The sequence below is a fragment of the Halobacillus trueperi genome, assembly GCF_003386945.1.
Classification (GTDB): domain Bacteria; phylum Bacillota; class Bacilli; order Bacillales; family Halobacillaceae; genus Halobacillus; species Halobacillus aidingensis.
Window position 1 is genome coordinate 1 of sequence record NZ_QUAE01000008.1, and the last position, 56,271, is coordinate 56,271.

65 protein-coding genes and 1 riboswitch (1 of these 66 only partly in view) are annotated in these 56,271 nt (G+C 44.0%); of the genes, 10 read left to right on the top strand and 55 right to left on the bottom strand.

Going from position 1 to position 56,271, the window contains the following annotated elements; genetic code table 11:
- Positions 1-640: 640 nt before the first annotated feature.
- Positions 641-1,300 (bottom strand): glutamic-type intramembrane protease PrsW, encoded by a 660-nt coding sequence (gene prsW / locus DYE48_RS11210; RefSeq protein ID WP_115823851.1) that lies wholly within the window; start codon positions 1,298-1,300, stop codon positions 641-643.
- Positions 1,301-1,391: 91 nt separating this feature from the next.
- Between prsW and DYE48_RS11215 the strand changes: the two genes are divergently transcribed.
- On the top strand, positions 1,392-2,360 hold the full coding sequence (locus DYE48_RS11215; protein WP_115823852.1) for an asparaginase: 969 nt from the start codon (positions 1,392-1,394) through the stop codon (positions 2,358-2,360).
- A gap of 73 nt (positions 2,361-2,433) precedes the next feature.
- On the opposite strand, the gene DYE48_RS11220 is transcribed toward DYE48_RS11215, so the two are convergent.
- The 7 genes from DYE48_RS11220 to DYE48_RS11250 all read right to left on the bottom strand — a co-directional run bounded on the left by DYE48_RS11220 (position 2,434) and on the right by DYE48_RS11250 (position 10,053).
- Positions 2,434-3,408, bottom strand: coding sequence for a YpdA family putative bacillithiol disulfide reductase (locus DYE48_RS11220; protein ID WP_115823715.1), 975 nt, complete (start codon positions 3,406-3,408; stop codon positions 2,434-2,436).
- 234 nt (positions 3,409-3,642) lie between these two features.
- Positions 3,643-4,923: a Glu/Leu/Phe/Val family dehydrogenase gene (locus DYE48_RS11225; protein WP_115823716.1), complete on the bottom strand. Its 1,281-nt coding sequence runs from the start codon at positions 4,921-4,923 to the stop codon at positions 3,643-3,645.
- Positions 4,924-5,075: 152 nt separating this feature from the next.
- Positions 5,076-5,996: a D-alanine--D-alanine ligase gene (locus DYE48_RS11230; protein WP_115823717.1), complete on the bottom strand. Its 921-nt coding sequence runs from the start codon at positions 5,994-5,996 to the stop codon at positions 5,076-5,078.
- A 348-nt stretch (positions 5,997-6,344) separates the two neighbouring features.
- Positions 6,345-6,926, bottom strand: coding sequence for a genetic competence negative regulator (locus DYE48_RS11235; protein WP_089654023.1), 582 nt, complete (start codon positions 6,924-6,926; stop codon positions 6,345-6,347).
- A gap of 344 nt (positions 6,927-7,270) precedes the next feature.
- Entirely contained in the window at positions 7,271-8,170 is a 900-nt protein-coding gene (locus tag DYE48_RS11240) for a MerR family transcriptional regulator (protein ID WP_089654024.1), read from the bottom strand.
- Positions 8,171-8,266: 96 nt separating this feature from the next.
- Positions 8,267-9,034 (bottom strand): metallophosphoesterase, encoded by a 768-nt coding sequence (locus tag DYE48_RS11245; RefSeq protein ID WP_167449498.1) that lies wholly within the window; start codon positions 9,032-9,034, stop codon positions 8,267-8,269.
- Positions 9,035-9,414: 380 nt separating this feature from the next.
- A complete protein-coding gene (locus DYE48_RS11250) occupies positions 9,415-10,053 on the bottom strand; it encodes a CBS domain-containing protein (RefSeq protein WP_115823719.1) in 639 nt (212 codons plus the stop codon).
- A gap of 123 nt (positions 10,054-10,176) precedes the next feature.
- On the opposite strand from DYE48_RS11250, the gene DYE48_RS11255 reads away from it, so the two are divergent.
- From DYE48_RS11255 to DYE48_RS11265, 3 genes are read left to right on the top strand one after another with little or no spacing between them, the layout of a single operon-like run.
- Positions 10,177-10,398, top strand: coding sequence for a spore coat associated protein CotJA (locus DYE48_RS11255; protein WP_089654027.1), 222 nt, complete (start codon positions 10,177-10,179; stop codon positions 10,396-10,398).
- A complete protein-coding gene (locus tag DYE48_RS11260) occupies positions 10,395-10,664 on the top strand; it encodes a spore coat protein CotJB (RefSeq protein ID WP_115823720.1) in 270 nt (89 codons plus the stop codon). Before DYE48_RS11255 ends, DYE48_RS11260 begins: the two co-directional genes overlap by 4 nt.
- A gap of 33 nt (positions 10,665-10,697) precedes the next feature.
- The gene (locus DYE48_RS11265) at positions 10,698-11,267 is read left to right on the top strand and encodes a manganese catalase family protein (RefSeq protein WP_115823721.1); all 570 of its coding nucleotides are present in this window, start codon (positions 10,698-10,700) and stop codon (positions 11,265-11,267) included.
- 3 nt (positions 11,268-11,270) lie between these two features.
- Here the strand turns inward: DYE48_RS11265 and DYE48_RS11270 are convergent, their stop codons facing one another.
- From DYE48_RS11270 to DYE48_RS11285, 4 genes are read right to left on the bottom strand one after another with little or no spacing between them, the layout of a single operon-like run.
- Entirely contained in the window at positions 11,271-11,582 is a 312-nt protein-coding gene (locus tag DYE48_RS11270; RefSeq protein ID WP_115823722.1) for a hypothetical protein, read from the bottom strand.
- On the bottom strand, positions 11,575-12,171 hold the full coding sequence (locus DYE48_RS11275; RefSeq protein WP_115823723.1) for a CPBP family intramembrane glutamic endopeptidase: 597 nt from the start codon (positions 12,169-12,171) through the stop codon (positions 11,575-11,577). The genes DYE48_RS11270 and DYE48_RS11275 overlap by 8 nt, the downstream gene beginning before the upstream one ends.
- Positions 12,168-13,679, bottom strand: coding sequence for a RecQ family ATP-dependent DNA helicase (locus tag DYE48_RS11280; RefSeq protein WP_115823724.1), 1,512 nt, complete (start codon positions 13,677-13,679; stop codon positions 12,168-12,170). The genes DYE48_RS11275 and DYE48_RS11280 overlap by 4 nt, the downstream gene beginning before the upstream one ends.
- Complete coding sequence (locus DYE48_RS11285) at positions 13,669-14,739, bottom strand: YpbB family protein (protein WP_115823725.1); 1,071 nt, start codon at positions 14,737-14,739, stop codon at positions 13,669-13,671. The genes DYE48_RS11280 and DYE48_RS11285 overlap by 11 nt, the downstream gene beginning before the upstream one ends.
- Positions 14,740-14,871: 132 nt before the next feature.
- Here DYE48_RS11285 and DYE48_RS11290 point away from each other — a divergent pair, with 132 nt between their 5' ends.
- A complete protein-coding gene (locus tag DYE48_RS11290; protein WP_115823726.1) occupies positions 14,872-15,123 on the top strand; it encodes a ferredoxin in 252 nt (83 codons plus the stop codon).
- Between the two features lie 41 nt (positions 15,124-15,164).
- On the opposite strand, the gene DYE48_RS11295 is transcribed toward DYE48_RS11290, so the two are convergent.
- The 16 genes from DYE48_RS11295 to DYE48_RS11375 all read right to left on the bottom strand — a co-directional run bounded on the left by DYE48_RS11295 (position 15,165) and on the right by DYE48_RS11375 (position 30,881).
- The gene (locus tag DYE48_RS11295; protein ID WP_115823727.1) at positions 15,165-15,614 is read right to left on the bottom strand and encodes a helix-turn-helix transcriptional regulator; all 450 of its coding nucleotides are present in this window, start codon (positions 15,612-15,614) and stop codon (positions 15,165-15,167) included.
- A 220-nt stretch (positions 15,615-15,834) separates the two neighbouring features.
- Positions 15,835-17,067, bottom strand: a complete 1,233-nt coding sequence (locus tag DYE48_RS11300; RefSeq protein WP_115823728.1) for a GerMN domain-containing protein — start codon at positions 17,065-17,067, stop codon at positions 15,835-15,837.
- Positions 17,054-17,596 (bottom strand): RNA polymerase sigma factor SigX, encoded by a 543-nt coding sequence (gene sigX / locus DYE48_RS11305; protein ID WP_089654037.1) that lies wholly within the window; start codon positions 17,594-17,596, stop codon positions 17,054-17,056. The genes DYE48_RS11300 and sigX overlap by 14 nt, the downstream gene beginning before the upstream one ends.
- Positions 17,597-18,348: 752 nt before the next feature.
- Positions 18,349-18,861: an ECF transporter S component gene (locus DYE48_RS11310; protein ID WP_115823729.1), complete on the bottom strand. Its 513-nt coding sequence runs from the start codon at positions 18,859-18,861 to the stop codon at positions 18,349-18,351.
- Positions 18,862-18,867: 6 nt separating this feature from the next.
- Complete coding sequence (locus DYE48_RS11315) at positions 18,868-19,269, bottom strand: DUF4430 domain-containing protein (RefSeq protein WP_115823730.1); 402 nt, start codon at positions 19,267-19,269, stop codon at positions 18,868-18,870.
- Between the two features lie 210 nt (positions 19,270-19,479).
- Positions 19,480-19,660: riboswitch (cobalamin riboswitch) on the bottom strand.
- A 45-nt stretch (positions 19,661-19,705) separates the two neighbouring features.
- Positions 19,706-21,490, bottom strand: a complete 1,785-nt coding sequence (locus DYE48_RS11320; protein WP_208639653.1) for an ATP-binding protein — start codon at positions 21,488-21,490, stop codon at positions 19,706-19,708.
- Positions 21,490-22,206 (bottom strand): response regulator transcription factor, encoded by a 717-nt coding sequence (locus tag DYE48_RS11325; RefSeq protein ID WP_089654041.1) that lies wholly within the window; start codon positions 22,204-22,206, stop codon positions 21,490-21,492. Before DYE48_RS11325 ends, DYE48_RS11320 begins: the two co-directional genes overlap by 1 nt.
- Before the next feature lie 107 nt (positions 22,207-22,313).
- Positions 22,314-23,504: a c-type cytochrome biogenesis protein CcsB gene (ccsB, locus tag DYE48_RS11330; RefSeq protein WP_115823732.1), complete on the bottom strand. Its 1,191-nt coding sequence runs from the start codon at positions 23,502-23,504 to the stop codon at positions 22,314-22,316.
- A 17-nt stretch (positions 23,505-23,521) separates the two neighbouring features.
- Positions 23,522-25,153: a cytochrome c biogenesis protein ResB gene (gene resB / locus DYE48_RS11335; protein WP_115823733.1), complete on the bottom strand. Its 1,632-nt coding sequence runs from the start codon at positions 25,151-25,153 to the stop codon at positions 23,522-23,524.
- A 28-nt stretch (positions 25,154-25,181) separates the two neighbouring features.
- On the bottom strand, positions 25,182-25,733 hold the full coding sequence (gene resA, locus DYE48_RS11340) for a thiol-disulfide oxidoreductase ResA (protein WP_089654044.1): 552 nt from the start codon (positions 25,731-25,733) through the stop codon (positions 25,182-25,184).
- 54 nt (positions 25,734-25,787) lie between these two features.
- A complete protein-coding gene (locus tag DYE48_RS11345) occupies positions 25,788-26,516 on the bottom strand; it encodes a pseudouridine synthase (protein WP_115823853.1) in 729 nt (242 codons plus the stop codon).
- Positions 26,517-26,652: 136 nt separating this feature from the next.
- The gene (locus tag DYE48_RS11350; RefSeq protein WP_089654045.1) at positions 26,653-27,168 is read right to left on the bottom strand and encodes a spore maturation protein; all 516 of its coding nucleotides are present in this window, start codon (positions 27,166-27,168) and stop codon (positions 26,653-26,655) included.
- Positions 27,165-27,755, bottom strand: coding sequence for a nucleoside recognition domain-containing protein (locus tag DYE48_RS11355; RefSeq protein ID WP_115823734.1), 591 nt, complete (start codon positions 27,753-27,755; stop codon positions 27,165-27,167). The genes DYE48_RS11350 and DYE48_RS11355 overlap by 4 nt, the downstream gene beginning before the upstream one ends.
- The gene (locus DYE48_RS11360; protein WP_115823854.1) at positions 27,743-28,804 is read right to left on the bottom strand and encodes a D-alanyl-D-alanine carboxypeptidase family protein; all 1,062 of its coding nucleotides are present in this window, start codon (positions 28,802-28,804) and stop codon (positions 27,743-27,745) included. The genes DYE48_RS11355 and DYE48_RS11360 overlap by 13 nt, the downstream gene beginning before the upstream one ends.
- A 737-nt stretch (positions 28,805-29,541) precedes the next feature.
- Positions 29,542-30,135, bottom strand: coding sequence for an SMC-Scp complex subunit ScpB (scpB, locus tag DYE48_RS11370; RefSeq protein WP_115823736.1), 594 nt, complete (start codon positions 30,133-30,135; stop codon positions 29,542-29,544).
- Complete coding sequence (locus DYE48_RS11375) at positions 30,126-30,881, bottom strand: segregation/condensation protein A (RefSeq protein ID WP_115823737.1); 756 nt, start codon at positions 30,879-30,881, stop codon at positions 30,126-30,128. Before DYE48_RS11375 ends, scpB begins: the two co-directional genes overlap by 10 nt.
- Before the next feature lie 200 nt (positions 30,882-31,081).
- Here DYE48_RS11375 and DYE48_RS11380 point away from each other — a divergent pair, with 200 nt between their 5' ends.
- Entirely contained in the window at positions 31,082-31,555 is a 474-nt protein-coding gene (locus DYE48_RS11380; protein ID WP_115823738.1) for a DUF309 domain-containing protein, read from the top strand.
- A 54-nt stretch (positions 31,556-31,609) separates the two neighbouring features.
- On the opposite strand, the gene DYE48_RS11385 is transcribed toward DYE48_RS11380, so the two are convergent.
- From DYE48_RS11385 to DYE48_RS11450, 14 genes are all read right to left on the bottom strand, one after another.
- Positions 31,610-31,975 carry a GNAT family N-acetyltransferase gene (locus DYE48_RS11385; RefSeq protein WP_115823739.1) on the bottom strand — a complete coding sequence of 122 codons (366 nt, stop codon included), beginning with the start codon at positions 31,973-31,975 and terminating at the stop codon, positions 31,610-31,612.
- A gap of 260 nt (positions 31,976-32,235) precedes the next feature.
- Complete coding sequence (locus DYE48_RS11390; protein WP_115823740.1) at positions 32,236-32,685, bottom strand: site-2 protease family protein; 450 nt, start codon at positions 32,683-32,685, stop codon at positions 32,236-32,238.
- Positions 32,686-32,703: 18 nt separating this feature from the next.
- Complete coding sequence (locus DYE48_RS11395; protein ID WP_115823741.1) at positions 32,704-33,138, bottom strand: peptidylprolyl isomerase; 435 nt, start codon at positions 33,136-33,138, stop codon at positions 32,704-32,706.
- A 14-nt stretch (positions 33,139-33,152) separates the two neighbouring features.
- Positions 33,153-34,448, bottom strand: a complete 1,296-nt coding sequence (gene lysA, locus DYE48_RS11400; RefSeq protein WP_115823742.1) for a diaminopimelate decarboxylase — start codon at positions 34,446-34,448, stop codon at positions 33,153-33,155.
- 115 nt (positions 34,449-34,563) lie between these two features.
- Positions 34,564-36,033, bottom strand: a complete 1,470-nt coding sequence (locus DYE48_RS11405) for a spore germination protein (protein WP_115823743.1) — start codon at positions 36,031-36,033, stop codon at positions 34,564-34,566.
- A 24-nt stretch (positions 36,034-36,057) separates the two neighbouring features.
- A complete protein-coding gene (gene spoVAE, locus DYE48_RS11410; RefSeq protein ID WP_115823744.1) occupies positions 36,058-36,408 on the bottom strand; it encodes a stage V sporulation protein AE in 351 nt (116 codons plus the stop codon).
- Positions 36,405-37,421 carry a stage V sporulation protein AD gene (gene spoVAD / locus DYE48_RS11415; RefSeq protein ID WP_115823745.1) on the bottom strand — a complete coding sequence of 339 codons (1,017 nt, stop codon included), beginning with the start codon at positions 37,419-37,421 and terminating at the stop codon, positions 36,405-36,407. Before spoVAD ends, spoVAE begins: the two co-directional genes overlap by 4 nt.
- Positions 37,422-37,433: 12 nt before the next feature.
- Positions 37,434-37,892: a stage V sporulation protein AC gene (gene spoVAC / locus DYE48_RS11420; protein ID WP_115823746.1), complete on the bottom strand. Its 459-nt coding sequence runs from the start codon at positions 37,890-37,892 to the stop codon at positions 37,434-37,436.
- A gap of 26 nt (positions 37,893-37,918) precedes the next feature.
- Positions 37,919-38,329: a stage V sporulation protein AB gene (locus DYE48_RS11425; protein ID WP_089654058.1), complete on the bottom strand. Its 411-nt coding sequence runs from the start codon at positions 38,327-38,329 to the stop codon at positions 37,919-37,921.
- On the bottom strand, positions 38,316-38,933 hold the full coding sequence (locus tag DYE48_RS11430) for a stage V sporulation protein AA (RefSeq protein ID WP_115823747.1): 618 nt from the start codon (positions 38,931-38,933) through the stop codon (positions 38,316-38,318). Before DYE48_RS11430 ends, DYE48_RS11425 begins: the two co-directional genes overlap by 14 nt.
- 186 nt (positions 38,934-39,119) lie before the next feature.
- A complete protein-coding gene (gene sigF / locus DYE48_RS11435; protein ID WP_115823748.1) occupies positions 39,120-39,866 on the bottom strand; it encodes an RNA polymerase sporulation sigma factor SigF in 747 nt (248 codons plus the stop codon).
- 10 nt (positions 39,867-39,876) lie between these two features.
- Positions 39,877-40,317 carry an anti-sigma F factor gene (spoIIAB, locus tag DYE48_RS11440; protein WP_089654061.1) on the bottom strand — a complete coding sequence of 147 codons (441 nt, stop codon included), beginning with the start codon at positions 40,315-40,317 and terminating at the stop codon, positions 39,877-39,879.
- Positions 40,302-40,667 carry an anti-sigma F factor antagonist gene (gene spoIIAA, locus DYE48_RS11445; protein WP_089654062.1) on the bottom strand — a complete coding sequence of 122 codons (366 nt, stop codon included), beginning with the start codon at positions 40,665-40,667 and terminating at the stop codon, positions 40,302-40,304. Before spoIIAA ends, spoIIAB begins: the two co-directional genes overlap by 16 nt.
- 94 nt (positions 40,668-40,761) lie before the next feature.
- Positions 40,762-41,937, bottom strand: coding sequence for a D-alanyl-D-alanine carboxypeptidase family protein (locus DYE48_RS11450; protein WP_115823749.1), 1,176 nt, complete (start codon positions 41,935-41,937; stop codon positions 40,762-40,764).
- A gap of 388 nt (positions 41,938-42,325) precedes the next feature.
- On the opposite strand from DYE48_RS11450, the gene DYE48_RS21490 reads away from it, so the two are divergent.
- The gene (locus DYE48_RS21490; RefSeq protein WP_279629298.1) at positions 42,326-42,448 is read left to right on the top strand and encodes a hypothetical protein; all 123 of its coding nucleotides are present in this window, start codon (positions 42,326-42,328) and stop codon (positions 42,446-42,448) included.
- A 183-nt stretch (positions 42,449-42,631) separates the two neighbouring features.
- Here the strand turns inward: DYE48_RS21490 and DYE48_RS11455 are convergent, their stop codons facing one another.
- The 11 genes from DYE48_RS11455 to DYE48_RS11505 form a co-directional block, all read right to left on the bottom strand.
- A complete protein-coding gene (locus DYE48_RS11455) occupies positions 42,632-43,018 on the bottom strand; it encodes an HIT family protein (protein WP_115823750.1) in 387 nt (128 codons plus the stop codon).
- A 12-nt stretch (positions 43,019-43,030) separates the two neighbouring features.
- Positions 43,031-43,267 (bottom strand): hypothetical protein, encoded by a 237-nt coding sequence (locus DYE48_RS11460; RefSeq protein WP_115823751.1) that lies wholly within the window; start codon positions 43,265-43,267, stop codon positions 43,031-43,033.
- 172 nt (positions 43,268-43,439) lie between these two features.
- Positions 43,440-44,741 (bottom strand): pyrimidine-nucleoside phosphorylase, encoded by a 1,302-nt coding sequence (locus DYE48_RS11465; RefSeq protein WP_115823752.1) that lies wholly within the window; start codon positions 44,739-44,741, stop codon positions 43,440-43,442.
- A 62-nt stretch (positions 44,742-44,803) separates the two neighbouring features.
- Complete coding sequence (locus DYE48_RS11470; RefSeq protein WP_115823753.1) at positions 44,804-45,625, bottom strand: purine-nucleoside phosphorylase; 822 nt, start codon at positions 45,623-45,625, stop codon at positions 44,804-44,806.
- 15 nt (positions 45,626-45,640) lie between these two features.
- Complete coding sequence (gene deoB / locus DYE48_RS11475) at positions 45,641-46,819, bottom strand: phosphopentomutase (RefSeq protein WP_115823754.1); 1,179 nt, start codon at positions 46,817-46,819, stop codon at positions 45,641-45,643.
- A 97-nt stretch (positions 46,820-46,916) separates the two neighbouring features.
- A complete protein-coding gene (gene xerD / locus DYE48_RS11480; RefSeq protein ID WP_115823755.1) occupies positions 46,917-47,804 on the bottom strand; it encodes a site-specific tyrosine recombinase XerD in 888 nt (295 codons plus the stop codon).
- A 7-nt stretch (positions 47,805-47,811) separates the two neighbouring features.
- Complete coding sequence (locus tag DYE48_RS11485) at positions 47,812-48,030, bottom strand: DUF4227 family protein (protein WP_089654070.1); 219 nt, start codon at positions 48,028-48,030, stop codon at positions 47,812-47,814.
- A gap of 286 nt (positions 48,031-48,316) precedes the next feature.
- Positions 48,317-48,793 (bottom strand): ferric iron uptake transcriptional regulator, encoded by a 477-nt coding sequence (gene fur, locus DYE48_RS11490; RefSeq protein ID WP_089654071.1) that lies wholly within the window; start codon positions 48,791-48,793, stop codon positions 48,317-48,319.
- Between the two features lie 111 nt (positions 48,794-48,904).
- Positions 48,905-49,543 (bottom strand): stage II sporulation protein M, encoded by a 639-nt coding sequence (spoIIM, locus tag DYE48_RS11495; protein ID WP_089654072.1) that lies wholly within the window; start codon positions 49,541-49,543, stop codon positions 48,905-48,907.
- 81 nt (positions 49,544-49,624) lie between these two features.
- Positions 49,625-50,782 (bottom strand): endonuclease Q family protein, encoded by a 1,158-nt coding sequence (locus DYE48_RS11500; protein WP_115823855.1) that lies wholly within the window; start codon positions 50,780-50,782, stop codon positions 49,625-49,627.
- Positions 50,782-51,327, bottom strand: coding sequence for an NUDIX hydrolase (locus tag DYE48_RS11505; RefSeq protein WP_089654073.1), 546 nt, complete (start codon positions 51,325-51,327; stop codon positions 50,782-50,784). Before DYE48_RS11505 ends, DYE48_RS11500 begins: the two co-directional genes overlap by 1 nt.
- 95 nt (positions 51,328-51,422) lie before the next feature.
- Here DYE48_RS11505 and DYE48_RS11510 point away from each other — a divergent pair, with 95 nt between their 5' ends.
- The gene (locus tag DYE48_RS11510; RefSeq protein WP_115823756.1) at positions 51,423-52,349 is read left to right on the top strand and encodes an aldo/keto reductase; all 927 of its coding nucleotides are present in this window, start codon (positions 51,423-51,425) and stop codon (positions 52,347-52,349) included.
- A gap of 72 nt (positions 52,350-52,421) precedes the next feature.
- Here DYE48_RS11510 and DYE48_RS11515 read toward each other — a convergent pair whose 3' ends face one another.
- On the bottom strand, positions 52,422-53,477 hold the full coding sequence (locus DYE48_RS11515; protein ID WP_115823757.1) for a dipeptidase: 1,056 nt from the start codon (positions 53,475-53,477) through the stop codon (positions 52,422-52,424).
- Positions 53,478-54,169: 692 nt separating this feature from the next.
- On the opposite strand from DYE48_RS11515, the gene DYE48_RS11525 reads away from it, so the two are divergent.
- Positions 54,170-55,951: a M3 family oligoendopeptidase gene (locus DYE48_RS11525; RefSeq protein ID WP_115823758.1), complete on the top strand. Its 1,782-nt coding sequence runs from the start codon at positions 54,170-54,172 to the stop codon at positions 55,949-55,951.
- On the top strand, positions 55,941-56,117 hold the full coding sequence (locus DYE48_RS21165; RefSeq protein WP_167449499.1) for a hypothetical protein: 177 nt from the start codon (positions 55,941-55,943) through the stop codon (positions 56,115-56,117). Before DYE48_RS11525 ends, DYE48_RS21165 begins: the two co-directional genes overlap by 11 nt.
- A gap of 103 nt (positions 56,118-56,220) precedes the next feature.
- Here DYE48_RS21165 and DYE48_RS11530 read toward each other — a convergent pair whose 3' ends face one another.
- Positions 56,221-56,271: the final stretch of a DinB family protein gene (locus DYE48_RS11530; RefSeq protein ID WP_115823857.1), read on the bottom strand. The gene runs 483 nt beyond the window's last position; only the last 51 of its 534 coding nucleotides appear in the window; its start codon lies off the right edge, out of view — the gene reads right to left on this strand; it ends in the stop codon at positions 56,221-56,223.

Genomic DNA, 56,271 nt, shown 5'->3' on the forward strand with positions numbered 1-56,271 from the left:
AGGTCAAAAAGCTTTTAAATTCCTCTTTCATGAGGCTTATTTGGCGTGGCCAAATAAGCCTTAAAAGAACCGTAAAATCTTGCGGTTCAACCTTGACTTTCTATAGCTGGTCTTTCCTGTGGGGGAGCGCCGAGCTTCCTCAGGCTATCGCCTTGTGGGATCTCGCCTGTCTCCTTCTCCCACGGGAGTCTCGCAGCTTCCCAACAACCCCATTCGATGCATGTGAGAAACGAACCCCTTTACCATGGGGCGTCTCCCATCCCCACTTAGAAGTAGCCATAAAGCGCTCTATATCAAGCTTTCACATTCGGATTCACACCGGGGAGAGTCTTATATTATCCACTTCGCTTGAGCATACCAGCAGAGTTTCCGAGAAGTGGTTTCGAGACACTTCCATGGTAAAGGGGCGGAGGGGAATGGGGAGACTCCTGCGGGAAAAAAGTGCATGATGAGACCCCGCAGGATGCAGTCCGAGGAGGCTCACCGCGCTCCCGCGGAAAGCGAGCCAATCCCCGCAGCCCCCATCCACTCAACAAAAGTCTCGAAACTGAGTCTTTCACAATCCTGCCATATTGTTCAATAACTAATTTGTATCAGAATTAGTATTAAATGAAAAAAAGAACAGCTCGATGGCTGTTCTTCATGGTTTTAATAATTTTTCATGATGCTGATTCGCTATTTTGATCTTACGAAGCCCGATCAACCACAAAATAATCATAAAAGGGGTAATCCAATACATCCATGTCATTTCTTTCACGGTAATAATATAATCATAAATGACGTGTAATCCTACGGGAATGACCAGGCCTAACGCTAAACACCAGTTCGAACGATTCGTCCTGAACTTCGCTTTTCCCATGTAGTACCCCATAATGAGGCCGAAAAGGGCGTGGGAAGAAACAGGGAAAACAGCACGTAATATGGCGATTTCAATTCCGTTTTGGAAGATATAGATGATGTTCTCTATCGTTGCAAACCCTAAACTGACAGCCACCCCGTATATAATCCCGTCGTAATGATGATCAAAATCAGAATGACGATACGCCACAAATAACAAAAAGAACCATTTGAAGAATTCTTCCAGTAATCCAGCGAGGAAAAAAGACTTCAGGAATGATGAATGAAATACATTTTCTGTTTCGAAAGCATACTGAATGAACATGATAGGAAAAACCATGATTACGCCTATGATGAACATGCGGATAATTAGAGGAAGGGGCTCTAATTCGATCCGTTTACTTAAATATATAAATGTCATGATGGCCACGGCAGGAGATATAGCGGCAGTCAATATGGCCATGTTTCTCAACCCTCTCTCTTTCATTCCCCTACGTTTCATCGTATCATGAAGGTATGAGAAAAGGAACATTTGAATGGAAGATGGTGTAAATATGAAGCGTATACTAGTCATTCACACAGGTGGCACAATATCTATGAAGGAAAACAAAGAAACAGGTGAAGTGAACACTTCGTCCAAACACCCCTTGGACGAGATCTCCACCATGCTTAAAGGGAACACGGTGATTGAGGACGAAATATTGTTTTATCTCCCTTCTCCCCATATCCGGCCGGATCATATGCTGAAACTGGGTCGATCCATCCATGAGAAAATGTCCAAGAAAAACTATGATGGCATCGTTATCACTCATGGTACAGATACATTAGAAGAAACCGCTTATTTTTTGGATTTATTTTTGCAGACGAGAAAACCCGTAGTCGTCACCGGCGCTATGCGTTCAAGTAATGAAATCGGATCCGACGGCCTGTATAACCTACTAAGCGCGATAAGAGTAGCCAATTGTGACGAGGCGCAGGACAAAGGTGTGCTGGTCGTCATGAACGATGAAATTCATACAGCTAAAAACGTGACCAAAACCAGTACGAGTAATGTAGCAACGTTCCAAAGTCCTCAATATGGTCCCATCGGAATTACTACAAAAACAGAAGTGTTTTTCCATCATAAAATGACACGCCGTGATTCCTACCCGATTCAAAACATTGGAAAGCAAGTAGCCCTCATCAAAGCCTACGCAGGTATGGATGGGACTTTGGTCGACGCCGTCCGGGAAAGCGATGTGGATGGCCTTGTTATTGAGGCTCTAGGACAAGGGAATCTACCACCAGAAACAGTAGATGCTTTAGAGCGCACCCTGAATGATGGCATTCCCATTGTTCTAGTCTCCCGCTGCTATCAAGGAATTGTCCAGGATACATACGGATATCCGGGTGGTGGACGTCAACTGAAGGAAATGGGGATCATTTTCGCCAATGGTCTTACTGGTCCAAAAGCTCGCATTAAACTTATGGTCGCACTTGAAATGACCACAAATATGACTGAACTGGAACATATGTTCAGCTGAGGAAATCGATGAAGCAATGATACCTGCCTATACAAAAGCCTGGAGTCCATGGACTCCAGGCTTTTTCTCGATTTTATTTAGTAGTCATGGCTTTTGCTATTTTCCCTCCATGATGACGGCCGTTTTCAATGAAGATTTCATTGTTGTTATACCCAGCTGCGATGACACCTGCAATATAAATACCCTCGACATTTGTCTCCATTGTATCCTCATCAAACGTAGGCCTTCCTGTTTCTTCATCCATCTCTACTCCCATTTTAGTGAGAAAGGCATGATCAGGGCGGTAACCAGTCATGGCAAACACGAAATCATTTTCAATTCGTTTTTCCTGACCAAGACATTCATAGACCACTTCATCCTTGGTGATTTCTTTAACGTTCGCACAGAACTCCATGTCTATAATGCCCTTTCTGACCAATGCTTCGAATTGAGGGAGAATCCACGGCTTAATACTTTTCGAATAGTCCTCCCCACGGTAAAGAACAGTAATGTGAGCCCCTGACTTTTCTAATTCCAGTGCAGCATCGGCCGCTGAATTTTTACCGCCAATGATTACGACCTTCTTTTTATAATACGGGTGTCCCTCTTTAAAATAGTGCTTCACTTTTGGTAGATCTTCACCTTTAACATTCATATAGTTCGGTTGATCGTAATAACCAGTAGCAATGACGATTTGGTTCGCACGGTAACTCTTACCTTCACCGTCTCCTGTTTGTGATTGGATGATGAATCCGTGGTCATTGCGTTCCACTTGAGTTACTTTTTCATACGTGTTCACTCGCAAATCTTCTCTTCCTGCGACGGCCCTGTAATAAGCCAGGGCTTCATTGCGGACTGGCTTTTGACGTTCTGTAATGAAGGGGATGTTCCCTATCTCAAGTTTTTCACTCGAACTGAAAAACGTCTGATGTGTAGGGTAATGATAAATCGAATTGACGATGTTTCCTTTTTCTATGATTAGTGGTTCTATTCCTTCTTTTTGCAATTCGATGGCTGCACTCATTCCGCATGGCCCACCACCGATGATGATGACTTTTTCTTCTTGCACGACCAACACTCCTCTTTCTTTCCCGATACAGCTCAATTCTCTAATTCATCAGATCTGGTATGGTTTCCATATTCCAATTTGGCAAATCTATGCTCCAGACGCTATTCATGCTAAAAAGTTTACGTTTCCGAGTGTAATACTTTCGAGTAATGACAACTTATGGAGATCTATTTTTTCATAAAAAATGAATCTCCTATCATAACCATGATAGGAGATTGCATTCTTAGAATCAAGTTAGATCCATCCACGGAATCTCGAAGCTTCCGCCATTTTTCTAACTCCGACCATATAAGCAGCGAGTCGCATATCTACACGACGTGTTTCAGCGGTACGATAGACATTATCAAATCCTTTGACAATGACTTTGTGAAGCTTTTCATCCACTTCTTCTTCCGTCCAATAATAACCCTGGTTGTTTTGGACCCATTCGAAGTAGGATACAGTCACTCCACCTGAGGAAGCTAAAACGTCAGGTACGAGTAGAATTCCACGTTCAGATAGGATTCTTGTAGCATCCAATGTCGTCGGACCATTGGCAGCTTCTACAACGATGGTTGCTTTTATGTTATGAGCGTTATCTTCCGTAATTTGATTCTCAATCGCTGCGGGTACGAGAATATCACAATCAAGCTCCAATAACTGTTCATTAGTAATGGTATTCTTAAATAAATTTGTGACTGTACCAAAGCTGTCACGGCGATCGAGTAAGTAGTCGATATCCAGTCCATCTGGATCATGAAGCCCACCGTAAGCGTCGGAAATACCGATCACTTTCGCTCCACGATCATGCATGAATTTCGCTAGGAAACTTCCGGCATTACCGAAGCCTTGGACCACGACCCTTGCACCTTCTACGTTGATCCCTTTCTTCTTAGCCGCTTCTTCGATACATATGGTCACACCTTTTGCCGTCGCTGTTTCACGGCCATGAGAACCACCAAGAACAAGAGGTTTCCCTGTAATGAAACCAGGATTATTAAATTCATCGATCCGGCTGTACTCATCCATCATCCAGGCCATGATTTGAGAGTTTGTAAAAACGTCTGGTGCAGGAATGTCTTTTGTAGGGCCTACAATTTGACTGATGGCACGCACGTACCCACGGCTGACTCCTTCAAGTTCACGGAAGGACATTTCGCGCGGATCACACACGATTCCACCCTTACCTCCTCCATAAGGAAGGTCAACGATCCCTGCTTTCAGACTCATCCAAATAGAGAGCGCTTTTACTTCTTTCTCAGAAACGTTCGGGTGGAAACGAACGCCCCCTTTGGTTGGACCGACCGCGTCATTATGCTGGGCACGATAGCCTGTGAAGATTTTAATCTGATCGTTATCCATTCGTACAGGAATTCTTACCGTCATCATTCGTACAGGTTCTTTCATTAACTCATATACTTCATTGGGATAACCTAATTTATCAAGTGCTTTTTTGACCACCGTCTGAGTGGATTTTAACACATCAAGTTTCTCATTTTTTTGGTTTGCAGAATCTGTTGGCTTATCGGCTACCATCCATTTACCTCCTATATCAATCCATTCGATTAGGGCTCGTTCTTCAGTGATTAGTATACACGTTCACTACTAATTAGGAAAGCTGAATGCGGCTTTTTCTAACCGTTTTCAATGAAAAATGTAAACGTTTACACCTGTGTGGCTTTATTTTTTTACGATAGCTCTACGAATTTTTGGATAAGGTCGTCATAACTTAACCCGATTGCCTGTGCAGAATCAGGGAAAAGGCTTGTCGGTGTCATTCCAGGCAATGTATTCACTTCTAAGATGATCGGTTCTTCGTTTTCATTAATAATGAAGTCAACACGTGAATAAACATCACACCCGAGCAGCTGATGAGCCAAGATGGAGTCTTGCTGCAGTTGAGCTGTCAACTTGTCACTCAGTTTGGCTGGTACGATATGTTCACTGCCCCCAGGTTTATATTTTGAATCAAAATCATAATAATCATTCTTAGGAATGATCTCTATAACAGGAAGTGCCTGTTCTTTTCCTTTGTATCCCATAACAGGTACAGTCACTTCTCTACCTTTGACATAATCTTCGACTAGAATCATAGAGTCAGAATGTGCAGCCGTTTCAATCGCTTGACGTATATCCTGTTCTTTCTTGACGATGGTTAAACCTAAAGTAGAACCTTCTTGATTCGGTTTTATGACAAATGGGAGAGTGAACGTTCGTTTGATTTTATCCTCGATCATCGAAAATTGATGTTCATCCGTAACATCAAACACTTCACTTTTCGCTGTGTGTAAACCATTCAAGGAGAATAATTGCTTGGATTTTGCTTTGTCCATAGCCAGAGCTGAAGCTAAAACGCCTGACCCGACATAAGGAATGCCGAGCATATCTAATAGACCTTGGATCTTTCCGTCTTCACCGAACCGTCCATGCAAGCCGATAAAAACGAGGTCCACATCTAAATTCAGTACTTCCTCCATTTTTTCAGGAGAAAAGTCGATCGGCGTAACATCGTGTCCCTTGTTCTCCAATGCTTTAATGATTCCCTTTCCAGTTGAGAGAGAAACTTCTCGTTCCCCTGACGTACCACCATATAAAACCGCAATCTTCATTTGTTACACTCCATTTCATAGACCACTAAATAATAATTAACTTACACCAACTCTTATCTTAACATGTTCCCTTTCAAGCTTCTATTTAAAAATAAAGCTCTGAATTATTTTACAATCCACAATAAACCCTAAGCATCCAACCCCAATATTTTCTAAGCTTAGCGTCAGGGGTGGCTGGGAAGCTACTCGCTTTCCTGTGGAAAGCGAACTGTTTCCCGGAGCTCCTAGCTCCACACAAACATCTCGAAACTAAGGTTCAAGAATGCTGACAGATAGCGGAAGAACTTTCCCGTGCCATCGTTATGTCATAAAAAAAGAACGACTCTTATGAAGCGTCGCTCTTGCAGTTTATGAAAAATGTTTATAGATGGTTCGACATGCATCTTTGTCCATGATTTGTTTTCCATATTCAATCAAGCGGTGCGAAGTCGCTGCTGTAGCGGAAGCAAACTCAGACAATAGCGCAATCACTTGATCCTGATCTAAATGAAAGATATCTTCATCTTCAAGAAGCATATAATAGGAGTCATGATAAAAGAAAACACTGCCTCCGGTCACATTAAGCTGATAAAGTTGGTGCCCTGCCCGGATGACATGTTCAAAGTCTTCAAAGGAGAACATCATTTCTTTACTTTCATCCAAAGTGACCTTCATTTCCATGTAATCTTCATCGTCTTCTATATCAGCGGGCTCTGTTTTCGTTACGACCACTAACATGCCTTGTGCTTGCAGGAGATATACCTGCACCAACAGGACACCTGACAGTTCGACACCTAGTTCGATTCCTGCATCATACATCATATCGCTGAAAATACGATGCACTCTAGGCAAATCACTCCAAAGCTCCTCACGAGACAACCCCCGATCCATTAGATCATCAAACGTAAGGAAAATTTTAAATTTCTCATTTGTCATTCTTTCCACTCGCACATGATCGCCCCCCTGTCACGATGTGTTATCTATATCTTATGATGACTGATGCGATTATGGCACCTTTTTTCAAATTATATCTAAGGATTTGGGCGTGGGCAAACATTTTCCAATCCCATATAAGGGGTTATGTAAATGAAACATCCTCTCAAAAGGGTTCATTTAATCGATACATAACTGGCATATACGCCAATCCTAATGCTTTCTTCTGGTCTGAACTGTAACTTCAGAAAGACGCAAAGGCACAAAACGGCTTTCCATTAATAATGGAACGGCCCCCCATTATAACAAGGTTCCGTTCCATTATTAAGTGTGCACTCCGTTTCAAATGGAAATGTTAAACGTTAGGTTGCCTGCAACCAACGTTCCCATGCTTTTTTAGAGTTTCCTACGATAAATGGCTGGATCCGTTTCTTATCTAGTTCAGAAAGGCGATCATAAGCATATCCACCAAGACCAATTTTTAAGTCAGGGTATTGTTTTTGTAATGATTCTGCCAGCCTTACCGTTATAGGAATATTTTTCTTAAGCGTACAGGACATGAACATGTACGTGGGTTCAATTTCATCAATGACAATATCAATATCTCCACCAGCAATGCTTTGACCGAGATAAATGACATCATATCCTTTCCGTTTCAAAAACAGAGCAAAAATGAGCAACCCTAATTCATGACGTTCATTAGGACCACATACAAGCAGAGCTTTTGGCAGCATTCCATCTGCTGGAATAGACAGAAGCATCATGCCGATCCTTGAACGGATGAACTGGCTGGCGAAATGTTCATGGGCACTCGTAATCCGGTTTTCCTCCCATAAGTCACCGACCTTTACAAGAATAGGACCGATGATATCAATGGCCACCGTTTCTGGGGTAAACAAACTAAATGCATGATCCAGATGACGCTGAGCATCATTTTCATTAAAGGAGAGAAGGCTGTTCAACAGCTCATCACCGATTTTATCCAGCTCGGTTTTATGTTCGGAATGATTAGAACTCGACAACGCTTCTTCATTACTTTCTAACAAGGAAACGGCTTGCGATATAGTAAATCCTTTATTCACTTTTTCCATTAACCATTTTAAAATTCGGACATGATCATCAGTGTACAGACGATGGCCGGCCTCATTTCTTGATGGGCGGATCATTTTATATCTTCTTTCCCAGGCACGGAGCGTACCCGGCTGAATTCCTAACAACTGTGACACAGCTTTAATATTGTATTTTGCTTTTGTTGTCGCCATAAGTCTGCCTCCACCCGTCCATTTTCCTCTATTATATAGGATGTCAAGAATGTGTGTAAAATTTCAATATTCTCCCTATATGTTTTGAAATTCGATTTAATGTTTGGGGGTTAATTCTATCCAGTGGCATTCTGCTTTCGTCCCTAGACGGAGAGGTAATAAAGATGTACCATACCCTTCACTCACAAGAAAAGACTGGTTTCCCTCGATCTTCCACCCACCACGTTCATATGGTCCGAAGCCAAACAACCGGATCTGCCCACCATGTGTATGTCCACATAAGACGATATCAAACCTTCCCTTGTACACTTGATTCATTCGTTTAAAAACATACGGATCATGTACACAAAGGATCTGCAGACAATTTTCATCCTCTAAGTAGGATGCATTTCGGTTAGGCTTCATGAAATAAGGATCTAAAGCACTTAATACAACCGGCGTGCCGTTTGGTAACTCCACATACTCATCCTCATTTGAAAGAGGGATAACTTCTTCTTTAATCAAGTCATCCAAAAATAATCCAAACTTCCACTCATGATCATTATTACCAGGAACGAAATAAACGGGAGCCCCCCATTGCTTTAATATGGATAGGTTGTGCATGAAACGTTCATAAGATGTCCGTTTATCTACAAAATCACCCCCGATGATAACAAGATCGACGGAGCGCATACTTTTGAACGTCGATTCCTTCAATTTTCGATTATGTATATCACTTATGAATAACAGTTGAATCCTTTGGTGAGCATCCAAACCCCTACAGGGCAATTGTTTTTCTTGTAAATGGTCGTTTCCTGATAAAAGATACATATACCCCAACAGGATGACTCCGCCAATAAGGACAAATAGCAGCACCCATACCATCCGGACACCCCCTTTCATAGTATTAGAACCCTTATATTATCACAAACGCCTCAGTATGATAAAACGAATCCAAAAGAAAGCTTCCCACTAAAAAACCATAATAAGAAGTGATGATATGATGAAGTTCTATGATTTCAGGACTTTTGTGAGAGTTTTGAGGGCCTTGGGTGGTCGTTAGTGAGCAGGTGATTCTGTTCATAGTTTTGTTCGCACGTATGTTCTTTCCCATTCAAGCCTGATAAAGTACCTCTAAAAATACATAACATACAGGCCACATGAAGAATGAATACAAAAAAACCGCTCAAAAAACATACATCCTGAGCGGTTTTGTTCCATTTATATATCACGCTTTTAAATTTCAAGAAAGTGAAAGTCCTTACTCACACTTTCTTTACGCTTAAAATTCTAAAACCCGTTTTTTCAAGCTTCCTCGTGAAGGCTTCAATATTATCATTGTCTTCAATCTTCAACACAATTCTTCTGGCAAGCTTATCGGTTTCATCAAAAGTGGCAAGTGAAATCACGTTTTCGTGATAACTCTTAATAATATCCCCCAGTCTTTCAATCCTTCCTGATGACTCTTCGGAAGTGAAGGCAATTCTTACTCCTTGTTTTTTGACTCCGAACGCACTCTCGAACTGTTCGATGACATCAAACCTCGTGACGAGGCCGAGAAACTTCTTGGATTCGTTGACAACAGCCAGTACGGAAAAACCCTTGAACAATGGCAGCGTATGTTCAAAAACCTCTTCATCATTAATATAAAAACCCTCATACATGGCAACATCACCAGCAGTGGTTTCACGAAGAAACGTTTTCCGATCCATTTCTTCTTCTGAATTAAAATAAGCCCGGAATATAATTTCTTTAGAAATCATCCCCGTGAACTGTCCTGATTTTAAGACAGGCATGGCTTCAATATCTTTCTCATCAAGCACTTTCAAAACTTCTGAAAGTGAAGCGGATGCTTCCGCCGTGAAGGATTTGTGGGCGGGTTTCATAATTCCTTTAACAAACATACACTCACCTCTTCTTTTGATTTGCACGGTAATAATTTCGTCATCAGTTTACGAATATCCTGCCTAAATCGAATAGGACAAGAAAGGAGCACATAAAATTCCAAGGAAAAGGATGTGATTTAGGTGTACACACCAATTAAATGCTACCAGCCTTACCACGGCCCTTTTGATCCTTGTCCGCCAAGAGGGACGGTTTGTTACCAGACACCACCGAATCTTTATCTGGGATTTCAGCCTCCAAATTTGCAACAATTCCCTATTCAAGAAGCGTTGTATAAAGGAACTCTTTGGCCGGTATTATACGATCCATACCCGACACCTTTAGAGAAAGGAGCAAAACGATGAAGCAAGCGGCCGATCCTGCAAAAGAGCGTTATGCTTTAATGGAAAAAATTCAGATGGTGGATTTCGCTTTGGTGGAACTTACTCTTTACCTGGATACCCATCCGCAGGACACCCAGGCGATCCAGCAATTCAATCAGCTAGCAGTAGAAAGCAGGGATCTAAAATCTGCCTATGAGCAGCGATTCGGGCCATTAAGGCAGTATGGAGGCAGTTTTTCAGGGTATCCATGGAATTGGGGAGACAGCCCGTGGCCATGGCAATTATAACCTTTCATTCATGAAGGAAATAGGAGGGCGCTTATGTGGTATTATGAAAAAAAGTTACAATATCCTGTAAAAGTAACAGAATGCAATCCGAGGCTTGCAAAATATTTGATCGAACAGTATGGAGGAGCGGACGGCGAATTATCCGCAGCCCTTCGTTACTTGAACCAGCGGTACAGTATACCTGATAAAGTGATTGGACTTTTGACAGATATCGGGACAGAAGAATTCGCTCATTTAGAAATGATTGCCACGATGATCTATAAACTTACGAAAGATGCTACCCCGGAACAAATGAAAGCGGCTGGACTTGGTGCCCATTATGCAAACCACGATCATGCCTTATACTACAATAACGCAGCAGGGAGCCCATGGACCGCAACTTATATCCAGGCGAAGGGAGATCCGATTGCTGACCTTTATGAGGATATTGCTGCCGAGGAAAAAGCCAGAGCTACCTATCAATGGATCATTAACATGTCGGATGACCCATGCTTGAATGATAGTTTGAAATTTTTGCGTGAACGAGAGGTGGTTCATTCCCAAAGGTTCAGAGAAGCGGTTGAAATACTTAAGTTCGAAAAGGATCGAAAGCAATTTTTCTAAAGGTTACCGCTCTACCGTGATTTGTTCATGGTAGGGCGATTCTTCTATGATGGCCGGCTGGGGAAAGGTTTGTCCAAACCACACATCCCAGTAAGGATAGGATAGAATCACAATGATCAAGATAAGGAGAATCACAAAAAGGAAGCGCATCCAAATTGCATTCACCCTCCACCTCGTCTTTTCTTTCCTGCCTTCATGAACATCTTTTCTTGGCGGCAGATCCAGGATGTCTAGTTCTTCTTTTTCAAACCCGCCATCCTCTGTGTTTCCTCTCAACTTTTCTGCTTGATCTTTTGATGAATGCTGATCACTCATCGGCTTCCCCCCATTTTCCGAAACGTATCCAAAAGGCTAATACAATATCAATAAGGAAATGTGCCAAGATGGTCACAAGTAAATTACCGGTCACCTCATACATATAACCAATAAAGAAACTGACGAATAATACCGAAATCAATAACACGATTTTCGTCAAATAACGGATATGCATAACGGCAAAGAGGACACTCGCAACGACATATCCAAACTCAGCGTGCAAGACCCCGCGGAATAACATTTCTTCACTAACCGCCACCAACAAAGTAATTCCTATAATACTTATACTGGAACGGTTTTTAAATACTTTGACGTTAATACCGCCATCGTCGTACATCCTTCGAGGTAAACGATACACGAGAAAAAGATCGATGAGAAGCACCATAAGTCCTGGTATCAACCCATAAACCAGCAGCTCGCTGGCGTGAAAATCAATTTGACTGCTCCAATCGGACCAAAAGGCATCAAAAAGAAATACACTGCCAATGAGAGCGAGAATCAGTATACTCAATTGAGTAAGAACCAATTGTAATGTAATTTCCCGGTCGTTCATTTCCATAATCAGTTCTGATTGACTCTTTCGTTTCATAAACCGGCTCCTTGTTTAAAAATCAGCTTTAAACGATCTTCCCAGCTGAATGTATCATACGTTTGTCTCTCCTCTTGAAAAGATAGGTCACCTATGCTGAAATCACATACATCGCAGCACGGGACGGTTGGCTTTCGGATCATGTCCTGAAATGGTTTATACAACGCTTCTCTGCGACATTCGGAGGCATGGATCCACTTTAACATTTCATTCAGTTTGTTGTGTTTATACATCCATCTCTCCTCTAAAAAGCGATGAATTTCCTGAATGAGTTCAGGCGTCACACCTATTAATTTTCCGTCTTGTAACGATCCCTCCTCTTCTAATTGAAACTTGATAAAGTTCCATTGTGATTCGGATAATTCAAAGCGTTCGATCATGACATCATCTTCCGGAACCTTTTCGCCCTGCTTTTTCGTTAAAAAGGAAAATACCTGCTGAAGGTCATTTTTCCCAGGTAGTTCACTCTGGATGAGCCGTTGAGGAAGGTAGTGGTCCTGACGTGTAAAGAGCAGAAGACTGAAGGCCGCTCCCCCATCTCTTCCTGCCCTGCCAACCTCTTGGATAAAGGATTCTAGTTGAGGGGGCAAATGAAAGTGTATAACGATTCGTATATCTTTTTTATCTACACCCATACCGAAGGCACTCGTACAACAAATAACATCCAATTGATTGTTCATAAATTGCTGTTGCACCAGCATTCGATCCGTTTGTTCCATGCCGCCATGGTAAAAAGCGACCCTCTGCTTCAAACGATCCCTAAGTTCAAAGCTGACCTTTTCTGCCCACTGCCGGCTGGAAAAATAAATCATCGTCGGGGCATGGTTTTGCTTGAGCACTTGGACAATCCGATCCGTTTTTTCTTCTGGACTTGTGCATTCTTCAACAGCGAAACTGATGTTTTGTTTATCCATGGGATAGATTCTTTTTTTCATATGAGGGAGCCTCAACTTTTCCATGATATCCCGCTGCACGTCAGGTGTAGCTGTTGCACTCAAGGCCATCACGGTTGGGTGCCCGAGGTTTTCGATGGTCTTATGTAGCTTGAGATAATCGGTTCTGAACTCATGGCCCCACTGAGAAATGCAGTGGGCTTCGTCAATAACGAAGAGATTGACATGCATGCGATTCAAACGGTTCTGCAACCAATCGTTCTGCAGCATTTCTGGTGAAATATAAACGAGAGAATACTTATGAAGGTTCCTCAATACAGCATTTCTTTCAGGCTGATCCATGAAACTGTTCACAGCAGTGACCGCCTTATATCCGGAAGCTTTCAATTGTTTCACCTGATCCACCATCAATGATATGAGTGGGGAAACGACAAGTGTTGTACCACCAAGAATCTTGGCAGGAAGTTGATAACATAGCGATTTCCCTGTTCCGGTAGGTAAGATTCCTAATACATCTTCGCCTTCGAGGACATCTGTAATCACTTCTTTCTGCCCTTCCCGAAATTCATCGAAGCCAAAATTCTCTTTAAGTAATGAACCTAGATCATGCCTCATCCTGCGTCATACCTTCCTTTATTGCGTGCTGTCCTTTCGCTAATGCGAGGCGCAATTCGAAATAATCATACTTTCCATCCAGAGCTTCATAGATTTGCTTCAGCTTTTTTGTATTCAGTTGAGTCCCTATATTATTTATCTCCCGTACGTCTTCCTCACTCAAAAAAGAAGTGATCGAAAAATCAGGAATGATTAAAGCTGATTCTACGATATGGTCTTGGATCGTGCTTTTTTTCAACCTTCTTAAATTCATGATTTCCTGCATGCTCAAACCTTGTTGAATATATTGATAGGTCTTTCTAGCCGACCTTGTAATGAGATGTGTCGCATCGAGCCCTTTTGTGCAGAGGTGCAGCACTGGATAGCGATCCTTTTTCTTTTTGGATTCAAGAAACAAATAATAATGGGTATGTTGCAGCATAAGCTCTACATCTTCTATATTCAAATCGAACTCCCGTTTGAGCTGATCGATCGTCATGCCGATAACGCCTCCCCCTGTCAAACGATGGACAAACAATTCCGCTTGAAGAGAGGGATGTTCTTTTAGTAGATGGTGAATTTCTTCATACATCGATTCCACCATCTTCGGTAGTTTATCCTGAAATTGATGATAGACCGTTCGCACCCAATTCTGAGTGCCGAAGTCATCCACGATAGGTACATAATGGTCAATACCAGCATTGGTGTTCGCCATCATTTGTAACATAAGATAAACTCTTCTGACGAAAGTAGGAATCACATCATGCCAGACCATACCTTCAAAGTATGTAAGCTCTTGAACCGGGAACGAAGACAATCGCCGAGTTCCCTCAGAAGTTATAGAAGGGAAAGATTGTTCATTTATTTGGATCAACCCGTCACGAATCAATGGTTGAACCCGCCTTTCCAATGACTCACGCTTTAGTGATGGATAGATACCAAAAAGCATGTCAAGTTCGTATCCCTTGGCATCCTGTAATGTTTGCGAAGACCGTTTGCCTGTCAGTAAATGATAGATGCCGGACAATGTACGCTCCCCTCTGAATCGATCCACACATGTTAAAACCACATGATCGAACATCTTCTCCCCCCTTTTTCCTACTTGTTCAACATGGTTTAGTTGAAAACCATTCACTTGCGATTTACAATAAACGTTGTACTTATGTAATCAATGCCTCGATCATACAGAAAGTCTCATGAAGGAGGTCGTTTTGTGGCCAAATATACAATCGTAGATAAAGAGACCTGCATTGCTTGCGGGGCGTGCGGTGCTGCTGCCCCTGATTTATATGATTACGACGATGAAGGAATCGCTTATGTCGTCCTTGATGATAACGAGGGTACAGAGGAAGTTCCTGAGCTGTACGAAGAGGACATGGAGGATGCATTGGAAGGGTGTCCCACAGATTCTATAAAGATCTCTACGGCTCCCTTTCATGGGGACCCTTTGAAATACGAAGAGTGATAGACCTTTTGACCATAAGCCCCTTGAAGAAAGGGGCTTTTTTATTTGACTAGTTCTTCAAAACGGATTTCCGCCTCTTCCCGGTCAATCGTTGAAAACATACGATAATCTTCGGAATCAATGATTCTATAGTGATGACTAATGAGATTTTGCTGAAGGATGTAGTTTTCTCCTTCCGCAATCGTCTGCCACCATACTTTTCCACCGAGCGTCTTCTTCCCTTGAGGTTCCACTTGCTCATGGGCAATGGTTTCCACGATTTCTACAGGGGCATCACCCAATACGCCTTTCAAAACATCACTCTCTTGAAAAAGAGCACATACGGCGACAACCGTCGTCCAGCCTGCCAGAGTTCTTTGTTTTTCAATTTGGACAAGCGTCTTTTTAGATAATCCGAGGATTTCTGCCATTTTGTCCTGGGTATATCCATGCTCGACACGGATCAATTTAATTTTTTCAGAAACCTGTTTCCGCACGTCGTGTTTATCCATAACCTATCGTCCCCTTTTCTACGTTCCTTTATTTTAACATGAGCGAAAGGGACAATCCTAGAACAAAGGCTTTAATGTGCCCGGATAGACTAGAAACAAAGTCAGGGGGACGGTTGCCTCCCTTCCGCAAGGCTGTCGGCTTGTATCTTGAGGGCCTGGAGGATCATTGCCTAAACGAATATAAGAACCCCCTGCAAATACTGCAGAGGGTTCCAGGTCATTATTCAACAACAGGATTGATTCTTTCTGGAACATCGATTGGCTCTTCAAGATCATAGGTGGAAAACTCCCTTACGTTCACACCATTGAACTTGACTTTTTCAAAACCAAACTGTCCTGCTGTAGCAAGGATGGCTTCAACCATCGTCAAAAGCTGTTGCTCACTTGCCCATGATTCATGTTGAAGATTTATATTCACTATACCTTCATCTACTGTCGTTGAAGTAAACTGAACATGTTCTGGCACGGCTGGGCTCACAAAGAGACCTCTCCCTTTTTCCTTCATCAAAGATAGAGCATCCTGGAATGTCGGAAAACCATCAACAGAAATGGGAGCTAATAAACGTTCAGAGGAACCTTCGTATTGATACAATTGAAAGATGTACTCCCCTTGTTGAATGACAGGAACCTCCGACATTTCTCCGTAGCTTCCCAGGTTGACGGGATTACCTGATTCGGTTTGAACAGAAATTTCTTCTAGTTGAACGTATTCCAAGTCCCATCGAATGCTTTCAATGATCGCGTTTGCCCAAGCAGATCCACTAACGGTGAAACCATCAGGAAACGTAACGACAGCCGAACCTTCTGTTTCATCCACTTCATATTCGATTCCTTCTACAGCTCTCTCAGCTAAACCGTACCTCTCTGGTGAAAATGTGTCGACTTCCTGCTGCTTCTGGAGGATAGGAAGAATGACTTCAGCATTTTTCCCTGGATAAGACACCGTATCATAACCACCTTCGTCACTCCTTAAAACCAGTGACTCAAGCTCTGCCTCAGGCTCTTCTTGTGTTTCTTCAAGCTTTGATTCTTCCTCTTTCTCTTGGGATTCTTCTTCTACATTTTCTTCAGGAGGGAGGTCTTTATCCTCGCTGGAAGGTTCAGCTTCCTTGATTTCAGCACTTTCCTCTTCAGTCTCTGAGGTAGATGAATCAAGAGATGGAGCTGTTTCTTCAGTCGCCGACGAGGATTCTGCATTCTCATTCGCACGATCGGCAGACTCTTCCACGGTAAGCATTCCATTGTTACTGAAAAAGACAGGAATGAACACGGCAAGTACTAGCAAAACAGCAATCGTAGCTAAGCCAGGAAAAAGCCATGGAGCTACTTTCCTTTTTGGTGTATTTACGCGTGATGAAACCTTTTGGTAGAGCATTTCTTTCGATTGGCGGTCATCCATAGAAGGGAGTTCACCTAATATTTTTTTGATATCTTCGTCATTACGCTTCTTCACGATCTCCCCTCCCCTCTTCCATCTCTTCAAGTATCATCTTCAGAGCTTTCATGGCTCGATGTTGAGTCGTCTTCACTTTACTCTCACTCCAGCTTAAGATTTCTGCTGTTTCTTTTATGGACATGCCTTGAATGAAACGGAAAATCAACACACTTCGCTGATCGACCGTACATTTGTCGAGCGCTTGATAGACTTGTTGAATTTCATCATTCTGCACGGCAATCTCTTCAGGCATTTTATTCTGATCTTTGATTTGCTCACCTTTCTCAGTCCAATCAAAGAACTCCATGAAGCGGTTTCTCTTTCTTTTTTGTTTGCGGAAATAATCAATGGCTACGTGTCTGGCTATGGAAAACAACCATGTTTTCTCAGAGCTTTTTCCATTGAATGAATCATATGATTTCATGACCCTCACATAAACATCCTGAACCAAGTCTTCAGCAAGACTTCTGTCCTTGACCATATAGATGAGAAACTGAAACAGGTCATGGTGATAGTTTTCGTATAGTTCATCAAAGAACGTTCGCAATGGTGGTACCTCCTGGGTCACTTTAATAGTCGTTTTATGTATGAAAAAAGTTACACTTTCTATCTTAATATGCAAAAAAAGAAAAAGGAACCGCGTTTCCAAAAGAAAATCAACTGCCCACTACCTCTATCCCAAATTCAATTATAGCTCCCGTTTATGGAAGACTCAGTTTCGAGACTTTTGTTGAGTGGATGGGGGCTGCGGGGAATATCTCGCTTTCCGCGGGAGCGCGGTGAGCCTCCTCGGACTGCGTCCTGTGGGGTCTCACCATGCACTTTTTTCCCGCAGGAGTCTCCCCATTCCCCTCCGCCCCTTGATCTATAAATATCTCGAAACTACTTCCAGAATTAGCAGCTTTCCAGCGTAATGAAAGTAATGAATTAAACTTTCAAACAAGCAGCCATTTGTATCCTAACGCTTGCTATAAAGGGCTTTTCAACTAGAATGTAGTGGTTATGAAAGACTCTCCATTCGTGTATGTGGGTTCGTTTCTCATATCCATCGAATGGGGTGGCTTGGAAGCTGCGAGACTCCCGCGGGAATGGATGGGCTGGCGAGACCCCGCAGTGCGAAGCACGAGGAGGCTTGCCGCCATCCCCGCAGGAAAGCGAGTAGCTTCCCAGCCACCCCTGACTCCCAATACGGCGAACGAACCCCAGAATATCTCGAATTCAAGTCTTACACAATCCTGCCATTAACTTTAATAAATAACAGGGGTAAGAGGACAAAAAAGCTACCCTTGGTCCGGGTAGCTAAGATACTTTTGATATGGCGTTTCTTTTTTCGTAGCGTTGGAAAAGTGTTCCGAGTATTGGAGATAGTGCCAATATGAACACAGTATTAGATACCGCATGATTGATATCCATCGGGAGGCCTGCTAAATAATACGCCCAAAATGGCTGGCCCGCAGCCCGCATCGTTAAGGAAAGAATGACGCCGAAAAAAAGTCCGCTGATAAAGCCGTAGATGGAAAGAGCCCAGAATGGCATTTTGGACCAATATTTCCCCAGGAGACCTGCAATGATTCCTATGATTGACCAGGCAATGATCTGCCAGATGGTCCATATCCCCATGCCCAACAACACATTGGACACAAAGGTCGTGAGCAGAGCAATGAGGATTCCTGCACTAGGTCCGAGCCAGAAACCGGCAATAATAATGATTGCGGTCACCGGCTGGATGTTAGGAAAATGAGCTAAAGCCATTCTTCCTGCTATGGCTAAGGATGCGAGCATGGCAATCAATGTTAACTTATAGGTATTCATCCTTCATCATTCCCAAGATTGATAATCAAAAACGATTTCGTCTCCATCCTCTACTTCGTACTCATTGGCTCCAACCATTGCTTCATCGCCGTTAATGGTGTACATCCAAGCCATTTTTTCTTCTTGGTTGCCGGCGATGCCTTCGATGCTGTTGATGAACCCTTCTGATTGTTCTACTTCATAGTTATCTTCCATGACTTCCATGAGGGTGGTTCCTTTTTCTACTGTAATTTCATCTTCTGCCATCATTTCTTCGCCATCGTTTTTAGATAACTGTACTTGTACTGTCACTTCCTGTACTTGTTCTTCCTGAGTAGTCGATGTTTCCTTTTCCTCTTGTGCTCCACATCCAGCTAGTACGGCGACAGCTAGCATCAGGGCTGTTAAAACAGTGTTCCATTTTTTCATGACAATCTCTCCCTTTTTCTTTGTATTTCACGGCCAGGAGGAGAGAAAAGTGAAGACAACCAAGTCACATGTATGTAGAAATCGTAAAATTCTTTCCTACCACAAAAAAAGCTTACCCTTCTACAAGGGTAAGCTTAAGACAAACGAAAGGATAAGATCTACGTTCCACGTCATACCGATCGGTTGTCTCAAATGCTCAATCCCCGAAGCTTTGAAACGTTGGATCAGGCAGGTCTACTGACTTGTGCGTCATCCTAATCAGGATCCTTCCCATACCTGAAGGTACAGTGGAATTTCCTTTTCGTCTACACTTACAGTTGCGAGGACAGTTCTGGTTTTCCACCAGATTCCCTATCAAGTCTTTTCAGACACCTGAATCCTCTTCTTATGAAGTTTCCATAAACAAGATTACAACAATTTTCCGAATATAGCAACTTTATTTTTCCTTATGTCTAAAAGGAATTTTAAAAGTAAAGGTGGTTCCTTCTTTCAACTTGCTATGCACACTAATGGTCCCATCATGGGCTTCTACAATGTTTTTCGCAATCGCAAGACCGAGCCCTGTGCCTTTTTTGTAATTTTTATCTTCACGCTTCCTCGATTTATCTGCCTTATAGAAACGCTCAAAGACGAATGGAAGGTCTTCCTCGGCAATTCCATACCCGGAGTCTTTGACACTTGCAATCCATTCCTTCTCATCTTTTTCAAGAATCACCTGTACCTCACTACCCGGGTCGGAATGTCGGATTGCATTATCAATCAAATTTGTAAACACTTGTTCAATACGATCAGGATCGAAATCGAGGAACCCGAACTCTCCTTCTACTTTCAAGTGAAGGTCTACAGACTTCTCTTTGGCAATCCCACTGAATTTCCGAATGATTTTGTTCAAAAATGGCTCAATTTCAACAGATTCTTCATTCAACTGAATATGTCCCGCTTCCATCCGTGCTATATCCAAAAGCTCATTGACAAGACGACCGATCCTGAGCGACTCGTCATGGATGATTTGCGCGAGTTCATTTTTGTCTTCTTTTGATTCTGCAATGTCATCCACGATGGCTTCACTATACCCTTGCAGCATGGAAATGGGGGTACGCAATTCGTGGGATACATTAGCGATAAAGTCTTTGCGGAGCTTGTTCAGTCTTCTTTCTTCCGTCATATCCCGAAGGACCGCGACAGCTCCACGTACTTTTTCTTTGTCATACAAAGGTGTCATGATGATCACCCAGGACCTGCCTTGTAATGTCATCTCGATCATGGATTCATTTTCATCCGTGATAACATCGTTAAACAAATCCCTCAGCGATTCTGGAAGGGACGTTTGATCAGCAGACGTGGATGCAGCGTTATTTTCAAACGCATAGGCATCTAAATATTGTTGTGCGGGGGGATTGGAAATGAGCACATCCCCTTCGCGATTAAACGTTATGACGCCATCTGCCATCGACCTCAAAATACCCGAGAGCTGTTCTTTTTCCTGATTCAGAGCATTGATATGAAACTTCAACTCCCGGCCCATCCGGTTAAAGGCCATCGCCAATTCACCAATTTCGTCATGGGTACGTATGGGTATCTTCGTGTTGAACTCGCCTTTGGCAAGTTCGAGGGCACCTTCTCTCATTTTAATCAAAGGTGCCGTGATTCGAGTGGAGAGGAAAAAGGCGAAAATGGTCGTCAATACGATGGCAATTCCAGCACCCAGGAATATGATTTTTGTCGTCTGTTCGGACGTTTCTTCAATCGTATCCAGTGATTGATAGACAAAAACAGCCCCGTCCTGGTTATTAAGTGGAGTGCCGACAACCATGACTCCAGTCTCGCCATTTCCTAGATCGGCCACTTTTTTAACATCTGCGCCTTCATTCAAAACGGTTGCTGTATCTTCGTCATTTTTAAACCATTCATAATCAAGCACAGGCAGTGAATCAGAATCACTTTCCGAAACCAGCGGATCATCCTCTCCTTTTACAATGACGGCTCGACTTGCCGGATCTTTGACAAGGGCTGTTGTCGATAGTAAAAGGTCTTCCTCTTGTTCATAGCGATCCACGACGTCTGAAATTCGGTCCGCCGTCTGCAGCAGATGTCTTTCAGCTTCTACGACATGATAGTTTTGAAAGAACTCTAGGAGAAGAACAGTCAATATAAAGAGGACAAAGCAAACCAATAATAAGATGGTGAACCATAACTTCCCGACTACACTACGCCAGAACATCAGTCACCAGATACCTCAAACTTATAGCCGATTCCCCATACCGTAACAATCATCCCTGCCGCTTCTGCCGAAACTTTGCTTAATTTTTCGCGGAGTCGTTTAACATGGGTATCGACCGTCCGAAGATCGCCGAAAAATTCATACTGCCATACCTCTTTCAGCAATTGTTCTCTGTCAAAAACTTTATCCGGAGACTGCGCCATGTAGTGAAGAAGCTCGTACTCTTTCGGTGTCAAAGCCACTTCCTTTCCATCAGCAGTCACACGGTGAGCATCGTTATCGATTGTCATGTGAGGGAAAACAAGTACATTCCGCGCCGATGTTTCCGTTTCTAAAAACTTCGTAGAAGAAGAACGACGCAGGAGCGCCTTCACTCGTAAAACGACTTCTCTTGGACTGAATGGTTTAACAATATAGTCGTCGGTTCCCACTTCAAAACCTTGCACTCGGTTGGCTTCTTCCCCTTTGGCCGTAAGCATGATCACTGGAGTGGCTTTCTTCTCACGCAGCTCTTTACACACTTCAATCCCATCTTTTCCTGGAAGCATCAAATCAAGCAGGATCACATCATATTCATTCTGAAGCGCTTTTTGCAAGGCTTCTTCCCCGTCTTCCGCTTCATCAATGATATAATCCTCTCTCTCCAGGTACATGCGAATCAGCCGGCGGATACGTTCTTCATCATCCACTACTAACACTTTCGCTTCTTGATCCATTTAAAAACCTCCACATCATAGAAATAATACGCTTATGGGTTCATTACCTTTATCCTTTACACAAAGGGCAGGCGGAGTTCAAAGAATTCTCGCCTGCCTTTTGTTTTTTATGCATAAGAATGTAAGCCTGAAATAATTAAGTTGACCGCAATCAAATTGAACATAATGATTCCGAAGCCTCCGACTGCAAGCCATGCGGACTTCATTCCCTGCCAACCTCTGGATAGACGTAAATGAAGGTAGGCGGCATAGAAGAAGAAAGTAATCAGTGCCCACACTTCTTTCGGATCCCATCCCCAGAACCGATCCCAGGCTTGCTGAGCCCAAATCATGGCAAAAATCAGTGCTCCCAATGTAAACACAGGGAAACCGATGGCTACGGCGCGGTAAGATACTTCATCGACAAGTTCAGGGTTCACCTTTTTGTTTAGGAGTGGTTGTATAGCTGCAGCGATTCGTTTTCTTAAGATCAACCTTGTACCCCAGTAAAGAACTACTCCACCAAGAAGTGCCCATAGGAAGGTGTTGAATTTCTTCGCCGCATCCTCCCCGCGCATCCATTCTGGCGCTTGGAACAATGGAGACATGCTACCTTCACTTATCAATTCTCCTTGATAAGGTCCTACAATGGCTGGCATGTTGTACGTGATCTCCGCTTGTTGTCCTTCAATCGGTGCTTCAAAACTCGCTTCGTAATTCATCGCACTGAAGGATGAAGAAACAATGATGAAGGCAAGCGTCACCGCAATGACATAAAGGACAAACTCGAGCCAAACCGTATGTTTGGAACGCTTGCTCTGGTCCACCTGGCTGATCAAGAAGATCAAGCCTGCGACAAAGCTAACCGATAAAATCCCTTGACCAAGTGATGCAGTAGTTACATGGATATATAACCAATGGGACTGCAAAGATGGGACAAGAGGTGAAATTTCCGTCGGGAACATGCTTGCAAAAGCGATCAATAGCAGGGCAATCGGTAAAGCAAATAGCCCTAAGAGATCCACTCTGTAAATAAAGTAGAGAACGATGAATGCGAAGACAAGCATCATTCCAAAAAACGTCGTGTATTCAAACAAGTTACTGATCGGGGCGTGACCGCTTGCGATCCACCTCGTAATAAAATATCCGATTTGAGTGAGGAACCCGATAATCGCAAGCGTAATTCCGATATTTCCTGCTACGCGGCTCTTCCCTTTCTTTTTATCGCGTATGGTTCCTGCAAAGAAGAAGGTCGCTATTAAATAGATGAAAAAAGCAGCATAGAGCAGATTGCCGCTTATGGCTGTCCAATCTCCCATATTTCATCCTCCTGACTCTATGATTTCATTTCATACTGGTCCTGAGGGGCCTCGATGTGAGTGCCTTCAATTGATTTTTCAATTTCCATTCTCAAGGCGTACCAGTTTTTATTCGTATGTCCCGCAATCCACGCTCCGTCTGATCTTGGCTGGAGCCAGATACGACGATGGTTCCAATACATTCCCTGAATGACGCCGATCATGAAGATCGCGCCTCCGAGAGAGATGATTCCTAACGTATGATCCTTTTTCACAGTCAGACCTGTGACGTCCCGCGTATCGAAGCCTGTTAGGCCAAGTTTATATTGGTTATTCTCTCCAGCATCGATATTCGCCCCTATACCTAGGAAACTAGTTTCAGGTGTTTCTTCACCTGGTGGGTACAGGTTGAATACGAAAGCTGGGTTCTTTGGATACTTGGAGACTGAAGCCGGCTGACCGTCCTGCATTTCATACTCAGGAAAATAGTTTACGACTTCCACCCGGAACCCTTCGTCCAGCTCATATGTAGATTGTGGGTTCGTCAAATCGACGGTAAACTCGCCAAAGTTGGTATCTTCATCATCCTTGTCGTGGATTTTGAAAGACATTTCACTGAATTCATCCAATTGATAACTCGCCTGATAGAGGGCAAAGTCCTCAAATTTTAATGGGTTGTTCAACGTGGCTGAGCCTTCTTTGATCGTTTCCAGCTCAGGATCAGCACCAGCGACTCCTTGATTTGTCCGCTCATAAATGACAGCGTCCGTCCGGAATGTCTTCGGGATCGCTCCATCCTGATTTTCAATCGCTTCTTTAAATTTCGCATCTTCCGGGTTGTCTTTATCATAGGTTTCTAGAGTAAAGGCCTCATTTTTGATATAGTATTCGCCTTCTGTACCAGGGATTAGTGTTGTCTCCCCTTCTCTTACCCAAACATGTTCATCGACATAGAAAGCAGGGATAAACCTGAGTAAAGCGCCTAATAGGAAAATAATAAGACCGATATGATTGACATAAGGCCCCCATCTTGCAAAGCGGTTCTTCTCTGCCAGCAAATGGCCGTCTTGTTCATAAACTTTGAAGCGTCTCTTCTTCAAATTGGTTTTGAATGCTTCATAATCGATGGCATCTGACTTCGTCTCCCCGAACACACGCTGCTTTTTCATGAAAAGCTCATGACGCTTCGGCTTCTGCCTTTTTAACGTTTTATATAGCGGGAAGAAACGATCGATGGATGCAATGACGATGGATATGCCGATCATCGCAATCAAAAGCATATACCACCATGAGCTGAAAAGGTCATGGAATCCAAGTTGATAATAAATCTGCCCGGCGATCCCATATTGATCCTCGTAATGGGTCGCAGGATCGGCACCACCAATAAATACAGCCTGAGGGAAGATCGTTCCGATCGCAGATGCTACGACGGTGATAAAGATCAAGGTGACCCCGACCTTCACAGAGGAAAAGAAGTTCCATACTTTATCAACGATCGTACGATTATACGTTTGTGAACGACGGGCACTTCCATCGTAGCGCATGTTGAGCAGTTTCTTGTCTTCGTTGCCGTCGATGTGCTGGTTCTGCTCCACAGGTTTTCCGCAAGCTTCACAAAGCACCGTACCTTCAGGATTCACATGACCACATTCACAGGTAATCTCTTTCATAGTAAAACCTCACAATGTCAAGTAGACTCTATTCCTCCGGTGCAATCTTTTGCAAGTGGCCTTCGAGTTTGTCTAACGTCAGAGGGCCGATGACTTGCTCTTCAATTTCACCTTCAGGATTGATGAATAGCGTGGAAGGAATCGGACCGATGTTATAAAGATCCATCACTTCACCATTTTTATCTTGCAGAATAGGGAAGGTCAGATTGTATTCGTTCACAAAATTCTCCACCACAAGTTCGGTCGAATCTAGATTGACAGCTAGAATTTCGACACCTTTTTCTTTGTACTCCGGATACAACTCTTCCATATAAGGCATTTCATCTTTACACGGTTTACAATACGTCGCCCAAAAGTTGACCATGACGCCTTTCCCTCTCAAATCACTCAATTGAACCGTTTCATCTGTACCGAATTTTTTCAATTGAAAGTCGGGTGCTTTCTCCCCTTTGGCGATCACCGATTGTTCGTCCTTGCCGTTTGCAACGAGAGCGAACACGACAAGTCCGACCATCACGGCAAGCATAGCTGTTCTGAAGATGAGGCGCTTTCTTTTTTTCCTAATGGTTTCTTCCTTCATTATGACTCACTCCCAAACCATTATAACATTGATTGAAGGCTGTAAATTTGAACGTTATTCAACAGTTTTCTCAGCAAGTGCACGGAGCTGTTTCACTTCAAACGGTTTCAATGGACGGGAATCTCCTGCATTCATTCCATGTAGGTCCAGCGTCCCGTACCGTTCACGCTTCAATTTGTCGACAGGGTATCCAAGAGACTCAAACATCCGACGGACTTGGCGGTTCTTTCCTTCATGAAGAACAATTTGTACAATCGCCGTATTCTTCTTCGAATCCGTGGAGGTGACTTTAGCGTGAACGGCCTTCAAGTACTCCCCGTCTACGGTCATCCCTTTCTTCAACTGCTTCAGTTGATCTTTAGTAGGAATGCCTTTTGTCTTTGCGATGTACACTTTGTCCACTTCGTGACTCGGGTGCATGAGTAAATTAGCAAATTCCCCGTCGTTTGTTAACAAAATTAATCCAGACGTATCGTAATCCAGCCTGCCGATTGGGAAAATCCGCTCTTTAACTTCCGGCAAAAAGTCTGTGACTACTTTACGTCCCTTATCATCACTGACGCTTGAAATAACACCGCGTGGTTTATATAACAAATAGTAGACAGGCTCTTCTTTATCGATCGGGACTCCTTCTACTTCAACATCATCGTTTTTACCGACCTTTGTTCCTAATTCTGTTACTACTTTTCCATTGACTGTCACCTTGCCGTCAACAATCAACTTTTCTGCTTTTCTTCGTGATGCGACACCTGCGTGGGCGATCACCTTTTGTAGTCGTTCCATATCTGCCATACGACCGTCACCAACTTTCTTTGAAATCACTTTTTTTCATGAAACGAAGCCACGCTCACAAAGCGCGGCTCGTCCGTTCCTCTACATTATACACATTCTATAAAGGTTTGAACAAAAAATCATCCTATTAACTAAATAGGATGATGACAATGACAATTGATGCTATTATACCAACCAAATCGGCCATCAGTCCAACTTTCAAAGCATCTCCCATTCTTTTGATCCCAACGGCCCCAAAATAGACAGTGATAATGTATAGTGTCGTATCGGTACTCCCCTGCATCACAGATGCGAGTTGACCGATGAATGAATCAGGACCAAACGTGCGGATCAGCTCTGTCGTCATACTGAGTGCGGCCGTTCCTGAGATAGGACGGATGAAAGCGAGAGGGAGAATTTCAGCTGGAGCTCCAAACAAAGACATCAGAGGCTCAAACAGTTTCACGATCGCCCCCATCGCACCTGACGCTTGAAAAACAGCAATCGACACCATCATTCCCAATAAGAAAGGAAGCAAACTGATGGCAATTTGGATTCCCTCTTTACTCCCTTCCACAAAGACTTCATAAGAAGGTACCTTTTTAATAGTTGCCGTCACCAGTACAAGCAGGATGATGGATGGGATGAGCCATATGCTGATCATAAACGCATCGCCCTCTCCCTTTTATAATGAAAATAGCGGTCGATCAATAAGGCGGCAATGGTAGAAATAATAGTTGCCAAAATGGTAGCACCTACGATGGAGGTCGGATCCTCTGAACCATACTTCATCCGGATCGCAATCACAGTTGTCGGTACGAGCGTCAGGGATGAAGTGTTGATGGCAAGGAGTGTAATCATAGACCTGCTCGCTTTATCCGAACCTGACAGCTTTTTTAATTCCTTCATCGCTTTCAACCCCATTGGCGTGGCAGCATTTCCAAGACCGAACATATTGGCCGTCATATTGGACAGGATGTAACCGAGCGCCGGGTGGTCCTCAGGAATATCAGGAAAGATGCGTTTGACAAAAGGCCGGAAAATTTTAGCCAATCCGGCAAGAAGTCCTGCCTCTTCAGCGATTTTCATCAATCCAAGCCAAAAAATGAGGACCCCTGCAAGACTCAGAGTAATCATAATCGCCTCATCCAATGTTGAAAAAATCGCTTTGTTGACGTCCTCCATCGTACCATTGAAAGCCGCATAGATAATCCCCGTAACCGCAAGGAACGCCCATATTAAGTTGACCATGGCGCTACCCCCATCATCCTGTTCAAGAAGTTCTTCACTTCTGAAAAGAAGGATTGAGAAGGGCGCTCATTCCATACAGGCGCTTCAACTAACGGTGTTTGTCCGACCATGAAGTATGTCACCCCGGCTAAATTCGACTCCCCTTGCTGGTCATAACGATAAAATGTTGCCTGAAGGTCTTCCTTTTCAGATAGGGTGAGAGGATAATAGATATCTCTTGGAATATAAAGGGATTTCCCGTTCACTTCAACGGTACCCTCACTTTGTAGTTTCACCGTTTCAAAATTACTGAATCCCCACTCGAACATCCGTGTATGGTCATTCCAATCATCAGGAGCATTCAAAGTAACAGCGATCAGCTCCATTCCATCTTTTTGGGCACTTGTCACTAAGGTTCGTCCAGCGGCTTTTGTGAACCCTGTTTTCCCACCGTTCGTCGGTTCGTAATATTGGGTCAGCATTTTATTTTTATTCTTCCACGAGTATTCTCGATTTTCAGAACGATACATTTCGCTGCCTGTCACTTCGCGGAACGTATCATTTTTCATAGAGTAGGCCATGAGCAGCCCCAAATCATACGCGCTTGAATAATGGGTTTCTCCATCCAATCCATGCGGATTTTCAAAGTGGCTGTTATTCATTCCAAGCCAGGCCGCCTTTTCATTCATCAGCTGCACAAAACCTTCGACACTCCCGCCTACATGTTCAGCAATCGCTACAGCTGAATCATTTCCAGACCTCAGCATCAACCCATATACCAAATCTTTCAAAGGGATTTTTTCTTTCTCTGTCAAATAAATGGAGGACCCTTCTGTATAAACGGCCCTTTTACTTACTTTCACTTTCTCTTCCATCATTCCTGATTCAATCGCTATGATAGCGGTCATGATTTTTGTGGTGCTGGCAATCAGTGTAGGATCATAGGCATTCTTTTCATACAGGACCCGGCCTGATTCTGCATCCATCAGAACGGCCCGCTCCGCAGATACTGATATATTAGGATTCGCTTTTACCTTATCCACCATAAAGATTGGAAGTAGTAAAGTCATGGCCACAGCTACATAAAAGAACCTTCTCAAGAGGACTTCCTCCTATTCACATCATTTGCTTCAACTTATGCAGAAGCGTACAAGCTTATGAGTAATAGAAAAATCCATCCATATTAAGAGCACAACACAATCGGCGTTCTTAAAGTATATGGCAGTATTCTTGAAGACTCAGTTTCGAGATAATCGGGTTTCGTTTGCTGTATTGGGAGTCAGGGGTGGCTGGGAAGCTACTCGCTTTCCTGCGGGGATGGCGGCAAGCCTCCTCGTGCTTCGCACTGCGGGGTCTCGCCAGCCAATCCATTCCCGCGGGAGTCTCGCATCTTCCCAGCCACCCCATTCGATGGATATGAGAAACGAAGCCACATACACGAATGGAGCGTCTTCCATAACTACTACATTCTAGTTGAAAAGCCCTTTATAGCAAGCGTTAGGATACAAATGGCTGCTTGTTTGAAAGTTTAATCCATTACTTTCATTACGCTGGAAAGCTGCTAATTCTGGAAGTAGTTTCGAGATACTTATATGATCAAGGGGCGGAGGGGAGTGGGGAGACTCCTGCGGGAAAAAAGTGCATGGTGAGACCCCACAGGACGCAGTCCGAGGAGGCTCACCGCGCTCCCGCGGAAAGCGAGCTATTCCCCGCAGCCCCTATCCACTCAACAAAAGTCTCGAAACTGAGTCTTCCAGAAACGGAAGCTTATATAGAAAAAAAGCTGTCCCTGGTAGGGAACAGCTTTTTAGTCGTCGGAGAAGGGGTCTTCGTTGAATTTTTCGAAAAAGAGATCAGCTTCTCCTTCTTCTTCCCCTTCGCTTTGTTTGAGTTCAGAAAGAGGCGGAAGCTCTTCAATGGAAGTCAAGCCGAAATAGATAAGAAAATTTTTGGTCGTTCCATATAGGATCGGGCGTCCGATGGCATCTTTACGGCCTTTTTCTTCAATCAAACTGCGATTGGCGAGTGTCTGAATGGCACGGTCACTTTTGACCCCTCTCAAGTCATCCACTTCTATTCTAGTGATCGGTTGTTGATAGGCAATGATTGCAAGCGTTTCAAGAGCTGCTTGAGACAGCCTTGTCGATCCTGGTGAATCTAAAAGACGCTTGTAATACGAAGCATGCTCCGGCTTCGTGGTCAAATGCAGGGTTCCTTGTGAGTCCATGATGGTGAGACCTCTGTGCTTCGATTGGTAGTCTTTCATCATTTCTTCCAACAATGTTTTGAACGTTTTCGCATCCAACTCTAGTAGGTTGGTCAGTTTCTTTTTTGTGATCCCTTCTTCTCCGGCCGCAAAAAGCAGGCCTTCGGTTATGGCTTTGTAGTCTTCTAACTCCATGGTGCATCCTCCATCTTATATACGATTAGTTCATCAAAATGTTGTTGTTGAACACACACGATGTCATTGCTCTTCATCAATTCAAGTAAAGCGATGAAGGTAACAACGATATGCGGTCGTGTTCGTTTTTCAAATAACTGATGAAAAGGAGTGCCACCTGCTTGAACATCAATTTTACCGAGAATTTCTTCCATTCTCATTTGGATAGGAATCTCATCTCTCCGGACCTTTGCTTCCTGTGGTTTTTCCGTTTTGGCCCGCTTTAATAGATTGCCCATCGCTTGAATCATATCGTAAACAGAGGCTTCTCCCGGGCGCACTTCCGGCATCTCTTCTTCCCAGCCTTCCATATTCAGTGGAGGTCGGGTGTAGATGCGGTTGGCATCGAGTTCTTTTTCTTTCAGTTCCTCTGCAGCCTGTTTATATTTTCGGTATTCAATCAAACGTCGCATCAAATCTTCGCGAGGGTCATCTTCAAGCTCCCCATCTTCGAATTCATCTTCCATGTTTTGATTAGGAAGAAGCATCTGACTTTTCATGGCAAGTAATGTAGCAGCCATGACCAGATATTCGCTCGCGAGATCCAGCTCAAGTTCCTGCATCGTATGGATATAGTTCATGTACTGATCGGTAATTTGGGAAACGGGAATATTATAAATATCGATTTCGTATCGATTGATCAGGTGTAAAAGAAGATCAAGAGGTCCTTCAAAACCTTCCACTTTCACTTGGTAGCTTTTTTTCATATCATTCTTCCTTTACGTTCCAATGTTCTTTTTATAATGGTATCAAAAAACACCCTGCTGTGACAGCATGTATTTAATGGCGATCAATGTCTTTCGTTTTACGTCTTCCGTTAAGTTATACTATAGATAGAAGTACAAGAACCTTATTTTAATCAACAACCAAGCTTTCCATGGTTGTATCAAAGGGATGGATGGTTTATATGTATCCTAAAGCTTATATTGAATTTCTTGCTCATTTCCACGGTACAAGAGATTATTTCGAATGTCATGAGATCCTTGAGGAATACTGGAAAGAAGTCGATCCTCGTAACCGTTCTTCCATCTGGGTATGGCTCATCCAAATCGCTGTAGCCATGTACCATGATCGCAGAGGCAATCAAAATGGTGCAAGGACCCTCATTAAACGGTGTTTAAGAAAGAAAGTAGAACATGAGAAAGAACTCCCACTCCTCGGCTTGGATGGAGAACGCCTGGAAAAACAGCTGGAAGCATTCAAAGCACGTTTGGACAAAGAGGTCCCTTACCGTAGCTGGAATATGCCCATCATAGATAATGAACTCCGTAAAGAAGTACATCTCCTCTGCCAACAATGGAACGTCGCTTACGGGTCTCCGAGTGACATGTCTGATGAATTCCTTCTAATGAAACATAAAATGAGAAGAACATCATTTTAAATTCCTATATAAACGAAACAAAGGAGGTGCCGTGAATCGACACCTCCTTATCTTTTATAACTGTGAAGAGGCACTTTCTTCATCACATTTCTCGATGAATGACTCTGTGGCTACATCAGCACATACATGACAATCATCTTTGAAATGGTCACGGACACGGAGGATCATCTGCCGACCAATCCCAGCATTACGATGAGACGGGTTGACGGACACGTGCTGGATGATGGCTTTGCCATCTTCCAAACGGACACCGACCGCTCCGAGGATGTCTTCCTCTTTCCACAAAAACAGATTCCAATCCGGATTGGAATCGTATTCTTTTATAATTTCCTGAAGTGTCTTAACGTCTGAAACTTCAGGCATGAAAGAAAGCAAGCCCATCGCAATCTTTTCAAATGATTTTTTATAACGAATTAACATATTAACCCCTCAATTATGAAAATAACTTTCCTAGAGTTCCAGATGAGAAAATGGTTACTTTCAATCATTGTCTAATTCTTCCTATATGTCAAGCTTACATGACGATGACGAACCAGTAGTATAAACCCCAACCGATGCTGAACAACGATAAAAACGTAAACAGCATCCAATTTTTCATTTTCATTATACGTTGCCCCCGGTTTTTTGTGATTTGCCCCGCTACATAGAATATAGCATAGCCCTGGATTATTCAAGCTTGTTTAAAACCGTCTTTTCACAATTGACCAAAGCCGATATCCATCAGAACCCTTTCCTTTGATAGAAAACGGTACAAGATTCACGAGGGCAAGGTACGTATTAAAAAGAAAAGAGATACGAAGCAGACCACCGCCCTGCTCCTTAAACCATAAGAACAAAACGAAAGCTGTTAGAGCATTGAGTAAAGGACCGCCAATACTGATCCAAGCTTTTTCGAAATCTTTGAACGGAGGTTTCCGTTCATTCACCGAGTAAGCTCCCTGGAAGAAAAAAAGGTGGATGTACACATGTATCCCGCTTTTTTCCCATCGCCCGATCACTTTCCCCCGGCCAAGGTGCAGAGCACTTTGATCTGCCCGAAAGTAAAGGCCGGGCAATAGGTGACCAAGCTCATGGATGAACAGACTCAAAGGTGCCACTAAAAAAATCAATACGAGTAGTGTGACAATCATGAAGGGCTCTGTTAGTAATTATTTGTCCTCAACGCGGACCTTTTGCATCACATCTCCGACACGAACACGATCGACCGTATCCACACCATCAACCACTTTGCCAAAAACTGTGTGACGGCCGTCTAAGTGTGGCTGAGGAGAGTGACAGACGAAGAATTGGCTTCCTCCTGTATCTTTTCCAGCGTGGGCCATGGAAAGGGATCCTCGCTCATGCTTGTGAGGATTGCCTTCGGTTTCACATTTGATCGTATAGCCTGGACCACCCGTTCCTGTTCCTTTCGGGCACCCGCCCTGGATCACGAAGTCTGGGATGACACGGTGGAATGTCAATCCATCGTAAAATTCATCATTGGCCAGTTTCTCAAAGTTCTCAACGGTCTTTGGTGCTGTATCATCGTAAAGTTCAATCAGCATTTTCTCTCCATTTTCAAATTCAATCGTTGCTTGTTTCATTTCTCATACCCCTCTCATTTTTCATAAGATAAATCTAGTCGTGTCATCTCTTGATAGCTCTCTCTTCTGACGACAAGCTGATGCTTTCCGTCTTCGACAAACACGACGGCCGCTTTTTGAAAGCGGTTGTAATTGTTAGCCATAGCATAACCATACGCTCCTGTGCTGAAAACTGCAAGTCTGTCTCCATGTTCAACCGCAGGAAGCGCCACATCCCATATTAGCATATCTCCAGATTCACAGCACTTTCCAGCTATGGAATACTCTTTTTCCGGCTTTTGATCCATTTTTTCTACCAGCGCTGCTTCGTATTTTGCCTGATAAAGGGCTGGACGGATATTATCTGTCATCCCTCCGTCCACAGATACATACGTCCTTACATCAGGGACTTCCTTGAGGGAACCGATGGTGTAGATCGTAGTACCTGCCTCCCCGACAATCGCACGCCCCGGCTCAATCCAGATTTCCGGCATAGGATAATCGTACTGCGAAGAGAGATTTTTCACTTCACGGATAAGAGCGTGAGCATATTGATCCAGGTCAAGCGGTTTATCCTCTTCCGTATATTGAATACCGAACCCGCCGCCTAAATTCAGTACAGTCGCTTCATATTTATAGCGGTCACGCCAATCGTTCAAAGTAGTAAAGAGTTTTCTCGTGGCCATTTCGAAACCGCTCGTCTCGAAGATTTGTGAACCAATATGGCAATGAAGTCCGACTAAACGGATATTGGCATCATCCTGGACTTTCATGAATGCCTCTTCAGCCTGGCCGCTGCTCAAATCAAAACCGAATTTCGAGTCTTCCTGCCCTGTCAAAATATAATCATGGGTATGGGCTTCGATCCCCGGTGTCACCCTCAACAAGACATCCATCTCTTTCTTCTGCTCTTTGAGGATGGAGTGCAGGAGTTCGATTTCATAAAAATTATCGACTACGATACATCCGATTTCATGTTCTACGGCCATTTCCAATTCACGGATACTTTTATTGTTCCCGTGCATGTGAATCTTTTCTACGGGGAAGCCTGCTTCAAGGGCTGTATGTAGTTCTCCTTCAGAAACGACATCCAAACTGAGACCTTCCTGGTTCGCAACCTGAAGCATCGCGACAGAAGAAAAAGCTTTACTTGCATAGGCGACTTGAGCTGCTACTTGATTTTCTTTGAATGTCTGCACAAATGCCCGTGCCTTTTGTCTGATTTCACCAACATCATATACATAAAGAGGGGTGCCATATTGTTCGGCAAGGTCTGCAGCTGGAACTTGTCCGATTAGCAATTGCCCTTTTTCATTAACATCATGATTCATCGTAACCCACCTTTTCTACAAACGGAGAAATGATAAAAAGAAAATGCCCCTTGGAGATCAAAGGACATCAAGATTTATTTTAATTTATCACATTGCTAAAGAACGGGCAATACGATTATTTTTGACGGTGATTGTTTTGAGGATGAACAACGCTCGGTCTCACTTTTAGTGATGGCATACTAAGACGTAGGATAATTTGTATGGCCGCTTTTCCGTTGAATGGCAGAAAAGGCCACAAATATGGGGTGTTCAACGACTTCGTATTCGCTAACAGCAAAACATAAGCTAAGAATCCGCCCATAAGTCCTTTGATTCCGAATATAGCAACTAAAATCACAAACAAAATACGTGCCATTTTATTGGCCACAGATAATTCATAACTCGGCGTTGAATAGGATCCTATGGCAGCAACAGCTACATAAAGGATGACTTCAGGGACAAACATTCCCACGTCAATAGCGATTTGCCCTATAAGGACAGCGGCAATAAGTCCCATAGCCGTCGATAAAGGAGTCGGTGTATGGATGGCTGCGATCCTGAGCATCTCCAAACCTAAATCGGCAATCAATATTTGAAAGATGATGGGAATGCTGCTTTCTTCGTTGGGACCTATAAAGGCCAGCGGTTCTGGAAGCAGATCCGGCTGCATGACGAACAACATCCATAATGGCAAAAGAAAAACAGATGCAAAAATCCCAAAAAAACGCACCCACCGTACAAAAGTCCCAACAGGAGGGGACTGCCGGAATTCTTCCGCATGCTGCACATGGTGAAAGTACGTAGTCGGAGTAATGATCGTACTCGGTGAGGTGTCGGTCATGATGACTACATGTCCTTCAAATAAATGCGAAGCGACGACATCCGGCCGTTCCGTATATCTTACGAGCGGAAACGGATTCCTTCCCTGATTGACAATGTACTCTTCAAGACTTTTATCCGCCATCGACAAGCCGTCGATATCGATTTTTTGTATTTCATCTTTTAACAATTGAACAAGCCCTGGATCGGCAACGTCTTTGATGTAAGTAATACAAACATCTGTTTTCGAACGATTCCCGACCTGCATGATTTCATTTCTTAACCGTTCGTCTCTGATACGACGACGTGTAAGAGCTGTGTTTTCTATGATATTCTCTGTGTACCCATCCCTCGAACCACGGATGACCTTTTCCGTATCCGGTTCTTCTGGAGTCCTCCCGGGATATGTCCGCACATCAACAATGAAGGCCTCTGTTTCTCCATCGACGAAAATGACCATCAATCCGGAAAGCATCTGGGTGATACACTTATCAATGTCGGAAGTCGTCTCTACTTGTTGATGAGGGATTTCATCTTTTATGGATTTAAATACGGAATCGACGTGGTCCTCCGAATCATTCATTTCCATTAATTGGCGCATCACTTCTACAACGATTGGTGTCTCTACCAACCCTGTGACATAATAGAAGTTCACTTCCACACCGAGTAAGGTCAACGTACGGAAACCGGCATCAAATGATTGGTCTACGCCAATGCGTTCATTCATCGTCTTCCGGTTTTGGTCGAGCTTCATGACGATGGGCGTTTCTTGTTTCTTCGTAGGCATAAACCTCCACTCCTTGATCTCGAGTTATCCTTTAGGCTTGAAAATAACAGCAACGATAAAGCCAAACAATATGGCGGATGCAATACCGGCAGATGTCAGTTCAAAAATACCGACGGCCACACCGATAAAGCCATGTTCATCCGCCTGTTCCATAGCTCCATGCAAAAGCGAATGCCCGAAACTTGTAATCGGCACAGTCGCTCCTGCACCAGCAAATTCAATGAGGTTATCATAAAGGTCGAACGCATCCAGTACCGCTCCAGCTACAACAAAGGAAGACATGACGTGGGCTGGAGTCAATTTGAATACATCCATTAAAATCTGCCCGATCACACAAATGCCCCCTCCTACGATGAAAGCCCATAAAAATGTCAAGATCCACCCTCCCCTCTTGTGAGGACGACAGCATGTGCAATTCCAGGAATCGATTCTTTCTGCTGAAGCATCATCGGACTCATGAGCGCACCTGTCGCAACAATTAACACACGCTTGTATTTACCACTCATCAAATCCTGCACAATTTTCCCATAAGTCACCACCGCTGAGCACGCACATCCGCTTCCCCCTGCAAACACAGGTTGATCGCTATGATAGACCAGCAGCCCACAATCTTTATGAACATCACTGATATCATAGCCATCCTGTTTCATCAAATCTTTAAGAATAGGGGTTCCCACAGAAGACAAGTCCCCCGTTGCGATGACATCATAATCCCCTGGAACACGCCCCATGTCTTCCAAATGCGTTTTGATGGTGTCCCATGCCGCAGGTGCCATTGCAGACCCCATATCAAATGGATCCTTAATACTATAATCCATAACCTTACCAATCGTTGCAGCTTCAACTTGAATTTTTGATGGTGTTTTTGAAAGAAGCGCAGCACCGCTTCCTGTGACGGTAAATGTAGCGGTACCCGGCTTTTGCCCTCCATACTCTGTCGGGTAACGGAATTGGCGTTCTGCTGTACAGTTGTGAGAACTGACGGCTACTAACGCTTGTGTGGCATATCCTGATGAGACGAGCGCAGCACCTGTGGCAAGAGTCTCCATACTGGTCGAACAGGCGCCGAACATCCCCAAAACAGGTATGCCTAACTGTCTTGCCACATAGTTTCCTGTTACGTTTTGGTTCAAAAGATCTCCCGCTAAAAACAAATCAATATTGGATTGGTCGACCCCTGCTTTTTGCAGACAAGTGTACACCGCATCTGTCATCAATTTGCGTTCCGCAAGCTCCCAGTTGGATTCACCGCAGTGAAGCTCTTCATGAATGACGTCATATGTTTCTTTCAGTGGACCTTCTCCTTCCATAGGACCGACAGCCGTGCCCGTGGATTGTAAGTAGACCGGATCGGTAAACGTCCATGAATGTGTTCCAGTTTTAGCCATATGCTTTTCCTCCTAAAAAATAAGCGACCATACGTAACGAATGATTCCTAATACATAAGCAGCGACAACTCCGAATACAATGACAGATCCTGCTAACTTGAATAAGTTGGTGGCAACTCCTAGAACAAGTCCTTCGGATTTATGCTCCAATGCCGCTGAGGTAATCGAGTTTGCGAACCCAGTGACTGGAACCGCTGAACCAGCACCAGCAAACTGTCCGAGCTTATCATACACACCGAAACCTGTAGCGAGAGCAGAGAGTAGTATTAAAGTCGCTACCGTCGGGTTGATGGCATTTTTTTCACTATAGTCAAACCAGTGGATATACATTTGTGTAAGAAGTTCACCAAACACGCAAATCAACCCACCTACAATAAATGCTTTCAAGCAATTCATGACATAAGGCGGTTTTGGTTGATAGGATTTTCTCGCCTTATCAAAGTTCTTTTCATTGAGCGGTTGTTTACCCACACTACTTCCTCCTAATCACAGATCGTTCACCTGACAAAAATGATCCATTGAAACAAAGAACCCGCGATTTTCCCAAGAACCAGCGCCATTAATAGCGTGAACAGAAAGCCATCCACACCGATTCGCTTGAATAAAAGTGGAAAAACATTCAAGACTTCCGTCAGAGCAGCGGCCAGCATTCCTATGAAGATCCCATGAAAAAGTCCCCATATCACAAGACCAATCATGGTCATCTTCACCGGGCCATCCCCAAATGAAAGGTAAATCCCTGCGAAAACGCCTAGAATCACAGCCATTTCATAACTCCGGAGTTTTGATTCCGAATGGCTCAACTGCATGAGCCTTGGGACAATCCCAAGGACTGTCAAAAAAGCAACGAAGCCTGTTCCGACAGCAATGCCAGCAGCAAGTCCAATGAGTGCTTCAACGATCCACATCCTGTTTTTCCACCTTATTCTCCTTAATGGCTACATAATGGTCCAGATCTTCCTGGTAATTGAATATCTCTACTTCCATCGGACTCGGCTCTTCATTGAATCGTTTCTGAAACCAGTGGTTAAAAAATAAGATCATTCCTATCCCAAGACCGATGGAATACGGCACCTGGATCCATAACGGATGTTCCACTTCCTCCCCTGTCAACATGAAGTGCAGCTTCTGTTGAACGGCCTGCATGCTCACATCATAATGGAAGTTCATAATCGCCATCGCTGCTCCAATAAAAAGCAGGACCCATATCGCACTGATCAATAGAGGGGACGGCTGCTTTTGGTGTTTTTCAACATGAACCACGCATTGATTCGGTCCGATCAGTTCGACCTCAAGCTCCGGAAATTTCTCGATCACTTGTTCAATGATCATGAACGAATCGATGACCACGATATTTTGATCTTCTTCGGTCACTTGATGCAAGACCATCTGCTCCAAGACAGGTTTATGACGCTTTTGACCCGTCACACGGGCCACATCCTGCAAACGGATTTTTGCCAAGGGTTGAACATAGATCGATTGTTTTGTACGTATATAGACAGGAGTCGCCAATCCTACCGCCTCCCCTGTGTAATTTTTCTTAGACTTATTATGTGTGAGATCGAAAAAATCATACGAAGAGTCCTTGGTTATTGGATAATGGAAAAAATCGTGTATTTGAAGCTGCTACAAGAAGGTTCAGTTACACGATTTTTTCACCACAAAATAAAAAAAGCTGTACCATTTTAGGTACAGCCCTCAGCTTGTATCATTCATCGTTTCCTTCATATCAGCAAGGATTTTCTTTTCCAACCGCGATACTTGCACTTGCGATATGCCTAAACGTTCCGCCACTTCGGTTTGCGTTTGATCCTTGTAATAACGTAAGTAGATGATGAGCCGCTCCCTTTTGTCCAGTTTACTCATCACATCCTGGAGGGTCAGGTGGTCAAACCAGTTGCTTTCCTCTTCGGCAATCTGGTCGACAAGTGTAATCGGGTCGCCTTCGTTTTCATATACCGTTTCATAAATGGACTGAGGGGTTCGTCCAACTTCCTCCGCCTGGACGATTTCTTCCCTTGTAAGCCCTAACGCATCAGCAAGCTCATTAACCGTCGGAGAGCGTCCGTATTCTTTTAACAGCTCTTCTTTCTTGGCACGGACTTTATGATTCAGTTCTTTCAAACTCCGGCTCACTTTCACACTGCCATCATCCCGGATAAACCTCTGGATTTCACCGATGATCATCGGTACGGCATACGTAGAAAAACGCACATCATAACTCAAGTCGAATTTGTCGATCGATTTGAGCAGGCCGATACAGCCGATTTGATACAGATCATCCTGATCGTATCCACGCCTGAGATATCGCTGGACGACCGACCATACGAGACGGGTGTTTCTTTCTACCAAATAGTCCCTCGCCTCTTGATCGCCCGCCTGACTCTTTTTGATCAGCTCTTTGACATCTTTGTCGGACAGACGTTCTTTTGTCGTATCGCTCATAGGCGGCGCCTCAATTGCACAAAGCGCGGGTTGACGTTAACTGCTTCGTCATTCGGATCGTCGTTCCGACCCCGGGCTCTGATGTAATGTCTACGCGATCCATGAAATTCTCCATGATGGTAAAACCCATTCCCGAGCGTTCCCATTCCGGTTTAGACGTGTATAGCGGTTCTTTCGCAATATCGATATTCTCAATACCCTGACCGCGATCCTGAATGATCAGTTCGATTTCTCCGTCATCAATGGCGCAAGTAAGCATGACTTTTTCATCATTTTTCTCTTCGTAACCATGAATAATGGCATTCGTGACCGCTTCAGAGACGACGGTTTTAATATCCGTAAGCTCCTCCATCGTCGGATTGATTTGACTGACAAAAGCGGCAACAGATACACGGGCAAGGGATTCATTTTCACTCACACTCGTAAACTCCAGCGTCATTTCATTTCGCATGATGCCACCCCCAACATCTCAAGCGCGGATGCCTCATCATCCACGAGCTTCATGATTTTGAACATTCCCGACATATCGAACAATCTCCGAACCTCAGGCGAAATCGAGCAAAGCACCATTTCGTTCCCTTTTGCTTGTACCTCTTTATAACGACCGAGCATCACACCAAGGCCTGAACTATCCATGAAGGACAATTTTTGTAAATTGACAATCACATGTTCGACACCGTTGTTCGCGAGCTCCTTCTGCCAAGCTTCCCGAAGAGTTGTGGCTTCGTGATGATCCAGCTCTCCATTTAATCGAACGAGCAAAACATTCTCTCTGACAGCAAAATTAACTTGAAGACTCAAGTGAATTACCTCCTCTGACTTTATAAGAGTCACTATGTCTTTTCGTACTTTTCGCTGTCATTTCCTGCTCAAAAACATAACTAGTGAGAAAATGCTAAAACCTCTGAAAGCTCGTCAAATTCTTCCACGAACGCTGCCATAGGGCAGGAAAACCTGCTTTTTCCACGGTTTCGACCGTTTCCAGACGAACCTTAGCTACTTCCTGATCCCCATTCTTCACGATCACCCATCCCATATGGGCCCCTTTTTCCAATGGAAGGTCTGATTTCTCCGCTACTTTCAGCTCTGTTTCATATTTACTCTTCTTATCATTTTTCTTCTTCAAAACGACGACATCTTTTTCAGGGGAAAGGTTCAACTCAAGAGGATTCCCTCTTGTAATCTTCATGGTTTTCATCGTGTCATCCTTCGAATAGAGTTTGACACCCTCATACTGACTGAAACCATAATCCAAAAGACTTGTCACATCCGAGTTCCTCATTTTCGGATTTTCTGCTCCCATCACGACGGCGATCATATGCATATCATCGCGCTTAGCAGAGGCCGTGAGACAATATTTCGCCTCACTTGTATAACCTGTTTTCAGTCCGTCCATTCCTGGATAATTCTTAATTAACTTGTTCGTGTTGACTAACCAAAATTCATTGTCCTGTCCTTTACGTAAATAATCATCATAAATTTTTGTGTACGTGGTCACTTCATCATGAAGCAGCAGTTCTCTTGCCATGACCGCCATATCATGAGCCGTACTGTAATGACCTTCAGCCGGCAGACCTGTTGGGTTTTGGAATTGTGTATTCTTCAAACCGAGATCTTTTGCTTTTTGGTTCATTTGAGCGACAAACTCTTTTTCACTTCCGGCAATCCGTTCAGCCATAGCGACACTCGCATCATTTCCAGATGCAACAGCAATCCCTTTGAGCAAATCTTCAACGGTCATCTCTTCGCCAGCTTCAAGGAAAATTTGAGAACCTCCCATAGAAGCGGCGTGTTCACTGATTCGGACTTTTTCATCCAGCTTGATGCCGCCTTTATCGAGTTCTTCCATGATCAACAACAGCGTCATGACCTTCGTCATACTCGCAGGGGGCAGCTTTTTATTTGAATCCTTATCATAAAGCGTCATCCCGCTGTTCTTCTCCATCAATATCGCCGACTTCGCCGAATTGACGATCTCAGTTGAATCCCTTTCTTCTGCAAAAGTCATGTTTAACGGAAAAAGTGAGACAACTAAACAAAGAGCGAGACACACACCCATCATTTTTTTCATAACCTAAACCTCCCATTGCTTTAAGTGCCCCTAGCTTTCCCTTACCATCATCTTCTATACATAACCCGATAAGCCATTCACCTTAAAAAGACTCGATTTCGAGATGTTTGTGTGATTCTAGTGGCTGCGGGAAACGGTTCGCTTTCCATGGGGCGGGCGCTGAGCCTCCTCGAGCTTCGCTCTGTGGGGTCTCAGCTGTCCCGCACACCCCATAGGAGTCTCACCGTTTCCCTCCGCCCCTCTGCTAAATGAGGTTTTCGAAATCCCCTCTAACAGTAACCTGACGAGTTCTGTAATGAAGAGCTGCTCACCCACGCTATTTTAGAGTCGTTTTAACCAAAGGTCCTGCACGAATAAAGCGAGGAAACAGGGTCTGGGAAACGTCCGCATGAAAACCGTATGGAGACATGAACGTGTGTGTCTTTCTACTGACTGGTCCAAAACACTGCAAATCGTCGTTTCCCTGACCCCGTATCCATGGCCAGGAATCATCATTCTTTATTTCAACTAGACAAGGCTTCCTTTAAGGATACGCGGTGTGTGCTCACCGCGCACCCGCAAAAAGCGAGCCATTCCCCGCAGCCCCCATCCACTCAACAAAAGTCTCGGAACTGAGTCTTCAAGAAAAGAGAGCGATATTGGAATAAAACAGGTGTAGGAGAAAGCAAAAAACACAACCTGGGCAGGTCGTGTTTTAGATGTGACGTTTGTTTTCTTCTTGTTTGAGCCAGTGGCGGATGCCTTTGCCGGCGTGGGGTTCGTCCTGGAAGCGGGGGATGATGTGCATGTGAGCATGGAAGATATGCTGCCCACCTGTTTTGTAACAGTTATAACCGATGTTGTATCCGTCCGGTTTAAGTGTTTCATCAAGCCAGCTTTTAACTTGTTGAATCATTTCCTGCGTATCGATCCATTCCTCTCTGGAAAGGTCAAATACGGTTGTTTTATGTGATTTAGGTACGATCAACCCTGAGCCCTTTAATATACGTTGATCTTTTTGAACAAAGTAGCAGGAGGTGTTTTCAAAAATGATTTTCTGTTCTTTATCCGCTTCTGGTGAGCATAATACACATTGATCCATGTCTTCCCCTCCCTATGTAATGGGTATGAAACTTTCGATAAAAATAAAGGCCATCATGGAAGAAACTACGAGAATGACCGTTCCTCTGATGACGCGATCGTCTCTTAGATAATGAATGCCCGTAAAAAAATATAAAAGAGACAACACAAGTGCTACGAGGTCAAAGCTTACATTCAATGAAAAAAACCAATTGGACAAGACAAGGACAAGAGCGGCCAGCACGACGAGCAACTCCAAAAACCGAATCATGCATTCGCCCCCTTCTACAAAAATAATATCATGAACCGCCCTGTTTATGAATATCCAATCCCCCCTTCGCATTTTATTGTTCTTCTCCACAATCCCATGCCTGGATAGACAAAAAAAGAAGCGAACCGACCTACGGGTGTAGATGGTTCGCTTCTTTTCTAAGTTCAAAATCTTATTTAATGATGTTATGAATCAGTGTTGGTTTCTCGACTTTTTCACCAGAAATGGTGTAAGCTTCTTTTACCTTTTGGATAGAATCGTTCGGTTGCTCATCATCACTGATTAATACGACAAGAGCTTCCCCTGCTTTGACAGGATCGCCGATTTTCTTCTTAAGGCTGATTCCGACTCCATGATTGATTTCATCATCTTTCGTCGCACGGCCTGCTCCTAGATACATGGCGGCGATACCAATGGATTCTGCATCAATAGCAGATACGAAACCATCTTGATCAGCTGTGACTTCAATTTCATGAGCTGCTCTTGGTAAACGATCCAGTTCATCAATCATAGAAACGTCTCCACCCTGAGCCTCAATGAGTGTGCGAAGGGATTGGAAGGCTTTCCCGTTTTCAATATTGGCTTCGATTGCTTCATACGCTTCTTCATATGAAGAGAACTTCTCAGCAAGCACTGCCATATGGGAAGCGATTTCAAGTGAAAGCAAACGTAAGTCTTCTACATTCTTCCCTTGTAGAATTTCTGCCGCTTCTTTAATTTCATTCGCATTCCCGACTTCATAGCCAAGTGGCTGATTCATGTCACTAATGACAGCTACAGTGTTGCGACCCAGGTTGTTTCCGATGTTCACCATCTCACGAGCGAGAGCTTCAGAGTCTTCAAGCGTTTTCATAAAAGCCCCAGAACCTGTTTTCACGTCAAGGACGATACTGTCTGCACCTGATGCAATTTTCTTACTCATGATAGAACCAGCGATCAATGGTAAGGAATTTACGGTCCCCGTCACGTCTCTCAAAGCGTACAATTTTTTGTCTGCAGGAGCCAGGTTTCCAGTTTGACCTGCAACCGCAAGCTTGTGTGTATTGACATTCTCAATGAATTTTTCTTTGGTCATCTCAATTTCCAGGCCTTTGATGGACTCTAATTTATCAAGCGTTCCACCTGTATGTCCAAGGCCGCGGCCGGACATTTTAGCAACAGGGATGCCGACAGAAGCAACGAGTGGTCCAACGATGAATGTTACTTTATCGCCTACGCCACCTGTGGAGTGCTTATCGACTTTCTTACCTTCGATTGCTGAAAGGTCGATGGTTTCTCCAGAGTCCACCATCGCTTGTGTCAGCGTAGCTGTTTCTTCTGCAGTCATGCCTTGGAAGTAAATCGCCATCGTGAAAGCAGATGCCTGATAGTCAGGAATCTCTCCTTTTGTATAACCTTCAACAAAGAATTCAATTTCTTCTTTCGTCAGTTCCCCGCCATCGCGTTTTTTTACAATAATGTCGTACATTCTCATCTCGATCACCCTTTACTTAAAAGTTTAAATGCGAAAGCGCCTCACAAGACGCTTTCGATTTTTTATGCTGGTAATGTTTTTAGAAGCTCTTTCACGAACCCTAGGAAATCTTCACGCACTTGAGCCGTCGTTTCGATGACTTCATCATGGGTAAGCGGCTGATCTAAGATTCCGGCAGCCATATTGGAAATACAAGAGATACCAAGCACTCGGATTCCTGCGTGGTTGGCAACCATCACTTCTGGGACTGTGGACATTCCTACGGCATCTCCGCCGAGTGTACGCAGCATACGTACTTCTGCGCCTGTCTCATAGGCAGGTCCTGTGTTTCCTACATAAACCCCTTCCTGTACTTGAAGGTTCAAACGCTCGGCTGACTGTTTTGCATGATCGATCAAAGCGCGGTCATACGCTTCAGACATATCAGGGAAACGTGGACCAAGATCCTCATCATTCGGGCCGATCAGCGGGCTGTCTCCCATATTGTTGATATGGTCGGTGATGATCATCAAGTTGCCCGGTTTGAAGGTTTCATTAATGCCACCAGCAGCGTTTGTAACGAATAGTGTTTCCACACCAAGAGCCTTCATTACACGTACTGGGAAAGTCACCTGTTTCATATCGTAACCTTCATAATAGTGGAAACGACCTTGCATCGCGATTACTTGTCGTCCTTCTAATTCACCAACGACCAGCTGTCCTTTATGTCCTGAAACCGTAGATTCAGGAAAGTGAGGGATTTCCGTATAAGTAATGGTTATCGGATTTTGAATTTCCTCCGCAAGTACACCAAGGCCGGATCCTAGAATCAGTCCGACACTTGGTTCATGAGTCAATTTTCCTTGAATGAATTGAGAAGCTTCTTTTACTTGTGTTTGGTTCATTTTGTTTCTCCTCCCTTATTGAATATCTTTTAAAAAGCTCTTGCCGTGTTCAGGCATTTGGATCGAGAAGTTTTCAGAAACGGTCGCACCGATATCGGCAAACGTTTGGCGCTGGTCAAGTTCCTGCCCTTCTTTAATGCCATTGTGATAGACAAGCAATGGAACAAGTTCACGTGTATGATCTGTACCGTGGTGGACAGGGTCATTGCCGTGGTCTGCTGTGATAATCAGCAAATCATCATCGTTCATCTTATCCAACACTTCAGGCAGGCGCGCATCATAATCCTGTAGCGCTTCTCCATATCCTTGTGGATCACGACGGTGACCAAATTTCGCATCGAAATCGACCAGGTTCAAGAAGCTCATGCCAGTGAAATCTTTATCCAGTGTCTTCACCAGCTGATCCATCCCATCCATATTGTCTTTCGTGCGGATCGCTTCTGTTACGCCTTCGCCGTCATAAATATCAGAAATTTTGCCGATCGCGACAACATCTAGTCCTTCATCAGCCATCTCGTTCATGACTGTGCGTCCAAATGGCTTCAAGGCATAGTCATGACGATTGGATGTCCGTTCAAATGCCCCCGGTTCCCCGATGAACGGGCGGGCAATGACGCGTCCGACCATATATTTTTCATCTTTTGTGATTTCACGGCAGAACTCACAGATTTCATAAAGCTCTTCCGGTGGAATGACATCTTCATGGGCAGCAATCTGCAAGACAGAATCGGCAGAAGTGTAAATGATCAAATCTCCCGTTTCCATGTGATGTTCTCCTAATTCCTTAAGGATCTCCGTCCCTGAGGCCGGTTTATTTCCAACAATGCCACGACCGGTCTTTTCTTTGATCTGATCGAGGAGCTCATCTGGAAAGCCGTCCGGGAATGTACGGAAAGGCTGGTCGATATATAGGCCCATGATTTCCCAGTGGCCGGTCATCGTATCTTTTCCGTTCGACGCTTCCACCATCGTTGTGTAATGCGCTTTCGGTTTTTCCGCCTTATCAATCCCCTGGATCTGGCTAATGTTGCTCAGTCCAAGCGATCCCATATGCGGCATGTCCAACCCGTTCATATGCTCTGCGATATGCCCCAGGGTGTGGGCTCCTTTATCATCGAACTTTTCTGCGTCCGGAGCTTCTCCTATTCCTACAGAGTCCATAACTACTAAAAATACACGTTTGAATGAATTCATCAAAGATCCCTCCTAATGTTTAATTTCCCAAATTCGTGAAAAACTACCCCACATTCATAAGATGTAGGATGTCAGACAACTTAAAACACAAAAGAGTTTATGCCCGTGGATGATACGAGCGATAAACGTCTTTTAACCTTGTCTTCGAGACATGGGTATAGATTTGCGTCGTCGAGATGTCTGCATGCCCAAGCATTTCCTGCACAGCCCTCAGGTCGGCTCCATTTTCCAACAGGTGTGTAGCGAAAGAATGGCGCAGCGTATGTGGCGTCAACTCTTTATTCACGCCCATATCCCTAGCAACCGCTTTCAACACCTTCCAAAAACCTTGCCGGGATAAGGCATTTCCGTGATGATTGACGAAAAGCTCTTCGGTCTGTTTATGCTTCACGAGAGCATCGCGACCGACTTGCAAATAATTTTCAACCGCATCTTTGGCCATGTCACCGAGAGGAATGATCCTCTCTTTCGATCCCTTTCCTAGACAACGGACAAAACCCATCGTCAAATGCAGATCCGTCACTTTGAGAGAAACGAGTTCCGTCACTCTTAGACCAGTGGCATACAGCATTTCGAACATCGCCTTATTCCTTGCCGAAAGCGGATCTTTGGCGTGAATGTTCAACAACTTGTCCACATCGTCTGAAGAGAGCACTTTCGGAAGCTTCCTTTCTTTCTTCGGTGTCTCTATATGTAAGCTCGGATCGTGCTCTGTCACCTTTTCCCGGATCAGGAATTGATGAAAAAGACGAATGGATGACAATAACCGTGCGATGGTTGCTGACGAACGTCCCTGGTCATTGAGGTGATGCAAGTACTTCATAATATGGGAGCGGGTCATTTCATCCCAACTTTTTACTGCTAATTCCTGCTGTAAGAATCGATCGTACTGAGACAGATCCCGCTTATAAGATTGAATCGTGTTAGGTGATAATCCGCGCTCTACGGTTAAATAATGAAAAAAATCTTCCAGCGCATGCTGCATCGTCCATCTACTCTCCTAACCGAAAAAATATCGACAGCCGATCCGTCCATGGTTGCTCCAGGGGTTGATAGACTTTAATTGCCGTACCACCTGGCGGATCGTATCGATGCTGGCGCTCGTATTCTTCATGCACCATTCGTAAAGCCATATAAAAAACGCAAGTACAAACAGTGAATACAATCAGGACTTTGATTAAATCTCTTAAACTGTTCTTCAAACGAGTCATTGGCACTCCCCTCACTTCCGTACCTTTTTGTAAAGGATATGCCTAAATTCCCTACAAATATACGTAGAATGGTGAGAGAATACGGTGACGGAGCCATTGAAAAAACAGATCAAGTCCCATCTAGGTTTAACGTACACGATTTTCGTTCATTTGTAAATAAAAATACAAGAGTCAGAGATTTTAGAAAACGCATACAAAGGCCGGCCCGGACAGTTCTTCCTCTGCTTTTACTGAACGAATAGAAAACAAAATAAAAGCCACTATGTCCTCATAGCGGCGGTCTTTTTTAATCTTCGTTTGATTTTGCAGATGATGTCGTTACGGCCTGTTTTTGGCACACACGGCATATGCCGTGGAATGTCAAGCGGTGATCTTTCACTTCGAAACCCCACTGACTTTCAACGATTTTTTCTACATCCCCTAAGAGATCTTCATCGATTTCTTCCACAGATCCACACTCAATACATACGAGATGATGGTGAAAGTGTTCGGCACCTTCTTTTCTCAAGTCATATCGGGAGACGCCATCTCCGAAATTAATTTTATCGACAACTTTAAGTTCTGATAGTAATTCTAATGTTCGATAGACGGTTGCTAGACCAATTTCTGGTGCTTTCTCTTTTACGAGGAGGTAAACATCTTCCGCACTTAAGTGATCTTCTTCATTTTCCAAAAGTACCCGTACTGTGGCTTCACGCTGCGGGGTCAGCTTATAACTCTGGGAATGCAGCTGCTTTTTAATTCTATCTATACGATGTTCCATATCGTTCGTCCCTCCCTCGTAATACCAATTTCATTATAATCAGAGACAGAACGAGTGTCAAATTATAATTATTTTAATCTGTTAACGATAATCATTATTATCTGATACCATTTACTTGTATATCCATTTCAAGACATATTCCAAAAAAGTGTTGCTGAGAAAGACTTCCACAACGGAAGAAACCATCAGGATTGCAATCAATGCTCCGAACAGTGCACTATACCTTAGAAAGCCCTTCATGATCGGCTGGTGAACCCGACGAATGAACAGCTGTTTACACAATGTGAGTGAAAAAATCAAAGCAAGAGAGCCTGCAATCAGATATACAGGAATAATAATGACATTTTGAGGGGCAATTGAAACCGACGAAATCAACAAACCGTACCAGCCCATCTGATTGACTAGAAAACCGACGGAAAATCCGATCACCAATCCTTTGATAAAAAGTAAAACCGTGATGATCGGCATCCCGATGACAGAGATTCCTAACAAAAATAATAGAAGCATATACTTGAGATGGTAAAGAACGCTATCTTTCCACAGGGTAGCCTTCCCCGTTCCCCCGATCATCGTCTGCTGCTCAAAGAACTGCTTCAAATAGAAGAAGAGATCCTGCTTTTGGACAAAGTTCATACTGTTTACAATGACTGCCCCAAAAATCATCCCCATGAGAAATAGAACGAAAATGAACACGAAAATATTCATATGTGTTTGAACGTCGTTTTTAACCATTCGCATACCCTGCTGCATCTTTTATCCACCTTTCTCTTCACCGGTCTATGACCAATCTATGAGAGAGATGGAAAAAGTAGACCAAATCCAGCTCAGTTTCTATTGAATTCTTCCATAACGTCCGCCCCCACCCGCCTGAATGGTGAGTGTCCCTTTTCTCATGGCTATGATCCGCTCAGCCACTTGTTCAGGAATGACCGTCGTCAATTCTTTCCAAGAAACCTCATGAATGACGGCCATTTCGGTACCAAAAGCATCGATTAATTTCTCGTAGGTACGCATCCCTACTCCAGGGAGAGATGATAGAGGCACTTGATAGATATACGGAGGTCTCTCTTTCTTCTGAGAACTAGATTTCAACTCCTCCACACGGTCTTTCACGCCTTTGACGATTTTTTTGGATCCACATGCTTCACATTGAGTAGCAGAAACCTCAGCAGGCGACAGACATTTGGCACAAACGGTCTGGTGGTATTTCCCCATGGCGGGACTCATCCCATAATTGGTAAGGACTTTTCTTCCCTGTTGTTGGTGTAAAGCCAGGCGCAGTTCTTCAAAATTCAATGCCTTTAAAGCCATTCGCTGATACTCCCGGGCAAGCTTCCCTAAGGAATGAGCGTCGGAATTGGTCACGTAAGTATACGGTTCTAGCTCCCCAATCAAATCAGCCATATTTGTATCAGCACTTAACCCAAGTTCTACGGCATCGATTTTATCAGGATCAAGAACTTCCCGTAATGTTTCCTTCACCCCTTTTCCATAAAGGCTTTTAAAAGGAGTGAACACATGAGCGGGAATAAAGATTCCATCATGTTCTTTCACATATTGCTGGAGTTCGCGAGCGGTGCCATAAAAACGTTGAGAGCTTAAATTTACATTTTTCATCTTCTGTGAAAGCCATGCGGAGAACGCCCGCATTCGATTCATCGTTGGAAAATAACAGAGCACATGGATGGGACCGGAACAAGCCGCATCATATACTTCAATTTCAGAACCTAGAAGGAGGACCGTATCTTTATAACGGATGCCCCCTTCCTTTAATTCCACGGCTTGACCCCGATCGATCAGATCCATCATTTCTTCCTGCACGGCAGGAGCTTGAGCATCGATGACACCGACCATATCGAGCCCTTTTCGATTCGCTGCCTCTTTAAAAATATTCGAGAGTGTCAGCGATTTGGAACCGGTAATTTTCACAGGCTTTCCGTTCCAGTCCCTGCCGATATGAATATGTAGATCGACGAAAAACGTCTCCATCATCTCGCATTTCTCAATTTCATATAAAGGATGGCATAGGCCGTTTTCGCATCATGGATCCGCTCTTCTTTCTCCAAAGCTTCTGCTTCCTCCACCGTCAGTTCTATTTGTTCGACGAACTCGTCCTCGTCCCCGTCCGGCTGCTCCTCCATCGGTTTGATCTGGTCCGTAAAGTAAAGGTGAACGATTTCATCGGCAAACCCAGGAGAAGTATAGAAAGATGTAATGAATTCAAGGTCATCGGACGTGTACCCCGTCTCTTCTTCTAATTCCCTAAGCGCACATGTTTTCGGTTCTTCGCCCGGTTCAAGCTTGCCTGCAGGGATTTCGATGATGCTTTTCTCCATCGGTTTTCTGTACTGTTCCACGCAAACGAGCTTTCCTTCTTCAGTAATTGCGATGACAGCTACAGCACCAGGATGGCGGATCAATTCTCGTTTAGATGTATTCCCATCGGGTAAAGTAACACTGTCGATATCCAATTGAACAATTTTCCCTTTATAAATCGTTTCGGTTTCATATGTTTTTTCTTCAAATTTTTTCAAAACATTCATCCTCTCTTGATTCTATCGTCATTTTATCACAAGAGTGGCATCGAACCGGAACAATCCGCTACACTTACAATGGAAAGGATGATTACATGAACAAACGTCAATTAGGATCTTCAGATTTATACGTATCAGAAATCAGTCTTGGATGCATGTCGCTCGGGACCGATCATAACAAAGCAAAAGACATCATCGACCGCGCCGTCGATGCCGGCATCAATTATTTAGATACGGCCGACTTATACGATTTTGGGGAAAACGAAAAAATCGTAGGAGATGCGGTCAAAGGAAAAAGAGACGACCTATTAATCGGAACGAAAGTCGGTAACAACTTTAATCCTGATAAAGAGGACTGGCACTGGGACCCGTCCAAAAAGCACATCAAAGAAGGTGTGAAAGACAGCCTGAAACGACTGGGCATCGATTATATCGACCTTTATCAGCTGCATGGCGGCACCATTGATGATCCGATAGAGGAAAGCATCGAAGCTTTTGAAGAGCTCAAACAAGACGGACTGATCAGAGAATACGGCATCTCTTCGATTCGTCCGAATGTCATTAAAGAATATGTGGAAAAATCCAACATCGTAAGTGTCATGATGCAATACAATGCGCTTGATCGCCGCCCGGAAGAAGAAATTCTCAACCTGCTTGCAGACAATGAGATCAGTGTCCTGGCAAGGGGGCCGCTGGCGAAAGGGATGTTATCCTCAAAAGGACAACAGAAAGCCCAGGAAAAAGCAGAAAATGGATTTTTAGAGTACAGCCAGGAAGAAGTATTGCAAATCGCGAAGCAATGGCAATCATTCACTAGTGATGAGAAAACGGCAGAGACGCTGGCGCTTCAATACGTCCTGCAAAACCCTACCGTCGCGACCGCTGTCTTTGGAGCAAGCTCCGTGGAGCAGCTGAACGACAACTTGCGCTACCTTGAGGCGCCTCCATTGACGGAGCAGATTTATAAGGAAATGCAAGCACTGACAAAAGGAATCACCTATCAAAAACACAGATCCAAATAATGGATGATAAACAAAAGCCGAGGATGCCCTTTTCATGAGGCATCCTCGGCTTTTTTCTATGGGAAGCTTGGATCAGCTATTGTCTTTCCATGTTTCCTTTAAGACACGAAGCCAATTTTTATAGGCAATCTTATCAATGGCTTCCCGGCTCAATCCTTCCTCTTTTAATAAATTTAACAATTTCGGCACGCCGGTCACATCCTTAAGAGCCGTCGGCACTCGGGTTCCGTCGAAATCCGAACCTAAAGCGACATGGTCGATTCCGATGCGATCGATCATGTAATGGATATGCTTCGTGATGTCAGTTAAAGCGGCTCCTTCGTTATTCGCACCATCTTCTGTCACCATATTGGGATTAATACTGTAGGTGACCCCAACCAATCCATCCGACTCTCCGATTGCATCGATTTGTTTGTCTGTCAGGTTTCTAGTAACCGGGCATATTTGATGAGCATTGGAATGAGTAGCTACAAGGGGAGCATCACTGATGGTGGCGACATCCCAAAACCCTTTTTCATTCAAATGGGAAAGGTCAATCATGATTCCTAATCGGTTACACTCGCGGACGAGATTTTTCCCGGCTTCCGTAAGGCCGGGCCCCGTATCTGGAGAGGAAGGGAAACGATACGGAACTCCCTCACCGAACCCGTTCGCTCTGCTCCAGACAGGTCCCACAGAACGTAACCCTGCTTCATATAAGACAGACAGCGCATGCAAGTCTTTATCGATCCCCTCTGCTCCCTCGATATGTAAAATGCCGGCCATGTATTCTCCCGCGATGGCCCGTTCTATGTCCCCGACGGTACGTGCCGCTTTGAATTTCCCACCCGACTCTGCTTCCATTTTTAAGAAGCGCGCGACCATCTTATTGGTGTACGCGCAAGCATAAGCATAAGACAACGGGCGTGGAAACGGTTTCTCATAACCCTTCTCTGTTTTGTAGGCGACAGGGAGTGGATCGGTATCAGGGTTCGGACAGAAAACGGCGTAGAAACCTGCGGCCAGACCAGAACGGGTCCCTCTCGGCCAATCAATGTGCCCTTCTTTCGTCCCTTTGAAAAAGGGCTTCACCCCATTCTCAAAGTTCATCATCGTATCATTATGTCCATCTATGAACGGCACTTTCATCTACTTCTCCTCCTTTAAAATCAACATTTTGCTCCATTAACTCTTCCCGATTGCGGAAGACTCGTTTTCGAGACTTTTGTTGAGTGGATGGGGGCTGCGGGGAATGACTCGCTTTCCGCGGGAGCGCGGTGAGCCTCCTCGGACTGCGTCCTGTGGGGTCTCACCATGCACTTTTTTCCCGCAGGAGTCTCCCCATTCCCCTCCGCCCCTTTTCCATATAAGTATCTCGAAACCACTTCCAGAATAACCAGTTATTAAGCTCACAGGAAGTTGGTGATTTCAACTTCCAAACGACAGCCTCTGTGTACCAGCGCGTGCTATAGAGCACTTTTCACTATAAAGCAGTGGCTACGGAAGATGGTCCATCCGTGTATATGGGTTCGTTTTTCACATGCATGGAAAGGGGTGGTTGGGAAGCTGCGAGACTCCCGTGGGAGAAGGAGATAGGCGAGATCCCAAAGGGCTTCAGCCCGAGGAAGCTCGGCGCTCCCCCACAGGAAAGCGAGTAGCTTCCCAACCACCCCTGACCACAAAAATGGGAACGAACCCCGGTTATCGAATTATCGAGCCTTCCACATAGCATCATTGAGAGATCCTGCGTCGGGAATAGGAGTAGGAGTCCGCCTCGAGGATGATGAAGATTTTTCCAAAGTCTATTACACTAATACTATCAAAACCTTAGGAGGAATCATATGAAGAACACGGTGATGAAAAAATGGGATTTGGAGCGTCTCTTTCCTGACGGGCTTGAAGATGTACTCCTTTCAAAAAATGAACAAATTAGAACGCTTCAAGAGCAGATTAAAAACTCCAGAACTCCTGAAAACTTTAAAGATTTCCTATTGACTGTAGAAGAAGTACAAAAGCTTTACTCCGATGTTTTTGCCATCGATGAATACGCGATCTGCCTATCCTCACAGGATGTCCAGGATGCTGAGGGCCATTACTTTATGGATCAGAGTCAACGATTAAAAGCAAAAATGGAAACCCTGCTGCTGACATTCAACCACTATATCGCAGCGATTGATGAATCTTCCTGGTACCAATGGATTCAAGCAGAGGAACTGGCTGATATCCGCACCTCTTTAATGGAACGGAAGAAACAGGTGAAAGATCGGTTAGCCCCTGAATTGGAACAGGTCATCCACACATTGTCCATGAATGGTTTTGAGGGATGGGAAGACCTTTATGAGCAGGAATTCGCCCGCCTTCGAGTACCTGTGGAGGAAAATGGTGAGCGAAAAGAATTGTCGTTCGATATGGCGTTCATGAAAGCGATGTTATCCAAGGATCGTTCTGTCAGGGCTTCCATTGCATCGTCCATCATTGAGGTTTGCAAACAGAACCAGGAGCGGTTTGCCCTGATCTTTAACCATTTTTCCGGTTTCCGGAATGATTTGTATGAGTTAAGAGGGTGGACGAATCCACTAAAAGAAATGTATGAACAGAATAGAATTTCGGAATCCTCCGTCAACAGCATGATGATAGCATTACATGAGCATAAGGACCTTTTATATCGATTCTTAATAAGGAAAGCACAGGTCGACAGCATCCCAAAACCGGACTGGTATGATTTATATGCACCTTCTTTCACTACTAAGACAACACTTACATATGAAGAGGCAACGGAAATTGTAATCAAACAGTTCTCCCGATATAGTCAGAAACTCGGAGACTTCGCCAAACAAGCCTTCCATGATGGATGGGTGGATGCGGAGCCACATGAAAATAAACGCCACGGTGCCTTTTGTGCATCGTTTCCGAATGCGAAAGAAAGCCGCGTGCTCCTTTCCTTCCAAGGAACGTATCAGGATGTTGTAACAATGGCTCATGAACTTGGACATGCCTACCACAATAAGTTGCTGCATGAACAACCCGGATTCGCCCAGCATGCAGGGACAGGACTTGCAGAAACAGCATCCACGTTCGCGGAAAATCTTGTATTGGACGCTGCCATTGATCTCGCGGAAACAGAAGAAGACGCCCTTTCCCTCTTAGAAATGAAAATCACCAACGGACTGAAATACACCACGTTCATTCCAGCTAAATTTGAATTTGAAAAGGATTTTTATGAGAAACGGAAACAAGGAAAGCTCGCCTCTTCTGAGATCATCGATTTGATGGAAGCAAAAGAACGGGAATGGTTCGGAGATCAGCTGGAACATGTGAATGCTTATAATTGGATGAGCATCCCTCATTTTTATGATACCGAGAAAGCTTTTTATAACCTCCCCTACACGATCGGCTATCTGTTTAGTAATGGGATTTACTCACAATACAAAGAAAGTCCAAAGTCATTCCCTGAAAAGTACGATGGCCTTTTAAGTCATTCGGGAGATCTGCCGATGGATGAGCTTTGTGAAAGATTCCTTGGTCAAGACCTTAACAAGCAGACGTTCTGGAACGAGTCTTTCCGTCCCTTAAAGGAGGCGATTGAAGAATACATCATGAGAACAGAAAGCTATGTATCGTAAAAATGATGTTCCGCTGGTCAACCTATACTCTAATACTGATAAAATCATTAAAGTCACTGATAAAAGTGCAAAAGTCACCGATAAAAGCCTGGAAGTCACTGGTAAAAACCCGAAACCTACCGATAAAAGCTTAAAACCAACCGATAAGAATGCACAAGATCATTAGTATGCAACTTAAACGCTAAAGGAGTTCATAGGTAGAGAAGCGAACCAGGGCAAAGTGTCCCCGGTTCGCTTCTTTTAATCAATATGTTAATTTTCACATTCAATCATTTTTTCAGAGGTTCTATTTTTTGTTTCTTCGAACGGATCATCGCTCG

What these genes read in the sequence shown, in the direction of transcription:
- prsW (WP_115823851.1), bottom strand. Translation starts at nt 1,300, where the DNA reads ATGGCCATATTGACTGCCGCTATATCTCCTGCCGTGGCCATCATGACA.
- spoVAD (WP_115823745.1), bottom strand. Translation starts at nt 37,421, where the DNA reads ATGGCTAAAACTGGAACACATTCATGGACGTTTACCGATCCGGTCTAC.
- resB (WP_115823733.1), bottom strand. Translation starts at nt 25,153, where the DNA reads ATGAAAGAGATTACCTGTGAATGTGGTCATGTGAATCCTGAAGGTACG.
- DYE48_RS11270 (WP_115823722.1), bottom strand. Translation starts at nt 11,582, where the DNA reads ATGAGTGATCAGCATTCATCAAAAGATCAAGCAGAAAAGTTGAGAGGA.
- DYE48_RS11260 (WP_115823720.1), top strand. Translation starts at nt 10,395, where the DNA reads ATGAAGCAAGCGGCCGATCCTGCAAAAGAGCGTTATGCTTTAATGGAA.
- DYE48_RS11515 (WP_115823757.1), bottom strand. Translation starts at nt 53,477, where the DNA reads ATGAAAGTGCCGTTCATAGATGGACATAATGATACGATGATGAACTTT.
- xerD (WP_115823755.1), bottom strand. Translation starts at nt 47,804, where the DNA reads ATGCAGCATGCGCTGGAAGATTTTTTTCATTATTTAACCGTAGAGCGC.
- resA (WP_089654044.1), bottom strand. Translation starts at nt 25,733, where the DNA reads ATGAAGGAAGAAACCATTAGGAAAAAAAGAAAGCGCCTCATCTTCAGA.
- DYE48_RS11500 (WP_115823855.1), bottom strand. Translation starts at nt 50,782, where the DNA reads ATGGAGACGTTTTTCGTCGATCTACATATTCATATCGGCAGGGACTGG.
- DYE48_RS11390 (WP_115823740.1), bottom strand. Translation starts at nt 32,685, where the DNA reads ATGATTGTCACACTACTCGTATTGATTTTTTTAGTGGCACCTTTGAGT.
- DYE48_RS11345 (WP_115823853.1), bottom strand. Translation starts at nt 26,516, where the DNA reads ATGGAACGACTACAAAAGGTGATCGCCCACGCAGGTGTCGCATCACGA.
- DYE48_RS11470 (WP_115823753.1), bottom strand. Translation starts at nt 45,625, where the DNA reads ATGAACCAAACACAAGTAAAAGAAGCTTCTCAATTCATTCAAGGAAAA.
- DYE48_RS11455 (WP_115823750.1), bottom strand. Translation starts at nt 43,018, where the DNA reads ATGGATCAATGTGTATTATGCTCACCAGAAGCGGATAAAGAACAGAAA.
- DYE48_RS21165 (WP_167449499.1), top strand. Translation starts at nt 55,941, where the DNA reads ATGTATCGTAAAAATGATGTTCCGCTGGTCAACCTATACTCTAATACT.
- DYE48_RS11325 (WP_089654041.1), bottom strand. Translation starts at nt 22,206, where the DNA reads ATGGATCAAGAAGCGAAAGTGTTAGTAGTGGATGATGAAGAACGTATC.
- DYE48_RS11280 (WP_115823724.1), bottom strand. Translation starts at nt 13,679, where the DNA reads ATGAGGCATGATCTAGGTTCATTACTTAAAGAGAATTTTGGCTTCGAT.
- DYE48_RS11425 (WP_089654058.1), bottom strand. Translation starts at nt 38,329, where the DNA reads ATGTGGATCGTTGAAGCACTCATTGGACTTGCTGCTGGCATTGCTGTC.
- DYE48_RS11380 (WP_115823738.1), top strand. Translation starts at nt 31,082, where the DNA reads ATGTATCCTAAAGCTTATATTGAATTTCTTGCTCATTTCCACGGTACA.
- DYE48_RS11245 (WP_167449498.1), bottom strand. Translation starts at nt 9,034, where the DNA reads ATGGTATGGGTGCTGCTATTTGTCCTTATTGGCGGAGTCATCCTGTTG.
- DYE48_RS21490 (WP_279629298.1), top strand. Translation starts at nt 42,326, where the DNA reads ATGAAAACCGTATGGAGACATGAACGTGTGTGTCTTTCTACTGACTGG.
- DYE48_RS11215 (WP_115823852.1), top strand. Translation starts at nt 1,392, where the DNA reads ATGAAGCGTATACTAGTCATTCACACAGGTGGCACAATATCTATGAAG.
- DYE48_RS11510 (WP_115823756.1), top strand. Translation starts at nt 51,423, where the DNA reads ATGAACAAACGTCAATTAGGATCTTCAGATTTATACGTATCAGAAATC.
- DYE48_RS11225 (WP_115823716.1), bottom strand. Translation starts at nt 4,923, where the DNA reads ATGGTAGCCGATAAGCCAACAGATTCTGCAAACCAAAAAAATGAGAAA.
- DYE48_RS11450 (WP_115823749.1), bottom strand. Translation starts at nt 41,937, where the DNA reads ATGAAAAAAATGATGGGTGTGTGTCTCGCTCTTTGTTTAGTTGTCTCA.
- DYE48_RS11395 (WP_115823741.1), bottom strand. Translation starts at nt 33,138, where the DNA reads ATGAAACAAGCAACGATTGAATTTGAAAATGGAGAGAAAATGCTGATT.
- ccsB (WP_115823732.1), bottom strand. Translation starts at nt 23,504, where the DNA reads ATGGGAGATTGGACAGCCATAAGCGGCAATCTGCTCTATGCTGCTTTT.
- DYE48_RS11295 (WP_115823727.1), bottom strand. Translation starts at nt 15,614, where the DNA reads ATGGATAAACACGACGTGCGGAAACAGGTTTCTGAAAAAATTAAATTG.
- DYE48_RS11355 (WP_115823734.1), bottom strand. Translation starts at nt 27,755, where the DNA reads ATGGTCAACTTAATATGGGCGTTCCTTGCGGTTACGGGGATTATCTAT.
- spoIIM (WP_089654072.1), bottom strand. Translation starts at nt 49,543, where the DNA reads ATGCAGCAGGGTATGCGAATGGTTAAAAACGACGTTCAAACACATATG.
- DYE48_RS11320 (WP_208639653.1), bottom strand. Translation starts at nt 21,490, where the DNA reads ATGTTCTGGCGTAGTGTAGTCGGGAAGTTATGGTTCACCATCTTATTA.
- DYE48_RS11465 (WP_115823752.1), bottom strand. Translation starts at nt 44,741, where the DNA reads ATGAGAATGTACGACATTATTGTAAAAAAACGCGATGGCGGGGAACTG.
- DYE48_RS11485 (WP_089654070.1), bottom strand. Translation starts at nt 48,030, where the DNA reads ATGACTCGTTTGAAGAACAGTTTAAGAGATTTAATCAAAGTCCTGATT.
- DYE48_RS11385 (WP_115823739.1), bottom strand. Translation starts at nt 31,975, where the DNA reads ATGTTAATTCGTTATAAAAAATCATTTGAAAAGATTGCGATGGGCTTG.
- DYE48_RS11310 (WP_115823729.1), bottom strand. Translation starts at nt 18,861, where the DNA reads ATGAATACCTATAAGTTAACATTGATTGCCATGCTCGCATCCTTAGCC.
- lysA (WP_115823742.1), bottom strand. Translation starts at nt 34,448, where the DNA reads ATGAATCATGATGTTAATGAAAAAGGGCAATTGCTAATCGGACAAGTT.
- DYE48_RS11460 (WP_115823751.1), bottom strand. Translation starts at nt 43,267, where the DNA reads ATGATTCGGTTTTTGGAGTTGCTCGTCGTGCTGGCCGCTCTTGTCCTT.
- DYE48_RS11360 (WP_115823854.1), bottom strand. Translation starts at nt 28,804, where the DNA reads ATGACTTTACTACTTCCAATCTTTATGGTGGATAAGGTAAAAGCGAAT.
- DYE48_RS11240 (WP_089654024.1), bottom strand. Translation starts at nt 8,170, where the DNA reads ATGGCGACAACAAAAGCAAAATACAATATTAAAGCTGTGTCACAGTTG.
- DYE48_RS11350 (WP_089654045.1), bottom strand. Translation starts at nt 27,168, where the DNA reads ATGATCAGCATATGGCTCATCCCATCCATCATCCTGCTTGTACTGGTG.
- sigF (WP_115823748.1), bottom strand. Translation starts at nt 39,866, where the DNA reads ATGAGCGATACGACAAAAGAACGTCTGTCCGACAAAGATGTCAAAGAG.
- DYE48_RS11265 (WP_115823721.1), top strand. Translation starts at nt 10,698, where the DNA reads ATGTGGTATTATGAAAAAAAGTTACAATATCCTGTAAAAGTAACAGAA.
- DYE48_RS11375 (WP_115823737.1), bottom strand. Translation starts at nt 30,881, where the DNA reads ATGAAAAAAAGCTACCAAGTGAAAGTGGAAGGTTTTGAAGGACCTCTT.
- scpB (WP_115823736.1), bottom strand. Translation starts at nt 30,135, where the DNA reads ATGGAGTTAGAAGACTACAAAGCCATAACCGAAGGCCTGCTTTTTGCG.
- spoIIAB (WP_089654061.1), bottom strand. Translation starts at nt 40,317, where the DNA reads ATGCGAAATGAAATGACGCTGGAGTTTACGAGTGTGAGTGAAAATGAA.
- fur (WP_089654071.1), bottom strand. Translation starts at nt 48,793, where the DNA reads ATGGAACATCGTATAGATAGAATTAAAAAGCAGCTGCATTCCCAGAGT.
- DYE48_RS11250 (WP_115823719.1), bottom strand. Translation starts at nt 10,053, where the DNA reads ATGTTTGTTAAAGGAATTATGAAACCCGCCCACAAATCCTTCACGGCG.
- DYE48_RS11275 (WP_115823723.1), bottom strand. Translation starts at nt 12,171, where the DNA reads ATGAAACGAAAGAGTCAATCAGAACTGATTATGGAAATGAACGACCGG.
- deoB (WP_115823754.1), bottom strand. Translation starts at nt 46,819, where the DNA reads ATGAATTCATTCAAACGTGTATTTTTAGTAGTTATGGACTCTGTAGGA.
- DYE48_RS11315 (WP_115823730.1), bottom strand. Translation starts at nt 19,269, where the DNA reads ATGAAAAAATGGAACACTGTTTTAACAGCCCTGATGCTAGCTGTCGCC.
- DYE48_RS11405 (WP_115823743.1), bottom strand. Translation starts at nt 36,033, where the DNA reads ATGCCTACGAAGAAACAAGAAACGCCCATCGTCATGAAGCTCGACCAA.
- DYE48_RS11525 (WP_115823758.1), top strand. Translation starts at nt 54,170, where the DNA reads ATGAAGAACACGGTGATGAAAAAATGGGATTTGGAGCGTCTCTTTCCT.
- DYE48_RS11230 (WP_115823717.1), bottom strand. Translation starts at nt 5,996, where the DNA reads ATGAAGATTGCGGTTTTATATGGTGGTACGTCAGGGGAACGAGAAGTT.
- DYE48_RS11285 (WP_115823725.1), bottom strand. Translation starts at nt 14,739, where the DNA reads ATGTTCGATCATGTGGTTTTAACATGTGTGGATCGATTCAGAGGGGAG.